Genomic DNA, 54,780 nt, shown 5'->3' on the forward strand with positions numbered 1-54,780 from the left:
TGATACCCGCCATCAGAAGTAACCCTGGCAGGGTGCGCACCCAGCAGCGTGCCGCCACGGCGGGTAACATCATCAGCCCGACGGCCATCAACGTGCCGAGCACCTGAAAACCGGCCACCAGGTTGAGCACCAGCAGCGCCAGAAACAGACCGTGTAACATCCCGGGCAGCCAGCGCGCGTTCACCTGCAACCACGCGGTATCGAACGCTTCGCTGACCAGCCCACGATAAAACATCGCCAGCGTGAGGAGCGTGAACATGCAAACGCCCGTCACGAACAGGGCTGACGCGCTATCCACGGCGAGAATGGAGCCAAACAGAAGATGAAGCAGATCGACATTTGAACCGCGCAGCGACACCAGCGTGACGCCCAGCGCCAGGGAACCCAGGTAAAACCCCGCGAAGCTGGCATCCTCTTTAAGGGGCGTGCGGCGGCTGACCAGCCCGGCCACCAGCGCAACGGCGATCCCGGCAATAAACCCGCCGACAGTCATTGCCAGCAGCGACATCCCGCTGAGCAGATAGCCCACCGCGACACCCGGCAAAATGGCGTGAGAAAGGGCGTCCCCCATCAGGCTCATCCGACGCAGCTGAAGAAATACGCCCAGCGCAGTGGTGCTGACGGAGAGCGCCAGGCAAACCACCAGTGCACGGCGCATAAAGCCGTACTCAATAAACGGCTGGAAGAATGTATGCCAGATCATGCCACCCTCACCCGCTCGGTTTTCCATTGGGGAATATCAGCGTCCAGACGTAACGTCTGCGGGAAGTGACGTGCTACGCGCTCGCTGTCATGCAGAACCGCCAGCAGGGTCTGCCCCTGCATATACATCTCCAGCATCAGATCCATCAGCACGTTGCAGGTCGCTTCATCAACGCCGGTGAAGGGTTCGTCCAGCATCACCAGCGGTGCCTGCTGCACTAAAACGCGGGCAAACAGCATGCGCTGGAATTGCCCGCCGGAGAGTTCATCGATGGTGGATAACGCCATGGACGCCAGCCCCACGCGCTCAAGCGCGCCGGCAATGCGCATGCGGGTATCCCGACGAAAACCGGCAAATAGCGAGATTTCTGGCCAGCAGCCCATGCTCACCACGTCCTGCACGGTCAGAGGAAATTGCGCCTCCAGCGCGTGACGCTGCGCCAGCCAGCCCACCACCGGACGTCTCCCCTGCCAGCGAAACGTACCGCTGACGGGCGGAAGAAAGCCAGCGAGCGTTTTCAGCAGCGTGGATTTGCCGCAGCCGTTGGCCCCGACGATGGCGGTCATGCTCCCGCGTTCAATCACGCCGGACAGTGCGCGCGTAACGGGCTGGCGATCGTAACCCGCTACCAGGTCGTTCATCACGATCATGGCAACGCCACCGCCCAGCGCACGGCCAGGCCGAGAAACAGAATGAGCACCAGCGCCAGCAGCAGCCGAACCGGGGATGAGAGAGAAAACAGGGACATGGACATCTCAATTCAAAATTATGTTATAACATAACAATAATGAAAGACGATTAAGATGTAAACGGCGGGAGTGAAATGGGAATGTGGCGAAATGTTTCTGCGGGAAACAGGTGCGGGCGGGTGCCCTCACCCCAGCCCTCTCCCACAGGGAGAGGGAGGCATAAGGGGACTTACTGGCTAAACGGTGACGCTGCCGGCACACGCGCCTGAGACACCGCCAGCCCCAGCTGCCACACCGCCATCGCATAGTGCGTGCTGTGGTTGTAGCGGGTAATTGTGTAGAAGTTCGGCAGTCCGAACCAGTACTGATAACCGGTTCCGACATCCAGGCGCAGCAGGCTCACCTGGTCAACATTGCCCAGCGGCTGCGACGGCGTTAAGCCTGCCGCTGCAAGCTGCGCAACGCTGTATTTGGTTTTAAATCCGTTTTCCAGACCAAACGCCTCGCCGTTCGCCTGTACCGCCACCTGGCCGCCCGGCGTCCAGCCGTGCGCTTTGAAGTAGTTGGCCACGCTGCCAATGGCGTCTTCGGGATCCCACAGGTTGATGTGACCATCCCCGTTAAAATCTACCGCGTACTGCTTATAGGAGGACGGCATAAACTGGCCGTAGCCCATCGCACCGGCGAACGACCCTTTCAGATCTAACGGATCGTCCTGTTCGTCTCGCGCCATCAGCAGGAAGGTTTCCAGTTCAGAGGAGAAATACTCGGCGCGGCGCGGGTAGTTGAAGGAGAGCGTCGCCAGCGCATCGAGGATGCGGGTTTTACCCATAATGCGTCCCCAGCGAGTCTCGACCCCAATAATACCGACGATGATCTCCGGCGGCACGCCATAGACCTGCCACGCACGATTCAGGGCGTCTTCATACTGATTCCAGAACACCACGCCATTTTGCACGTTGTCCGGGGTAATAAACTGTTTGCGATAGCGCAGCCACGCCCCGTTTGGCCCGGTCGGCACCTGGGCCGTCGGCGCCTGCCTGTCCATCAGGCGCAGCACGTAGTCCAGACGCTTCGCCTGAGACAAAATGGCATGCAGCTGCTGGCGATCAAAACCGTGCTTGCTCACCATTTTATCGATGAACTGTTCGGCCGCAGGGTTATTCGCGAAGTCGCCGCCCATCTGCATCATATTGTGCTGCGGCTCAAGCAGGAACCCGCCGGAAGGCGCGCCCGACGTTTGTTGAACAGCTTCAGTCCTGGGTTTGCTACTACAGGCGGACAGGAGAATAAGCGCAGGTAACAGCGCTGCATAACGACGCTTGAACATGTGGCATCCATTTAACGAGTTCGGTAAGAACCCAGTATGGTAAAGCATCCGCAACACCTCAAGGAAGCGGTACACACCTCCCCAACGCAAATCCGCGCTTTTTTCCATCGAAAATCATTCGCCCCACCAATTATCTTTCAAATTAATCCATTTTTCTTTCATTGTGAGATCTAATTAACACTTTAAAAGCTTTCAATTTGATTATTATTAGCCCCGAACAGACAAAAACAAACGCCCTACAGGAGAGAAGAATGATAGAAACCATCACCCACGGCGCCGAGTGGTTCATCGGGCTTTTTCAGAAAGGCGGCGAGGTATTCACCGGCATGGTGACCGGGATCCTGCCCCTGCTGATCAGCCTGCTGGTGATCATGAACGCGCTGATTAACTTTATCGGCCAGCAGCGTATTGAACGCTTCGCCCAGCGCTGCGCCGGAAACCCGCTGTCCCGCTACCTGCTCCTGCCCTTCATCGGCACCTTTGTGTTCTGCAACCCGATGACCTTAAGCCTCGGCCGCTTTATGCCAGAGAAGTACAAGCCGAGCTATTACGCCGCCGCCTCCTACAGCTGCCATTCCATGAACGGCCTGTTCCCGCACATCAACCCCGGCGAGCTGTTCGTTTATCTCGGGATCGCCAGCGGCCTTACCACGCTTGGCCTGCCGCTCGGCCCGCTGGCGGTGAGCTACCTGCTGGTCGGTCTGGTCACCAACTTCTTCCGCGGCTGGGTGACGGATCTCACCACCGCCATTTTTGAGAAAAAAATGGGCATCCAGCTTGAACAGAAAGTCCATCTTTCAGGAGCTACAGCATGAACCGGATCCGCATTGAGAAAGGCACGGGCGGCTGGGGCGGCCCGCTGGAGTTCGACGCCACCGAAGGCAAAAAGATTGTGTACATCACCGCGGGCACGCGCCCGGCGATCGTCGACAGGCTGCACGAGCTGACGGGCTGGGAAGCGGTCGACGGCTTCAAGGAAGGGGAACCGCCGGAAGCGGAAATCGGCGTGGCGGTGATCGACTGCGGCGGTACGCTGCGCTGCGGCATCTATCCGAAGCGCCGCATTCCGACGGTAAATATTCACTCCACCGGGAAATCCGGCCCGCTGGCGCAGTACATCCTTGAGGATATTTATGTCTCTGGGGTGAAGGAGGACAACATCACGCTGGTGAATGGCACATCCGCGCCGCAAAAAGCGGCCCCGCGCGAGTACGACACCAGCAAAAAAATCACCGAGCAGAGCGATGGCCTGCTGGCGAAGGTCGGGATGGGGATGGGGTCCGCCGTGGCGGTGCTGTTCCAGTCCGGGCGCGACACCATCGACACGGTGCTGAAAACCATTCTGCCGTTTATGGCGTTCGTCTCGGCGCTGATCGGTATCATCATGGCCTCCGGCCTCGGCGACTGGATTGCCCACGGCCTCGCCCCGCTCGCCAGCCACCCGCTCGGCCTGGTGACGCTGGCGCTGATCTGCTCCTTCCCGCTGCTGTCGCCGTTTCTCGGCCCGGGCGCGGTGATTGCCCAGGTCATCGGCGTGCTGATTGGCGTACAGATTGGTCTGGGCAACATTCCCCCGCACCTCGCTCTGCCAGCCCTTTTCGCCATTAACGCTCAGGCGGCGTGCGACTTCATCCCCGTCGGGCTGTCGCTGGCGGAAGCACGTCAGGACACCGTGCGCGTGGGCGTCCCCTCCGTGCTGGTGAGCCGCTTCCTGACGGGCGCGCCCACGGTGCTGATTGCCTGGTTTGTCTCCGGCTTTATTTATCAATAAGAGGTTCCTGCCATGACCGTGATTTACCAGACCACCATTACCCGCATCGGCCAGAGCGCAGCCGATGCGCTGAGCGACCAGATGCTGATCACCTTCCGCGAAGGGGCGCCTGCGGATATCGAAGAGTTTTGCTTTATCCACTGCCACGGCGAGCTAAACGGCGAGCTGAAGGCCGGGAGCCAGCTTGAGCTGGGCGAGGCGCGCTATGCCGTGACCGCCGTCGGCGACGTCGCTGAACAAAACCTGCGCGAGCTGGGGCACATCACCCTGCGTTTTGACGGGCAGCCGCAGGCGGAGTATCCCGGCACGGTTCACGTTGAGGGGCCGGTTCCGCAGGCTGTCACACCAGGCTGTACGTTAAAATTTGTTGCGTAATTAAGGAGAAACACATGAGTCAGGTTGCCGTTGTCATTGGTGGGGGACAAACCTTAGGCGAGTTCCTCTGCCGTGGGCTTGCCGCAGAGGGTTACCGCGTGGCGGTTGTGGACATTCAGAGTGAAAAAGCCGCCCGCGTGGCGGACGCCATCAACACCGAGTTTGGCGAAGGGATGGCGTACGGATTTGGTGCCGACGCCACCAGCGAGCAGAGCGTGATGGCGCTGGCCCGCGGCGTAGATGAGATATTTGGGCGTATCGACCTGCTGGTCTACAGCGCGGGGATCGCGAAAGCGGCCTTTATCAGCGATTTCGAACTGGGGGATTTTGACCGCTCGTTGCAGGTGAATCTGGTGGGCTATTTCCTCTGCGCCCGTGAGTTTTCCCGGCTGATGATCCGCGATGGTATTCAGGGGCGCATCATTCAGATCAACTCGAAATCCGGGAAAGTGGGCAGCAAGCACAACTCCGGCTACAGCGCGGCGAAGTTTGGCGGCGTGGGGCTGACGCAGTCTCTGGCGCTGGATCTGGCCGAATACGGCATCACCGTTCACTCGCTGATGCTGGGTAACCTGTTGAAATCGCCGATGTTCCAGTCCCTGCTGCCGCAGTACGCCTCCAAGCTCGGCATCAAAACTGAAGAAGTGGAGCAGTACTACATCGACAAAGTGCCGCTCAAGCGCGGGTGTGATTATCAGGACGTGCTGAACATGCTGCTGTTTTACGCCAGCCCGAAAGCCTCGTACTGCACCGGGCAGTCGATTAACGTCACCGGTGGGCAGGTGATGTTCTGATCGAGCGGCCTGATGCCCTCACCCTAACCCTCTCCCACCGGGAGAGGGAACAAAACAAGGAGTCGATATGGTAACCGCATTAATCACCTTCGCCGCCCTCGCCTGGTTCTGCCAGATGGCGTTTGGCGGCTGGCAAATCCATCAGTTTAACCGCGCCTTTGACGCCCTGTGCCAGAAAGGCCGTGTGGGCGTCGGGCGTTCCGGCGGACGCTTCAAACCGCGGGTTGTCGTCGCTGTTGCGCTGGATGAAAACAATAAGGTCTGCGATTCCCTCATCATGCGCGGCATGACCGTCTTTGCCCGCCCGGTGAAAATCCAGGCGATCAACGGCATGTTGCTGCATGAATTACAACCTGATGTGATCTTCCCCCATGATTCACTCTGTCAGAATGCACTATCATTAGCGCTTAATCTGAAACATGGATAATTTCGTTGTGAAAGTTATAAACTTGCGGAATTATCATTTCGCAACGTAAGGAACGAAGCGCCTATGAAACCACGTCAGCGGCAGGCGGCCATACTTGAGCATCTGCAAAAGCAGGGAAAGTGCTCGGTAGAGGATCTGGCCCACTACTTTGACACCACCGGCACGACAATACGCAAGGACCTGGTGTTGCTCGAAAACTCCGGCGCCGTCATTCGTACCTACGGCGGCGTGGTGCTCAATAAAGACGAAGCCGACCCGCCTATCGATCACAAGACGCTGATTAATACGCACCAGAAAGCGCTGATTGCCGAAGCTGCGGTCAAATTTATCCAGGACGGCGATTCCATCATCCTCGACGCTGGCAGTACCGTCCTACAGATGATCCCGCTGCTCAGCCGCTTTAATAACATCACCGTGATGACCAACAGCCTGCACATCGTCAATGCCCTGTCAGAGTTCGACAGCGAGCAGACCATCCTGATGCCCGGTGGCACCTTCCGTAAAAAATCCGCGTCGTTTCACGGGCAGCTGGCGGAGAATGCCTTCGACCACTTCAGCTTCGATAAGCTGTTTATGGGCACGGACGGCATCGACCTCAACGCGGGCGTGACCACCTTCAACGAGGTGTTCAGCGTCAGCAAAGCGATGTGCAACGCCGCGCGGGAAGTGATTTTGATGGCGGACTCGTCGAAGTTTGGCCGTAAAAGCCCCAACATTGTCTGTAGCCTTGAAAGCGTCGATAAGCTGATTACCGACGCAGGTATCGATCCGGCATTTAAAAAAGCGCTGGAAGCGAAGGGCATCGACGTGATCGTAACCGGAGAGAAAAATGAGTGATTTTCTGTTAAACGCAGGCCGCCAGACTCTGCTGCTGGAGCTACAGGAAGCCAGCCGCCTGCCGGAGCGTCTGGGTGAGGATTTTGTTCGTGCAGCCAACACCATTATCCACTGCGAGGGCAAAGTGATCGTGGCGGGTATCGGTAAATCTGGTCATATCGGCAAGAAGATTGCCGCGACGCTTGCCAGCACCGGCACACCGGCGTTCTTCGTGCATCCTGCCGAAGCGCTGCACGGCGATCTGGGGATGATCGAAAGCCGCGACGTGATGCTGTTTATCTCCTACTCCGGTTCAGCCAAAGAGCTGGATCTCATCATCCCTCGCCTGCAAGAAAAATCGGTGGCCCTGTTAGCGATGACCGGCAAATCCCGTTCGCCGCTGGCGCTGGCCGCGAAAGCAACGCTGGATATTTCCGTTGAGCGCGAAGCCTGCCCGATGCACCTGGCACCGACCTCCAGCACCGTCAACACGCTGATGATGGGCGACGCGCTGGCGATGGCGGTGATGCAGGCGCGCGGCTTTAACGAAGAGGATTTCGCCCGTTCCCATCCTGCTGGCGCGCTTGGGGCACGTCTGCTCAACAAGGTTCACCATCTGATGCGCACGGACGATGCCATTCCTCAGGTCAAACTCGACACCAGCGTGATGGACGCCATGCTGGAGCTGAGCCGCACCGGGCTGGGGCTGGTTGCGGTATGCGACAACGACCGCCAGGTGAAGGGCGTCTTCACCGACGGCGACCTGCGCCGCTGGCTGGTGGGCGGCGGCAAGCTGGAGGCGCGGGTATCCGAAGCAATGACCCAGGGCGGGCTGACGCTGAATGCCGACAGCCGCGCCATTGAAGCCAAAGAGGTGCTGATGAAGCGCAAAATCACCGCTGCGCCGGTGGTGGACGAGCACGGCAGGCTGTGCGGCGCGATCAACCTGCAAGACTTCTACCAGGCGGGGATTATTTAACCCTTAAGCCCCAGACGTTTCGCCAGCCTGTGAAGGTTGGCGACGTCCATCTCCAGCGCCCGCGCGCATGCCGCCCAGCTGCGGTTATTCTGCTCCAGGGCGCGGGTGATCATCTGACGCTGGAACGCATCCGTCGCCTCGCGCAGGTTTTCGTTCACGCTCTCAGGTATCACCGGCTTCACGGACGGCGTCGTTTCCTCATGCAGCGCGAAATGGCGCGCATGAATAACCACTTCATCCCCCGAACGCGTAGCCCGCGCCAGCACCACCGCGCGGTGAATCGCATGTTCCAGTTCACGCACGTTACCCGGCCAGCCGTAGCTCAGCAGGTGCGTCCTCGCGCCGGGGCTTAGCACCACGCGGGAAAGCCCCATTTTGAGCCGACACTGTTCGCAGAAAAAGCCCGCCAGCAGCACCACATCATCGCCCCGCTCGCGCAGCGGCGGCACCGTGAGCGGGAACACGCTCAGACGGTGGAACAGATCGGCGCGGAAATTGCCCGCCAGCACCTCTTCGCGCAGATCGCGGTTCGTCGCCGCCAGCACGCGCACATCCACGCGTAAGCTGCGATCGTCACCCACGCGTTGAATATCGCCATACTGCAACACCCGCAGCAGTTTGGCCTGGAGCGAAAGGGAGAGTTCGCCAATTTCATCGAGGAACAGCGTGCCGTTATCAGCCATTTCGAACTTGCCGCTGCGGTTGCTGATCGCCCCGGTAAAGGCTCCTTTGACGTGTCCGAACAGCTCGCTTTCCGCCACGCTTTCCGGCAGCGCCGCGCAGTTGAGATAGACCAGCGGGTTCACCGCACGGGGCGAGGCTTCGTGGATCGCTTTCGCCACCAGCTCTTTACCGGTGCCGGTCTCCCCGAAGATCAGCACGTTCAAATCAGACGCGGCGACAATCTCAATCTCTTTTTTAAGCTGCGCCATGCCCGGCGAAAGGCCAATCATTTCGGTGTGCGCCACCTGCTCAAACGCCGTCGGGCTACCCGGAAGAATATTCTGGCTCTCCAGCTGTTCTATCAGCAGGGCGTTGTTCAGCGCCCCGGCCGCCAGCGCGGCAATCAGCCGTAGCTCTTCGTCGCTGAAGGTATCGAACTGATCCGGCGACATGCCATCGAGGGTTAACGCGCCAATCAGGTTCTGCCCGGCAAACAGCGGCAGGCCGATACAGGCGTGAACCTTCAGGCTCTCCTGGCCGGGGATCAGGCCGTCGTACGGATCGGGCAGATCGCTGTCTGCCGGGAAACGCACCACGTCACCCGCACGGGCGATGGTTTCCAGACGCGGGTGGCCCTCCAGGGTAAAGCGCCGCCCGAGTACGTCCTTCGCCAGACCGTCGATAGCCAGCGGAATAAACTGCCGCCCTTCGTAACGCAGCAGCGCCGAGGCATCGCAATCCAGCACGTGACGCAACGTGGAGATCAGCCGTTGAAAGCGGTCCTGATGACCAATACCGGTTTGCAGTTCTATGGCGATCTTCGCCAGCACATCTACGGAAAAGCTCATCTCTGCCTCACTGTCATTTTGACAATACATAGTGTCATATTGACAATTTTTAAGATAGTCAAAATGACTACCCATTAGGGAGGATAAAAATATAAATACATTATTTTCAATGAGTTAAAAAACTGGCACGCAACTTGATATATGACAGTCATCTTATTTGAAAACGCCGTATTAAGTTGAGGTTGCTATGTCTATTCTGGTTAAAAATAACATTCATTGGGTGGGTCAACGTGACTGGGAAGTACGTGATTTTCACGGGACGGAATACAAAACGCTGCGCGGCAGCAGCTACAACAGCTACCTCATTCGCGAAGGTAAAAACGTCCTGATCGATACCGTCGATCACAAATTCAGCCGCGAGTTCGTGCAGAACCTGCGCAGCGAAATCGATCTGAACGACATCGACTACATCATCATCAACCACGCGGAAGAGGATCACGCCGGGGCGCTGACCGAGCTGATGTCCCACATTCCGGATACCCCGATCTACTGCACCACCAATGCCATTGACTCCATCAACGGCCACCACCACCATCCAGAGTGGAACTTCCACACTGTAAAAACCGGCGACACGCTGGATATCGGCAACGGCAAACAGCTGATCTTCGTGGAAACCCCAATGCTGCACTGGCCGGACAGCATGATGACCTACATGACCGGTGACGCGGTGCTGTTCAGCAACGACGCCTTCGGCCAGCACTACTGCGACGAACGTCTGTTCAACGACGAAGTGGATCAGACCGAGCTGTTCGAACAGTGCCAGCGCTACTACGCCAACATCCTGACGCCGTTCAGCCGTCTGGTCACGCCAAAAATCACCGAGATCCTCGGCTTCAACCTGCCGGTGGATATGATTGCCACCTCCCACGGCGTGGTATGGCGTGAAAATCCAACCCAGATCGTCGAGCTGTACCTGAAGTGGGCGGCGGACTATCAGGAAGACCGCATCACCATCTTCTACGACACCATGTCCAACAACACCCGCATGATGGCGGACGCCATTGCCCAGGGCATCAACGAAGTGGACCCGAACGTGGCAGTGAAAATCTTCAACGTGGCGCGCAGCGATAAGAATGAGGTATTGACCAACGTCTTCCGCTCCAAAGGCGTGCTGGTGGGTACCTCCACCATGAATAACGTGATGATGCCGAAAATTGCCGGACTGGTGGAAGAGATGACCGGCCTGCGCTTCCGTAACAAACGCGCCAGCGCCTTTGGTTCACACGGCTGGAGCGGCGGCGCGGTAGACCGTCTCTCCACCCGTTTACAGGATGCCGGTTTTGAGATGTCCCTGAGCCTGAAGGCGAAATGGCGTCCGGATCTCGACGCGCTGGAAATCTGTCGCCAGCACGGTCGCGACATTGCCCGCCAGTGGGCGCTTGCGCCGCTGCCGGAAACCGCACCCGCCGCGGCTGCTGCGCCGGAAGCCGTAGCAGAAGCCGCTCCTGCCGCTGCCGACCTCGGCCCCTGCATGCAGTGCAGCGTCTGCCAGTGGATTTACGATCCCGAGCTGGGCGAGCCGTTGCAGGATGTCGCGCCGGGTACACCGTGGAGCGAGGTGCCGGACAACTTCCTCTGCCCGGAATGTTCCCTCGGAAAAGACGTCTTTGATGTTCTGGCAACGGAGGCAAAATGAGCCACGGCATCGTCATTATCGGCTCGGGCTTTGCCGCCCGCCAGCTGGTGAAAAATATCCGCAAACAGGATGCTAACGTGCCGTTGACGGTGATCGCCGCCGACAGCATGGATGAGTACAACAAGCCTGATTTAAGCCACGTCATTAGCCAAAATCAGCGCGCCGACGATCTCACCCGCCAGACGGCGGGGGAGTTTGCAGAACAATTTAATCTGCGTCTGTTTCCGTACACCTGGGTCACCGATATCGACGCCGACGCCCACGTGGTGAACGCGAAAGATAAAACCTGGCAGTACGACAAGCTGGTGCTGGCGACGGGGGCATCGGCGTTTGTGCCGCCGGTTGAGGGCCGCGAGTTAATGGTCACGCTCAACAGTCAGCAGGAGTATCAGGCCAGCGAGACCCTGTTACGCGACGCCATGCGGGTGATGATTGTCGGCGGCGGGCTGATTGGCACCGAGCTGGCGATGGACTTCTGCCGGGCGGGAAAATCCGTCACCCTGGTTGACCACGCAGCCAGCATTCTGTCAGCGCTGATGCCGGCAGAAGTAAGCAGTCGCTTACAGCATCGTCTGACCGACATGGGCGTGCATCTGCTGCTGAAATCGCAGTTGCAGAGCCTGAGCAAAACCGAAACCGGCATTTGTGCGACGCTCGACCGCACCCGCAGGGTGGAAGTGGATGTGGTTATTGCGGCGACGGGGCTGCGCCCGGAAACCGCGCTGGCGCACCGCGCAGGCGCAGAGATCAATCGCGGCGTGAAGGTAGACAGCTACCTGCAAACCACCCAGCCGGACATTTATGCCCTGGGCGACTGCGCGGAAATTAACGGCCAGGTGCTGCCGTTCCTGCAACCGATTCAGTTAAGCGCCATGTTCCTGGCGAAAAACCTGCTCGGCGGCAACGCCCCGGTGAAATTACCCGCCATGCTGGTGAAGGTAAAAACGCCGGAACTACCGCTGCATCTCGCAGGTGAAACGCAGCGTCAGGATCTGAACTGGGAGATTGCCCTTTCGCCTCAGGGCATGGTGGCGCGCGGCACCGATACTGTCGGTCAGATGCGCGCCTTTGTGGTCAGCGAAGACAGAATGAAGGAGGCCTTCGCGCTGCTGAAATCGTTACCTGCTTAACCCTCGTCATGCCGGGTGGCGCTCCGCTTACCCGGCCTACTTAACACCATAACGGTAAACCTTGTAGGCCCGCGCAAGCGTAGCGCCGCCGGGTAAAAACAGGGCTGCGTGGTTCAGGACCGCACCACCAGCGCGTCATAACCGCGCCAGCGGTAGTTCGCCATTGAGATCAGCCAGCAGGCGACAAACAGCCCGACCACCACAAACCCGGCGTCGCCCAGGTTATCGTTCACCGCGCCAATCATATCCCACACGCCGCCGCTGAGGGCCAACTTGTCCATCAGCAGACCCAGCGCTTCCAGCCCGCCGATAAACAGCGCCACCACCACCGAAGTGCCGGTGATGGTCATGTTGTAGTACAGCTTGCGCTGTGGCTTGTTAAACGCCCAGCCATAGGCACCCACCATCAGCAGGTTATCGAGCGTATCCACCAGCGCCATGCCGCTGGCGAAGAGCGCCGGGAAGATCATGATCGACCACACCGACATCCCGCTGGAGGCGCTGGCGGCGGAGATCCCCAGCACGCCGATTTCGGTGGCCGTGTCAAAGCCGAGGCCAAACAGGAAGCCCACCAGATACATCTGCCAGCTTTTATTGACGAGGCGGAAGGTTTTGCCGAACAGCCAGTTCATGACGCCACCCTGGGCAGGCAGCGTGATGTCGCCCTGCACGGGCCTGCCGTGTTTCAGTGCCTGAAAACTGCGCCAGACGCCGCGCAGGATCACCATATTCACCAGCGCCATCGCCAGCAGGAAGGTGGCGGAGACGGCGGTGCCAATCAGGCTGCCGGTTTCGTGGAACCATTCCATATTTTTCTGAAACGCCGTGGCGGTGGCGGCGATGGCAATGGAGGCCAGCACCACGATGGTGGAGTGTCCGAGGGAAAACCATGCGCCCACGCCGGACGGGCGCTTGCCCTGCTGCATCATCTTACGCGTCACGGTATCAATCGCGGCGATATGGTCGGCATCCACCGCATGACGCAGTCCGTAACACCAGGCCAGCAGGCTGGCCGCCATCAGCGCCGTACTGCCGCTAAAGGTGTGCCACGCCAGCCCCCAGGCCAGCAGGTTAGCCATCACCAGAGCCAGCAGCAGGCACGCTGCACGAGGTTCATTGCGTAAAAGTCGTAACATTTTAAATCCTTTGTGAACATGATCGGGCGGCAGCAACCACCGCCTGCCCGAAGGAGATCGCTCCGTCGCCTGCGGGCAGGCGCGAAGGAAAAAGAAGCGTGAAATCAGAAAGGTAATGACGAAGGCGCGCGCGTAGCAGGCGGTTGTGAAGGACACCTCCGCTGAAGCACACCGTAGAGAGCGACCGTCGGCGCGCATGCGTTGCCGCCAGTTCGCTCAGCCCTTTTGCCAGCGCATCGTGAAAGGCCCAGGCGCGCTCGCCGGGCTCCGCCCGCCAGGCCAGCCACTGCTGCCAGAACAGCGCAAGGTTATCCGTCTTGAGCGTCACCGGATGATCAACCCCTGGACAGCGTTCGGCCAGCGCCTCCAGCCGGCATGCGGCTTCGCCCTCATAGCGTTGCGTTTCAATGCCCAGCGCACAGGCCACGGCGTCAAACAGACGACCACAGGAGGAGGCCCGCGGCGCATTGATACCGCGCGACACTGCCGTTGCCAGCAGCGGCCAGTTTTGACACTGTACCGCCTCTGTTTCCGGGTACTGCTGCCAGTCAGGTAGGAACGCCAGACAGTGGGCGAGCAAATTGCGCCACGGCTGTTTTGCCGCCAGATCGCCCCCCGGCAGCGCAACGGCTGGCAGACCGCCCAGCCGTTCGCAGTCGCGATAGTTCACCCGCAGGCACTCGCCGCCCCACATCGCGCCGTTCTCACCCATACCGATCCCATCCAGCGTCAGGGCAATAACATCCCCGCCGTCGAGCGGCCAGCCATTCTCCGCCAGACACGCTGCTGCATGCGCATGATGATGCAGCACGGTCTCAACGGGCAGCGCCTGCGCCCGGGCCCACTGTCGGGCGTGATATCCCGGATGGGCATCGCACACCACGCGCTCTGGCTGGAAGGCGTAGATGTCCTGCATCGTCGAGAGCGCACTGCGCCACTGCGCCTCTACGCCCTCGTCGCTCAGATCGCCAAAATGCTGGCTCAGCACCGCCTGGTTGCCACGTACCAGGCAGAAGGTATTTTTCATCTCCGCGCCGGTGCATAACATGGGCGGGATGTCGCGGAATCCGGCGGGCAATGTGATGGCATCCGGCACAAAACCGCGTGCGCGACGCAGCATCGTGCCCTCCCGATCCATTAATGAATCATCCATCCGTTGAAGAATATCGCGGTTGTGCAGCAGGAAGCCGTCAGCGACGTCACTGAGTTCTTCCAGCGCCTGCTGGTTGCTTATGGCGGGTGGATGGCCGCTGAGGTTGCCGGAGGTCATCACCAGCGGGCGCTGGCAGTCCAACATCAGCAAATGCTGGAGCGGGTTCGCAGGCAACATCACGCCAATTGTATTTAGCCCCGGCGCAATCTCCTCAGGAAACGCAGGAAGGCAGGCTTTTGGCGTCAGCACAATCGGCGCAGCGGGTGAACCTAACAGCGTCTGGATGGCCTCCGGCAGATCGTTCGCATGCGGGATCATCACCGCCAGCGGCTTGGTCGGGCGCTGCTTGCGTGCCCGCAATTTCCGAATCGCCTGTGGGTTAAGCGCGTCGCAGACCAGGTGAAATCCGCCCAGCCCTTTGACCGCCACAATCCCGCCGTTTTTCAATCTCTCCACCGCCGCGCTTAACGCCGATTCGCGGGTGGTGGCAGCATCCCCGGCTTGCCACTCCAGCTGCGGCCCGCAGTCCGGGCAGGCCACCGGCTGAGCGTGAAAACGCCGGTCAGCCGGGTTGCGGTACTCCGTTTCACAGGGCACACAGAGCGGGAAAGGCGCCATTGACGTGGCCGGGCGGTCATAGGGCATGGCGCGGATAATGGTAAACCGCGGTCCGCAGTGGGTGCAGTTGATAAACGGGTAGCGATAACGGCGCTCGCGCGGATCGCGCATCTCCGCCAGGCATGCGGGACAGGTGGCGGCATCCGGGACGATTTGCGTGTCCATCGCCCCGCTCTCGCTGTGGCGGATGACAAACTCGTCCGGCAGCGTATTCCAACTGTACGGCTGCGTTTCAACGCGATCGATGCGCGCCAGCGGTGGGCAGTCCTGGCGCAGTCTCGCGGTAAAGTCACCCCCACTACCCGCGAGACGCACCAGGACACCCTCTCCGTCGTTGCACACGTCGCCCGCCAGCCCCAGCTGGTGTGCAAGCTGCCAGACGAAGGGACGAAATCCTACCCCCTGCACCTTGCCGCGCACCCGAAGCTGTACGCCGTTAACGCGCATTGCAGCTTAAAACAGCAGCGATGACGAGGTGTCGAACGCCGCACGGCGGCGTTTTTCGGCACTCATCTGTTCGAGCTTGTCGCGATCGACGCAGACCAGCGCATGCGTCGGACAGGCTTCCATACACGCCGGACCGGCGTCGCGGTGGTAGCAGAGGTCACATTTATTGGCTTCGGCTTTCTCCGCGCGCACACTCAGCCCGATACCGCTGTTGCGCACCACCGGGCGAACGACCACCTCCATCGCGCCATACGGACACGCCACCACACAGGTTTTGCACCCGATGCAGCGCTCCTGCATCACATGCACGAAGCCTTTCTCGCGCTTAATCGCCCCGTTCGGACAGACGTTGGCGCACGGCGCGTCTTCGCACTGGCGACAGATAGCGGCGGTGGAAATATTCACGCCTTTAATGACGTGGATGCGCGGCAGGAAGGTGTCGGGGGTCAGGGAGGCGCAATCCTGCTCCGCCTGATGGGACACCACGCACGCCACTTCACAGGTACGGCAACCAATGCATTTGCTGGCATCGGCCATAATAAAACGGTTCATCTGCTTCTCCGGCATAACTGTTATGCGCGAAGCTATTCATAAACCGTGCCAATATTTAACACATTGATTTTAAAGCGAAATAAAAAAGAAGAGGATCTGTCATCGTCATTTGTGACGATGACAGATGTCGACGTCAGCGATGCGGGCAGTCAATGACGGAGCCGCGCAGGATAAGCTCGCCGGAAAAAGTTTGCTGAGGCTTAAACTCACCGCCGTCGAGCATGAAGATCAGGCGGCTGATGGTCTCCTGGATCATCTCCGTTACCGGAATACGCACGCTGGAGAGGGACGGCACGATATAGGGCGCGATTGCCACGTCGTCAAAGCCGATGACGGACACCGCGCCCGGCGTGGCGACGCCGCTCTCGTGCAACTGCCTGATGGCGCCAATCGCCATATCGTCGTTACTCGCCACCAGGGCGGTAAACGTTTCGCCGCGGGTGAGCAGCTGAGAGACCGCCGCCGCGCCGCTGGCCGGGCTCCACTTCCCTTCGGCGATCAGCGCGTCACGCAGGGCAATGCCGTGCTGCGCCAGCGCGTCCTTGTAGCCGGAAAGACGCTCCACGCCGGTGGGGGAATCCAGCGAACCGGTGATAAACGCAATCTCCCGGTGGCCTTTCGCGATCAACTGCGATACTGCGTCCTGACACGACGCTTTATGATTGGACCAGACGCTGTGGCTGCTGTTTTTCCGCAAACGGCGGTTGAGCACCATAATCGGCTGCTCGCATTTCTCAATAATTTCGTCCAGCGCTTCCACGCTCAGAAAACGCGGGTAGATGATCACCGCGTCGCAGCGCATGTCGAGCAGGTACTGGATCGCCTCGCGCTCCTCTTCGGCGCTGTGCTTGCCGTCCGCCAGGATTAGCTGACGCCCCTTCTCTTCCGTCATCCGCGCGGCGTTAAACAGCAGCTCGCTAAAGTAGACCCCATGGTACAGGGTGTTTGTCACCACCAGCCCCAGGGTCTGGGTGCGTTTGGTCGCCAGGTTTCGCGCCAGCAGATTGGGGCGATACCCGCTCTCTTCGATGGCCTGAAACACGCGGTCTTTCGTCTCCTGGCTGACGTAACCGTTCCCCGACAGCACCCGGGAGACCGTCGCTTTCGACACGCCTGCCCGCTTCGCCACTTCCAGCATCGTGGTCATAGTGTTATTCCATTCAAATCTGATGAGCCGCAGTGTACTTCACCGCAGAAAAATTGTCGCAGCGGCGTTATCACGCTTTATACGGCCACGAGTGATCGTCATCACGAAACGAAAAAATGCATAAAAAGTGGTCTTGTTTCATTAAAAGAAACTCATGATGATTATGTGAAACCGGTTTCCTACACTTCTCACAACGATAACAGGATCACATCCGATGGCAAAAAATTACGCTGCGCTGGCAAATGACGTGGTTAGCGCGCTGGGCGGTAAAGAGAACATCGTCGCCGTCACCCACTGCATGACGCGCCTGCGCTTCGTTCTGAAAGACGAAAGCCTTACCGACGCCGCGCGTCTGAAAAGCATCAGCGGCGTGCTCGGCGTGGTGCGCAACGACAATCAGTGCCAGGTGATCATCGGCAACACCGTGTCCCAGGCATACCGTGAAGTGGTGAGCCTGCTGCCCGCCAACCTGCAACCTGCCGTAGCGGAAGGTCCACAGAAGCTTACGCTGCGCCGGATTGGCGCCGGGATCCTCGACGCGCTGATCGGCACCATGTCTCCGCTGATCCCGGCGATCATCGGCGGGTCGATGGTCAAGCTGCTGGCGATGATCCTTGAGATGACCGGCGTGCTGGGCAAAGGTGACCCGACGCTGACGATCCTGACCGTTATTGGCGACGGCGCGTTCTTCTTCCTGCCGCTGATGGTGGCGGCTTCCGCAGCGGTGAAGTTCAAAACCAACATGTCCCTGGCGATAGCCATTGCGGGCGTACTGGTTCACCCGAGCTTTATCGAGCTGATGGCGAAAGCGGCGCAGGGCGAGCATGTAGAATTTGCCTTAATTCCGGTTACGGCGGTGAAATACACCTATACCGTTATCCCGGCCCTGGTGATGACCTGGTGCCTGTCGTATATCGAACGCTGGGTGGATCGCATCACCCCGGCGGTGACCAAAAACTTCCTCAAGCCGATGCTGATCGTGCTGATTGCCGCCCCGCTCGCCATCGTGCTGATTGGCCCGCTCGGGATCTGGATCGGTAGCGCCATCTCCGCGCTGGTCTACACCATTCACGGCTATCTGGGCTGGCTCTCCGTTGCCATTATGGGCGCTCTGTGGCCGCTGCTGGTGATGACCGGGATGCACCGCGTGTTTACGCCGACCATCATCCAGACCATTGCCGAAACGGGCAAAGAAGGGATGGTGATGCCGTCGGAAATCGGCGCCAACCTGTCACTCGGCGGTTCATCGCTGGCGGTGGCGTGGAAAACCAAAAACCCGGAGCTGCGCCAGACGGCGCTGGCGGCTGCGGCCTCCGCCATCATGGCGGGGATCTCTGAACCGGCGCTGTACGGCGTGGCGGTACGCCTGAAGCGTCCGCTGATTGCGAGCCTGATCAGCGGCTTTATCTGCGGCGCGGTGGCCGGCATGGCCGGTCTTGCCAGCCACTCCATGGCGGCGCCGGGGCTGTTCACCAGCGTGCAGTTCTTCGACCCGGCCAACCCGATGACCATCGTCTGGGTGTTTGGTGTGATGGGTCTGGCGGTGGTGCTGTCGTTCGTGCTGACCCTGCTGTTAGGGTTTGAAGATATCCCGGTAGAAGACGAAGCCGAAAAAGCACGCGCCCTGCAAACCGCACCGGTACAGAACAAAGCAGCAGAAGCATAAACTGAAAGCGAGGTAAGAATGTCTGTTTTTCCACAAGGATTTTTATGGGGCGGCGCGCTTGCCGCCAACCAGAGTGAAGGTGCTTACCGTGAAGGCGGCAAAGGACTGACGACGGTCGATATGATCCCCCACGGCGCAAACCGTCTGGCGGTAAAAGTCGGCAAGGAAAAACGGTTTTCGTTGCGTGACGACGAATTTTACCCGAGCCACGAGGCGATTGATTTTTACCATCGTTACAAAGAAGACATTGCCCTGATGGCGGAGATGGGCTTTACGGTGTTCCGCACCTCGATTGCCTGGAGCCGCCTCTACCCGAACGGCGACGAACCGTTGCCAAATCAGGAGGGCATTGCCTTCTACCGCGCGGTGTTCGAGGAGTGCAAAAAGTACAACATCGAGCCGCTGGTGACCCTCTGCCATTTCGACGTGCCGATGCACCTGGTGACGGAGTACGGCTCCTGGCGCAACCGTAAGATGGTGGATTTCTTCGCCCGCTACGCCCGCACCTGCTTCGAGGCGTTTAACGGGCTGGTGAAATACTGGCTGACCTTCAACGAAATCAACATTATGCTGCACAGCCCGTTCTCCGGCGCGGGGCTGGTGTTTGAGGAAGGGGAAAACGAAGACCAGGTGAAATACCAGGCCGCGCACCACGAGCTGGTGGCGAGCGCGCTGGCGACCAAAATCGCCCACGAGGTGAACCCGGAAAACCAGGTCGGCTGCATGCTGGCGGGCGGTAACTTCTACCCCTACTCCTGCAAGCCGGAAGACGTGTGGATGGCACTGGAGAAAGACCGCGAGAACCTGTTCTTTATCGACGTGCAGGCGCGCGGCAGCTATCCGGCCTACTCCGCCCGCGTGTTCCGCGAGAAAGGGGTGGTGATTGTGAAAGACCCCGGCGACGACGACCTGCTGAAAAACACCGTCGACTTTGTCTCGTTCAGTTATTACGCCTCGCGCTGCGCGTCGGCGGATATGAACGCGGGCAACACCAGCGCGGCGAACATCGTGAAGTCCCTGCGCAACCCGCATATTCAGGTGAGCGAGTGGGGCTGGGGCATCGACCCGCTCGGGCTGCGCATCACCATGAACATGATGTATGACCGCTACCAGAAGCCGCTGTTCCTGGTGGAAAACGGCCTCGGGGCGAAGGACGTCATTGATGAAAACGGCGAGATCAACGACGACTACCGCATCAGCTACCTGCGCGAGCATATCCGTGCGATGGGTGACGCGATTGAGGACGGCGTCCCGCTGATGGGCTACACCACCTGGGGCTGCATTGACCTGGTCTCGGCCTCAACCGGGGAGATGAGCAAGCGCTACGGGTTTGTCTACGTCGACCGCGACGACGCCGGGAACGGCACGCTGGATCGAAAGCGCAAGAAATCGTTCTGGTGGTATAAGAAGGTGATTGCGAGTAACGGGGCGGATCTGGCGTAGCCTGTTTTGCCGGGTGGCGGCGTTGCCTTACCCGGCCTACAAACTGCTCGATGCGGTTTTCACCCTCTCCCCTCTGGGGTGAGGGCCGGGGTGAGGGGCTGAAAACCCCCGTCCCCAACCCACCCGGCAAGCCGTGAATACACCACGTCCACCGCCTCTTTCACCGGCGGCGTCATCGGATAATAAAACCCGACGATGTCCGGCTGAATGCCCAGAAACAGCACCTCACCCACGTCGTCTTTAATCTGATCCACCAGGTAGTTCAGCGGCATGTTGTGGGTGGTCATCATAAACATCTCGGCGATGTCGTCCGGGTCAATCAGGCGGATCTCGCCGGGGTTGAGCCCCATATCGGTGGCATCGACGATTAACAACCTGTCCGGGCGCAGCTCGCGAATGGCCACCACGTCGTTTTCCGGCGCGCTGCCGCCGTCAATCACCACCCAGTTGCCCGGCGGGTTCGCAGCGCACATCTCCGCCAGCAGCGGGCCCGCGCCGTCGTCGCCCATCATGCTGTTGCCGACACACAATAAAACGTCAGTCACGTAATCTCCTCACCATCAGGTAGATGGCGCTCTCCTGATGAATATCGTGCAGCATGCCGAGCAGCGTTTTGCTCCACGCCTGCTGCGCCGGGGTTTGTACGCTCAGCGCCGCGTCAAAGGCGTTGGCGAGCATCGCAATGTGGTTGGCGTCGATAACGATCTCACCGTACTTAGGCACGCCCTCCATTTTGCGCCGCGCCGTGCTGCCCTCCTCCAGCGTGGCGATCCACGCCAGGTACTCGGGCCACGGGCAGCTTAACGCCGCCTCCAGGCAGTCGATCACCCCGAGGTGGTGCCCAATCGCCAGGCTGTAATAGACCACCTGCTGCGCCGCATCCGGCGTGGCATCGTTCTCATCAATAAACTTACGGCTCAGCTGGCTGAACACCACCGTTTCACTCATCGGATACGCGCCTCATCCACAATACTGTTCAGGTTTGCCACGATCTCATTGAGACGCGGATCGTTTTCCGCCTCCAGCCAGCGCGCCACCTGATGGTCGCCCTGGCTCAGCAGGCGCAGATAATCGTCTGCAATCTGACGGCCATAGCGGTAACCCGCCAGCCTGCGCGCCGTGCGGTCGATCTTCACCCGCAGCGGCTGCACCATATCCGGGTGCAGGAGAGTGGCTGGCTGGTTGTCCAGCTCGCCCGGCTCGCGGGCGTGGATCTTCTGCTCCAGCAGGCCGAGCGCCATGGCAAAACCGTACAGCGTGGCGGCGGGCGTCGGCGGGCAGCCCGGAATGTAAACGTCCACCGGCACGATTTTGTCGGTGCCGCCCCAGACGCAGTAAAGATCGTGGAAGATGCCGCCGCTGTTGCCGCAGGCGCCGTAGGAGATGCAGATTTTCGGATCCGGCGCAGACTGCCAGGCGCGCAGCGCAGGCGAGCGCATCGCGCGGGTGACCGCGCCGGTGAACAGCAGGATATCCGCGTGGCGCGGGGACGGCACCACTTTGATGCCGAAGCGTTCGGCGTCAAACAGCGGTGACAGGGTGGCGAAGATTTCGATCTCACAGCCGTTGCAGCCGCCGCAGTCCACGCGATAGACGTAGGCCGAGCGTTTGATTTTTTTCAGCAGCGACGCCTTCATGCTGGCGATGGACTCCTCCACCGTCAGCGGTACCGGAATGCCGTTAGCGTCGCGCGGGCCGAGTAAGTTTTCCATCAGCTGGCCTCTCTCATATGACGGGTTAAATCGATGCGGTCAGACGGCAGCAGGCATTTCTGACGTTTGCACTCCGGGCAGGTTTCGAAGCTTTCACGGTGATGCTCCGCACGCACGTCGCCGTTGTGCTTCAGCAGCGCGATGGCGTAGTCGATCTCTTTTTGCACGGCGAACGGACGCTTGCAGACGCGGCAGTTGCACAGCGCAAAGCGCGACTGCTGGAGGAAATCCTCTTTTTTCCACACCGCCAGCTCGTACTCCTGAGACAGGCGAATGGCTACCGTCGGGCAGACCTCCTCGCAGCGGCCGCAGAAGATGCAGCGCCCGAGGTTAAACTGCCAGGCCAGCTCGCCGGTTTTCAGGTCCGTTTCCACCGTTAAGGCATTCGACGGGCAGGCGTTGACGCAGGCCGCGCAGCCGATGCACTGCTGCGGGTTGTGCTCCGGCTTGCCGCGAAAGTTTTTATCCACCGGGATCGGCTCCAGCGGATAACTGCTGGTCTGCGCGCCGGTTTTGATCACTTTTTTGATAAAGGTAAACATGATGAGTCCTTATTTCAGCGGCGAGTTCTTACGCTCGATGCTGTAGCGCTCAAGCTCTTTGTACGGCACCACCTGGCTTTTCTTCTTGCGCACGTCCACGACGGTCATGCGGTCGGTGCAGGAGTAGCACGGATCGAGGCTGCCGATGATCAGCGGCGCGTCAGAGACGGTGTTACCGCGCAGCATGTAGCGCAGGGTTGGCCAGTTGGCGTAGGTCGCCGCACGGCAGCGCCAGCGGTAGAGCTTCTGGTTGTCGCCGGTCATGCTCCAGTGAATGTCATCCCCGCGCGGCGCTTCGGCGAATCCGAGGGCAAAGCGGTTTGGAATGTAGGTGAAGCCTTCCACCATCAGCGGGCCGCCCGGCAGGTTATCGAGGCCGTAGTCGATCATGTTCAGCGCAGTAAACACCTCGTTGATGCGCACCTTCAGGCGGGAGATGACGTCGCAGCCCTGCTCGCTGTGCACGGTCATCGGCAGCAGGCCGTAGCCGACGAACGGGTGATCGGCGCGGGTGTCGCGGGCGTGGCCGCTGGCGCGCACCATTGGACCGACGTTGCTGAAGTCGCGGGCGATTTCCGGGTCAAGACGACCAATCCCGACGGTGCGCTGCTCAATGTTGGGCGTGCTGAGCAGCATGTCCACCAGCTCCTGCACGTCGCGTCGCATCTGCTGCGCCAGCTGGCGGGTCTGGATCATGTCGTCTTTCAGCAGGTCGCGGCGGATCCCGCCGATCAGGTTCAGGCCGTAGGTTTTACGCGCCCCGGTGAGGATCTCCGCCATCTTCATTGATGCCTCACGCACGCGGAAGAACTGCATAAACCCGGAGTCAAAGCCGACGAAGTGGCAGGCCAGGCCGAGGTTCAGCAGGTGTGAGTGCAGGCGTTCCACCTCCAGCAGAATGGCGCGGATCATCTGCGCGCGTTCCGGCACCACGATCCCCATGCCGTTCTCCACCGAGGTGGTGTAGGCGGTGCTGTGGGCAAAGCCGCAGATGCCGCACACGCGGTCAGAAAGAAACGTGACTTCGTTGTAGCCCATGCGGGTCTCCGCCAGCTTCTCCATGCCGCGGTGGACGTAGAACAGGCGGTAGTCGGCGTCGATAATGTTTTCGCCGTCGACGAACAGGCGGAAGTGGCCCGGTTCGTCAGAGGTGACGTGCAGCGGGCCGATCGGCACCACATTATTCTTCTTGCTGCCCAGCTCGTTGATGAACTCGTAGGTTTCGCTGTCGGTTGTCGGGGCCGGACGCTGGCGGTAGTCCATGCTGTCCTTGCGCAGCGGATAGAGTTCATCCGGCCAGTCGTCCGGCAGCACCAGACGACGCTCGTCAGGCAGACCAACCGGCACCAGGCCGTACATGTCGCGCACTTCGCGCTCGCCCCAGACGGCGGCGGGTACGCGCGGCGTGACGGACGGGTACTCCGGCTTGTTCGGGTCAACTTCGACGCGCACGGTGAGCCAGCACTTCTCGCCCTGCTCCATCGACATCACGTAGTACACCGCATAGTTGCCGCACAGCTGACGCTCGTCGTTGCCGAACAGCACCGACAGCCAGCCGCCCTGCTGGTAGTAAAGAAACTCCACCACTTCCGGCAGGTAGTTCACCTTAATGGTGACGGTTACCTGGTCTTTGGTTTGCCATGACTCCTCCAGCACCACGCCCGGGAAAGCCTGATGCAACGCGGCGAGATACTGCTGACCTTTCTTTTCTTCAGACATAAACACTCTCTTTAATCACGCCACCAGCAAGGAGACGAACGCTAAAAATGCAAAACCAAAACCAGCCCAGGTAATGCGTGACGTTTCGACAAAACGCAGGCGCGCCATGCTGTTTTCAAACAGGGCAATCACCAGCACGCCGATAAGCAGCTTGAGCGCAGCCACCACAACGGCCAGCAGCAGGCCGCCCGCAGAGAAGTGCGTCATCTGCCCCCACGGGAAGAAAACGCCGACGAACATCTGCAACACCACCAGCTGCTTGAGGCTGATGCCCCACTTCAGCACCGCAAAGCCGTAGCCGCTGTACTCGGTGAGTGGCCCCTCCTGCAATTCCTGCTCCGCTTCCGCGAGATCGAACGGCAGCTTGCCCATCTCGATAAAGGTGGCGAACGCGCAGGCGCAGAGCGCCAGCACCAGCGGGAGCGAACGTGAAACCGGCCAGTGGTAAACGGTGTCGGTGATGAAACTGATGTGGGTCGAACCAGTAACCTGCGCGGCGACCCACAGCCCCAGCAGCAGAATTGGCTCAACCAGCACGCCGAGCATCGCCTCACGACTGGCGCCGATACCCGTAAACGGGCTGCCGGTGTCCAGGCCCGCAATCGCAAAGAAGAAACGCGCGATGGCGAAGAGGTAGATCAGCGTAATCAGATCGCCAAGCACGGGCAGCGGCGAGCCCACCGTCACTACCGGCAGCGCGGTGGCGATGGTCAGCATCACGCCGACCATCACGAACGGCGTCAGGCGGAACACCCAACCTGCGGCATCCGGCGCGACGCTCTGACGGGAGAGCAGCTTGAAGAGATCGCGGTACTCCTGGAGCACGCCAGGCCCGCGACGGTTGTGTAGCCGGGCGCGCGCCACGCGCGTGATGCCCGACAGCAGCGGCGCGGCGGCAAACAGCACCAGCGCCTGAAGAATTGCCAGTAACAAACTCATGTCAGGCTCCTCGTGAAATGACAATCACCACCAGCACCGCCAGCTCGATCAGCGCCAGGCGGCGGAACAGCACGGGCACGGCGGCACTCTGCCAGCCCGGCACCCAGCCCACCGGGTTCAGCCAGTGGCGCAGCTTCAGCACGGCGGCGAAGTTCTCCTTCACCGGCATGGCGAAACCGTGGGCGGTGATGACCATCGACTGCTCGTGTTCGTAGCCGCAGGCCCACGCCGCGCCGCGCGAGCGGGAGGCGAGACGGTCGCGTCTGAAGAACAGCATCAGCACGAACGGCAGGAGCGGCGCGGCAATCAGCAGCAGCGCCATCATCGGCTGGGACACGACGGTATGCGCCGTAGCCAGCGGCAGCGGAATGGCGTGGCCCAGAAGCGGCAGCAGCCACGGCGCGGCAACCCCACCTGCGATACAGCACAGCGCCAGCGCGACCACGCTGGTCGCCATCAGCACCGGGGCGCAACAGGCGTTTTCCGCTTCGCGGGTGCGCGGCGCGCCCAGGAAGGTGACGCCGTAAACCTTTGCCATACACATCACCGCCAGTGCCCCGGTAATCGCCAGCCCAACCGCCAGCAGCGGGCCGAGCAGCCGCGCGATAAACGCGTCGCTCTGGCCGAGCGCGAAGAAGGATTGATAGATCACCCACTCCCCGGCAAAGCCGTTCAGCGGCGGAAGCGCGGCCATCGCCATCAGCCCGACCAGCATCGCCAGCGAAATGACGGGCATTTTTTTGCCAATCCCGCCGAGCTTTTCAATATCGCGGTGCCCGGTGCGAAACCAGACGCTGCCCGCGCCGAGGAACAGGGTGCTTTTAAACAGGCTGTGGTTGATAAGGTGATACAGACCGCCAATAAACCCGGCGGCAATCAGCGCCGGCTGGTTGAGCGCCAGCCCGCTGACACCCGCGCCCATGCCGAGCAGGATGATGCCGATATTCTCCAGGGTGTGGTACGCCAGCAGGCGCTGGATGTTATGCTCCATCAGGGCGTACAGCCCGCCGACAAATGCGGTGATCATCCCCGCAATCAGCAGCGCCACGCCCCACCACAGCGGCGGCTGGCCGCCCGTCAGGGTTATCGTCAGGATGCCGAACAGACCGACCTTCATCACCACGGTGGAGAACAGCGCGGCAGCCGGGGCCGAGGCATTGGCATGCGCCTGCGGCACCCAGCCGTGCAGCGGGATAATCCCGGCCAGCAGGCCAAAACCGATTACGCCCAACAGCCAGACGTCATTCCCCAGCGGCTGGCCGTTAAGCACGGCAAAGTCCAGCGTGCCGAAACGCTGCCACACCAGCCAGCAGGCCAGCGCCAGCAGCAGCGTGCCGAGTCGTCCGAGCGCAAACCACAGCTTGCCGGAGGCGCTGCATCCGGTCAGGAACACGCCGCACAGGGCCATGATTTCAGCCATCACCACCAGCGCGCCGAGGTTGCTGGCGACAACGGTGCAGACCGCGGCGGCCATCAACAGGTTGACCAGCAGGCCGTTGGCGTTGGTGTGCTGATGGCGGTGCCAGTCGATATTAAACAGGCTGATAAACAACCCACACAGACCAAAGGTGACCAGCCAGATGGCATTTAGCGGCGTAAGCTCAACGGCGTGGTGGATCAGCGGGATGAGGGTGTCGACGGATTGGCCGTCGATCAGGACAACGCCGCCCGCCGCCAGCGTCATCAGGCTGCCGACCGCTCCGCCGATACCGGCGATCCAGCCGCTCAGCGTTTTATGGAAGGAGAGGAGCAGCGCCAGGACAGCGGCGGTGGCAAACCAGGCCACGCCGCTGGTCATCATAACTATCGCGTTCATTTCGCCCCCTCGTTAAGCGCCCGCAGCAGCGAAAGATCGCCGACGTCAGTATTGATGGTCAGCTCGCGCTTGCGTTTGCTGGTGCGGGCGATGTCGCGAATATTAACCAGAATTAACGCTTTGGTCGGACAGGTGCGCACGCAGGCCGGACCTTGTTCATCGAAGCTGCACAGGTCGCACTTCACCGCAACGGCACGAATGCCCGGCACCCAGTCGAGCAGCGTGCTCACGCGTGCCGGAGCCGGTGGCGCAGGCGGCGCTTTCGGGGTGTTGGCATTCGCCGGAATATGCAGCGGACGGCTGCCGGAAAACTCAATGGCGCCGAACGGACAGGCGATGCCGCACAGCTTGCAGCTCACGCACAGGCTTTCGTTCAGCTGTACCGCGCCGTCAACGCGGGTGATGGCATTGACGGGACAGACGCCTGCGCATGGCGCGTCTTCACAGTGGTGACAGAGCTGCGGGGCAGACTCTTTCTCATTACGCATGACGCGCAGGCGCGGCATGGACTGTAGCCCGTGCAGGCGGTGTGTTTCCGAGCACGCCGCCTCACAGGTTCGACAGCCAATACAGACCGTCGAGTCAGCAATTACAAAACGGTTCACCGGGTCATCCTCTGGTGATGGTCATTTTTGACGAAAAAAACTGTCTTATCGACACTTCTCGACACTCGCTTTTCAGGCCACGTTCGCGGAGGATTTTCCGTCGATCAGCTGTTTCAGGTTGATCGGCTGATCGTGCTCAACGGCAGCGTAGAGGCCGTTATAAACCGGCGCGATTTTCTCCAGATAGTGCTCCAGCACCTGCTGGCGATCGCGGGTGCTGACGTGACCGTCCACCATGCCGTCGGCCATCAGTTGGGCTTTCGCAATACACTGTTTTTCACCCTCTTTTGTCTCAACGTAATACTCAATGGTGTGGCTGTTGAAGCTCTCCGCCAGGGTGACAAAAATCGTGAAGTGTCCAAACAACACAAAGCGCATATCCCCCTGCGCCGCGCAGCTCATGGCATGGTGCAGACGGGCTTTTGAGAGGGTGATCCCCTGAATCAGAGAGTTGCAGTAGAGGTGCCACTGATCCTGAAGCTGCTGATGACGTTGCGCGATGTAATCCGCTTTTTCGCTAATTTCCCAAATAGTCATAAAAGGTATCCGGTTAATGGAGTTAGCGGCTGTTAAGCAGATTTCGTGCCAGTTTTTAATTTATTGATTTATATGGATTTTAAAGAGATGCGCACTGTCACCGCTGCGGTGTCGACGTGTCATTTCGACAGCGTTGACATCGTCACGCCGTAACGCAAATCAAGCTGGCACTGTTATTGCATTAAAGGGGCAATTCATTAAGGAGGCGTCATGCACGAAATCACCCTCTGCCAGCGGGCACTGAAACTTATCGAACAGCAGGCTGTGCAGAACCATGCGAAGCGCGTGACCGGCGTCTGGCTGAAGGTCGGGGCGTTTTCCTGCGTCGAGACCAGCGCCCTCACCTTCTGTTTTGAGCTGGTGTGCCGCGGCACGCTGGCGGAGGGTTGCGCACTGCATATCGAGGAGCAGCAGGCGGAGTGCTGGTGCGAGCAGTGTCAGCAGTACGTCACGCTGCTGTCATCGAAGGTACAGCGCTGTCCGCAGTGCCAGAGCAGCGGGCTGCGCATCGTGGCGGATGACGGTATGCAGATCCAACGCCTCGAAATCGAGAAGGAGTAATGTATGTGTAGTACCTGCGGTTGCGCTGAAGGCAACCTGTATATAGAAGGGGATGAACACCGTCCCCACTCCGCGTTTCGCTCCGCACCCTTTTCTCCTGCCCCGCGTCCCGCGGCGGCACTGACCGGCATCACCTTTGCGCCGCAGCGTTCAGACGCGGGCGACCTGCATTACGGCCACGGCGAAGCAGGCACCCACGCGCCGGGCATCAGCCAGCGCGAGATGCTGGAGGTGGAGATCAATGTGCTGGACAAAAATAACCAGCTCGCCGCTCGCAATCGCGCCCGCTTTGCCGCCCGTCAACAGCTGGTACTGAACCTGGTCTCCAGCCCCGGCTCCGGTAAAACCACCCTGCTGACCGAAACCCTCAAACGACTGAATAAACGTGTCTCCTGCGCCGTTATCGAAGGCGATCAGCAAACGGTAAACGACGCGGCGCGCATCCGCGAAACCGGTACGCCCGCGATTCAGGTCAACACCGGCAAGGGCTGCCACCTGGATGCGCAGATGATTGCCGACGCCGCCCCGCGCCTGCCGCTGGCGGATAACGGCATCCTGTTTATTGAAAACGTCGGCAACCTGGTCTGCCCGGCAAGCTTCGACCTCGGCGAGCGGCATAAAGTGGCGGTGCTCTCCGTGACCGAAGGGGAAGACAAGCCGCTGAAGTATCCACATATGTTTGCCGCCGCCTCCCTCATGCTGCTGAACAAAGTCGACCTGCTGCCGTACCTGAATTTCGACGTGGATAAGTGCCTGGCTTACGCCCGGGAAGTGAACCCGGACATTGAGATCCTGCTGGTTTCCGCCACGCGCGGCGACGGGATGGACGCCTGGCTGAACTGGCTGGAGAGCGAACGATGTGCATAGGCGTCCCCGGACAAATTCATTCGATCGACGGCAATCAGGCCAAAGTGGAGATCTGCGGCATCCTGCGCGATGTCGATCTGACGCTGGTGGGCAGCCACGATGAGACCGGCGCAACGCGTCTCGGCCAGTGGGTGCTGGTCCACGTGGGGTTTGCCATGAGCGTGATTAATGAGGAAGAAGCCCGTGACACGCTGGACGCGCTACAGAATATGTTCGACGTTGAGCCGGACGTGGGTGCCCTGCTGTATGGTGAGGAACGATAACACATGCGTTACGTTGATGAATATCGCGCGCCTGAGCAGGTGTTGCAGCTTATCGATCGCCTGAAAACCCGCGCGTCCCTGCTGGACTACACGAAAGAAAAACCGCTGCGGATCATGGAGGTGTGCGGCGGACACACCCACGCCATCTTTAAATTTGGCCTCGACCAGCTGCTGCCGGAGAACATCGAATTTATCCACGGCCCCGGCTGCCCGGTGTGCGTGCTGCCCATGGGGCGCATCGACAGCTGTCTCGACATCGCCAGCCGCCCCGGTGTGATTTTTTGCACCTTTGGCGACGCCATGCGCGTACCGGGAAAAAATGGCTCGCTGCTCCAGGCGAAGGCGCGCGGCGCGGACGTGCGGATCGTCTACTCACCGATGGATGCCCTGACGCTGGCGATGGCTAATCCTGAGCGTAAGGTGGTCTTTTTCGGGCTGGGTTTTGAAACCACCATGCCCGCCACCGCTATCACTCTCCAGCAGGCGAAAGCCCGCAACGTCACTAACTTTTACTTTTTCTGCCAGCACATCACGCTTATTCCCACGCTGCGTAGCCTGCTTGAAGCGCCGGACAACGGCATCGACGCCTTCCTGGCACCAGGACACGTCAGCATGGTGATCGGCACAGAAGCCTACGGTTTTATCGCTGAACAGTACAATCGTCCGTTAGTGGTGGCTGGTTTCGAGCCACTTGATCTACTGCAAGGCGTGACCATGCTGGTTGAGCAGAAAATAGCGGCCCTGAGTGTGGTGGAAAATCAGTATCGCCGCGTGGTGCCCGATGCAGGTAACAGACGGGCACAGCAGGCGATAGCCGACGTGTTTAGCGTCGAAGGCGACAGCGAGTGGCGCGGACTGGGGCTGATTGCCGGATCCGGCGTACACCTGACGCCCGCGTATCGCGCCTTCGACGCCGAAGCGCATTTCCGCCCGCAGCCGCAGAAGGTGTGCGACGATCCCCGCGCCCGCTGTGGCGACGTACTCACCGGCAAATGCAAGCCTCATCACTGCCCGTTATTTGGCAACGCCTGTAACCCGCAAACCGCGTTTGGCGCGCTGATGGTCTCTTCCGAAGGGGCATGCGCCGCGTGGTATCACTATCGCAACCAGGAGTGTGAAGCATGAACACGGTGGAAATGGCGCACGGAAGCGGTGGACAGGCGATGCAGCAGTTGATTAACAGGCTGTTCATGGAAGCCTTTAACAACCCCTGGCTCGCCGAGCAGGAAGATCAGGCGCGTATTGACCTCGCGGCCCTGACCGCCCACGGCGACAGGCTGGCGTTCTCTACCGACAGCTACGTGATTGACCCGCTGTTCTTCCCGGGCGGCGATATCGGCAAGCTCGCCGTCTGCGGCACGGCAAACGACGTGGCCGTCAGCGGCGCGATCCCCCGCTACCTCTCCTGCGGGTTTATCCTCGAAGAAGGGTTACCCATGGAGACGCTCACGGCGGTGGTCAACAGCATGGCGCACACCGCCCGCGAGGCGGGGATCGCCATCGTGACCGGGGATACCAAGGTGGTGCAGCGCGGCGCGGCGGATAAGCTCTTCATTAACACCGCCGGAATGGGGGCGATCCCCGCCGACATTCACTGGGGCGCGCAGCAGCTTTGTGCAGGCGACGTGCTGATTGTCAGCGGCACGCTGGGCTGCCACGGGGCAACCATCCTGAACCTGCGCGAAGGCTTAGGGCTGGATGGCGAGCTGCACAGTGACTGCGCGGTACTCACGCCGCTGATCCAGACGCTGCGCGACATGCCGGGTGTAAAAGCCCTGCGCGACGCCACGCGAGGCGGCGTGAATGCCGTCGTACACGAATTTGCCGCAAGCAGCGGCTGCGGAATTGAACTGACCGAGCGCGGCCTGCCCGTTAAGCCTGCTGTACGCGGGCTGTGCGAGCTATTAGGGCTAGACCCGCTTAACTTTGCCAACGAAGGCAAGCTGGTGATCGGCGTGGAACGCACGGCGGCGGAAGCCGTACTTGAACAACTGCGCGCACATCCCTTAGGGAAAGACGCGGCCATCATCGGCGACGTGGTTGAGCGCAAAGGGGTGCGCCTGACCGGGCTTTACGGCGTGAAGCGCACGCTGGATCTGCCGCACGCTGAACCGTTACCCCGAATTTGCTAGACCGCGCCAAAAGCGGTCAGCGCTGAATGTCTCTTTTTTGCCAGTTTCTATTGGAAAGCAATAATGCCGTATACACCGATGAGCGATCTTGGACAGCAGGGCCTGTTTGACATCACGCGCACACTTTTACAACAGCCCGATCTCGGCGCGCTGAGCGATGCCCTGACGCGGCTGGTCAGGCAATCAGCGCTGGCGGACAGCGCCGCCATTGTGCTCTGGCATAGCGCAACCCACCGCGCGAGCTATTTCTCAACGCGTGATAACGGCAAAATCTTCGAATATGAAGATGAAACGTTTCTGGCCCACGGTCCGGTGCGACGTATTCTCTCCCGCCCGGAAGCGCTGCACTGCAATTTTGACCAGTTTCGCCAGGCCTGGCCGAAGCTGGCAGAGAGCAACCTTTACCACCCGTTCGGCCACTACAGCATGCTGCCGCTGGCGGTGGAAGGGCAAATTTTTGGCGGCTGCGAGTTTATCCGTAATAACGACCAGCCCTGGACCGAGGCTGAGTACGAGCGGTTGCATACCTTCACGCAGATTGTGGCCGTCGTGGCAGAGCAGATCCAAAGCCGCGTCACCAATAACGTGGATTACGACCTGTTGAGCCGCGAGCGCGATAATTTCCGCATACTGGTCGCCATCACCAATGCCGTGCTGTCGCGTCTCGATATGGACGAACTGGTGAGCGAAGTCGCCAAAGAGATCCATCACTATTTCAGGATCGATGCCATCAGCATTGCGCTGCGCGGCAACCGTAAGGGCAAGCTGAACATCTACTCCACCCACTACCTCGACGAAGCTAACCCGGCGCACGAGCAAAGCGAAGTGGACGAAGCGGGAACCCTGTCTGAACGGGTATTTAAAAGCAAAGAGATCCTGCTGTTAAACCTCAGCGAGCAGGATCCGGTAGCGCCCTACGAGCGGATGCTGTTTAACACCTGGGGCAACAAGATCCAGACCCTGTGCCTGCTGCCGCTGATGTCCGGCAACACCATGCTCGGCGTGCTTAAACTGGCGCAGTGCGATGAAGCCGTATTTACCACCGCCAACCTGAAGCTGCTGCGCCAGATCGCCGAACGTATCTCCATTGCGCTGGATAACGCCCTCGCCTATCAGGAGATCCACCGTCTGAAAGAACGGCTGGTGGACGAAAACCTGGCGCTGACCGAGCAGCTCAACAATGTGGACAGCGAGTTTGGCGAAATCATCGGACGCAGCGATGCCATGTACAACATCCTCAAGCAGGTGGAGATGGTGGCGCAGAGCGACAGCACGGTGCTGATCCTCGGTGAAACCGGCACAGGGAAAGAGCTGATTGCCCGGGCGATCCACAACCTGAGCAACCGCAACAGCCGCCGGATGGTGAAGATGAACTGCGCGGCGATGCCTGCGGGCTTACTGGAAAGCGACCTGTTCGGCCACGAGCGCGGCGCGTTTACCGGCGCCAGCAGCCAGCGGCTGGGCCGTTTTGAACTGGCGGATAAAAGCTCATTGTTCCTCGACGAAGTGGGCGATATGCCGCTGGAGCTTCAGCCTAAGCTGCTGCGCGTTTTGCAGGAGCAGGAGTTCGAGCGCCTCGGTAGCAACAAGCTGATCCAGACCGACGTGCGTCTGATTGCCGCCACCAACCGCGATCTGAAAAAAATGGTCGCCGACCGCGAGTTTCGCAGCGATCTTTACTATCGTCTGAACGTCTTCCCGATCTGCCTGCCGCCGCTGCGCGAACGCCCGGAAGATATTCCGCTGCTGGTGAAAGCCTTTACCGCGAAGATTGCCCGTCGGATGGGGCGAAATATCGACAGTATTCCTGCCGAAACGCTACGCACCCTTTCGGCGATGGAGTGGCCGGGGAACGTGCGCGAGCTGGAAAACGTCATTGAGCGCGCGGTCCTGCTGACGCGCGGGAACGTGCTCCAGCTCTCCCTGCCAGAGGTTACTCTCTCTGAAACGACCGTGGCCGCAAGCGAGCTTGCGAAAGAGGGAGAAGATGAATATCAGCTCATTATGCGAGTGCTGAAGGAGACCAACGGCGTGGTAGCCGGACCGAGAGGTGCGGCGCAACGGCTGGGGCTGAAGCGTACCACCCTGCTCTCGCGTATGAAGCGTCTGGGAATCGATAAAGAGAGCCTGAAATAACCCGTCATTCCGTCAGCGGGTACATATCGCTCCCGCGCTGGCGCAGGGATATTTGGTGCTCTTTTTCTGTCTGCCTGCGCCACGCCGTCGCCCTGAGCGTGATTTGTCGTCCACTGCGGCGCTGAGCCGGTTATTTTTTGGGCCGATACTTTTCCGGTAATTCCGGAACCGGACGACGATCGTCGATCAGATGTCGGATGGTCAGAATAGGATGACGCCATAACATACGTGGCCCTGCCCAGCGCATTACCTGCTTCATCTCTTCCCGTCGGGCGGGCTGATAACAGTGCACCGGGCACTGTTTGCAGGCAGGTTTTTCCTCACCAAACACGCATTTATCCAGCCGCTTATCGGCATAAGCCTTAAGCGCCGAATAGTGCCCCTCTTCTTTTATGGCGTGCGGACACCTGTTTTCGTACAGGGCGATCATTCTGGCGATCGTCTTTTTTTCTCGTGAAATACGTTTACCGGACATAACGTCGTCCTCAACAATAAAGTGCATTTATAATACCTTTTTATCCGCACATTTTCAGTTATTGCATTCCGTTTTCTGAAGCGTCCTTCCAGAATTACCCCTCCCCTCGCTGCGTTTTACTGGTATTTTATACAGGTGTAAATAACCGCATTCACCGGAGAGCTTATGCAACAGATCGCGATCGCCAAACCCTATCGGCACTTAAAAGTGGGTTACTTCAGAAAACGTCATGAAGACCGTAAAACGAAAATTCCAAAACGCTACAGCGTACACGCAGCGCTGAGCCTGAAAGGCGACTGGCTTGAACAAGCGGGATTTACCACCAACTCGCAGGTTCGGGTGGGCGTCGAGCACGGAAAAATCATCATTGAATTAATAGCGGAAGATGCCTCGTAAAGTCGTGACTTTTTTCTGCGCCGCACCTTTTTTTCATGCGACAATAGAAGGAACAATCGGCCATTGAGCCGCTCAAAGCGTAATATTTTCAAAGAAATGGATATCATAACTCCATGAGCACAATCGACAATTTCGACGCGCATACGCCGATGATGCAGCAGTACCTGAAGCTGAAGGCACAGCATCCGGAAATTCTGCTGTTTTACCGTATGGGCGATTTTTACGAGCTTTTTTATGACGATGCGAAACGTGCGTCTCAGCTGCTCGACATTTCTCTGACGAAACGTGGCGCGTCGGCAGGCGAGCCCATCCCGATGGCGGGTATCCCGCATCACGCGGTTGAAAACTATCTGGCGAAGCTGGTGAACCAGGGCGAGTCTGTCGCTATCTGCGAACAAATTGGCGACCCGGCCACGTCGAAAGGCCCCGTTGAGCGCAAGGTCGTACGCATCGTGACGCCGGGAACCATCAGCGATGAAGCCCTGCTTCAGGAGCGCCAGGATAACCTGCTGGCGGCGATCTGGCAGGACGGTAAAGGATTTGGCTACGCCACGCTGGATATCAGCTCCGGTCGTTTTCGCCTGAGTGAACCGGCTGACCGTGAAACCATGGCGGCTGAACTACAGCGCACCAATCCGGCAGAACTGCTTTATGCAGAGGATTTCGCCGAGATGGCGCTGATTGAAGGTCGCCGCGGCCTGCGTCGTCGTCCACTGTGGGAGTTCGAAATTGATACCGCGCGCCAGCAGCTGAACCTGCAATTTGGCACGCGCGATTTGATTGGCTTTGGTGTGGAAAATGCCCCGCGCGGGCTATGTGCCGCAGGCTGCCTGTTGCAGTACGTGAAGGATACGCAGCGTACCGCCCTGCCCCATATCCGTTCAATTACCATGGAGCGTCAGCAGGACAGCATCATCATGGATGCCGCCACGCGCCGCAACCTGGAGATCACGCAGAACCTCGCTGGCGGCATGGAAAATACGCTGGCGTCGGTTCTTGACAGCACGGTTACCCCCATGGGCAGCCGTATGCTCAAACGCTGGCTGCATATGCCTATCCGCAACACCGAAACGCTGATTGGCCGTCAGCAAACCATTGCCGCATTGCAGGATCGTTACACCGAATTGCAGCCGGTGCTGCGTCAGGTGGGTGATCTTGAGCGTATCCTGGCGCGCCTGGCATTGCGTACCGCGCGTCCACGCGATCTCGCCCGTATGCGTCACGCTTTCCAGCAGTTGCCGGAACTGCGCGCTCAGCTGGGAGAGATCGACAGCGCGCCAGTGCAAAAGCTGCGCGAAACCATGGGCGAATTTACCGAGCTTCGCGAACTGCTGGAACGCGCCATCATTGATGCGCCGCCTGTTCTGGTGCGGGATGGCGGGGTTATTGCTCCGGGTTATAACGAAGAGCTGGACGAATGGCGTGCGCTGGCCGATGGCGCGACGGATTATCTGGATAAGCTGGAAATCCGCGAGCGTGAACGTCTGGGGCTCGACACCCTGAAAGTCGGCTACAACGCCGTACACGGTTACTATATCCAGATCAGTCGTGGGCAGAGCCACCTGGCACCGATTCACTACGTTCGCCGCCAGACGCTGAAAAATGCCGAGCGCTACATTATTCCCGAGCTGAAAGAGTACGAAGACAAAGTGCTCACGTCGAAAGGTAAAGCGCTGGCGCTGGAGAAACAGCTGTATGACGAGCTGTTCGACATCCTGATGCCGCATCTGGCTGACCTTCAAATGAGCGCCGCTGCGCTGGCCGAGCTGGATGTGCTGGTAAACCTGGCCGAGCGCGCCGAAACGCTGAACTACACCTGTCCTACCTTTACTGACAAGCCCGGCATTCGCATTACCGAAGGTCGCCATCCGGTGGTTGAGCAGGTGCTGAACGAGCCGTTTATTGCCAACCCGTTGAACCTGTCACCGCAGCGAAGAATGCTGATCATTACCGGCCCCAATATGGGCGGTAAAAGTACCTATATGCGCCAGACAGCCCTTATCGCGCTGCTCGCCTACATCGGCAGCTACGTTCCGGCGCAGAAGGTTGAGATTGGCCCTGTCGACCGTATCTTCACCCGTGTGGGTGCGGCTGACGATCTGGCGAGCGGTCGCTCTACCTTTATGGTCGAGATGACCGAAACCGCCAACATTCTGCATAACGCGACAGAGAACAGTCTGGTGTTGATGGACGAAGTAGGACGCGGTACCTCCACCTATGACGGCCTGTCCCTGGCCTGGGCGTGCGCGGAAAGTCTGGCGAATAAAATCAAGGCGTTGACGCTATTCGCGACGCACTATTTCGAACTGACACAGCTGCCAGAGAAAATGGAAGGCGTGGCTAACGTCCACCTTGATGCGCTTGAGCACGGCGACACCATCGCCTTTATGCACACGGTGCAGGACGGCGCGGCAAGCAAGAGCTATGGCCTGGCCGTCGCCGCGCTGGCGGGCGTGCCGAAAGAGGTGATTAAGCGCGCGCGTCAGAAATTGCGTGAGCTGGAAAGTTTGTCACCGAATGCGGCAGCTACGCAGATAGATGGTACGCAGATGTCACTGCTGGCGGTGCCAGAAGAGACCTCTCCGGCTGTGGAAGCGCTGGAAAATCTCGATCCGGATTCGCTGACGCCGCGTCAGGCGCTGGAGTGGATTTATCGGTTGAAGAGTCTGGTTTAGTTCTCTGCGGTCTTTTTTGCCGGGTGGCGGCTTCGCCTTACCCGGCCTACAAAACCCGTAGGCTCGGTAAGCGTAGCGCCACCGGGCAAAGGACCGCACGATATTATCGCCCGGTAAGCGCAGCACCTCCGGGCTTTTTATTACAGCAGCGGCGGGATCGTCGGCACCTGCGGTGCCTCATCAATATCCTTCTGCGTCATGCGGAACGCTTCCGGGTAATGCTCGCGGCTGGTACGGCGCAGCGGTTCGGTATCGCGCCAGGTATACAGACAGTGCTGACACTGGTATACCGTCCAGACACCTTTCACCGGTGATGTTGCCATCACCTCAATATGTTCATCGGCACAACGTGGACAAATCATTTTTTCCTCCTTATTGACGTGCCGCCAGCATCGCGGTCAGTTTTTCGGCCCAGGCTTTGGTTTCAGGGAGATCCTGTACCGGCTGGCTGTAGTGACCACGGTTGTCCGGAGCGACAGGGGTGGTGGCATCAATGATCAGCTTGTCAGTGATCCCCGCCGGGCTGGAGCCGGGGTCAAGCTCCAGCACAGACATATTCGGTAGCTGCACCAGATCGCCAGCCGGATTGACCTTCGATGACAGCGCCCACATCACCTGCGGCAGGTTAAACGGATCGACGTCCTCATCCACCATAATCACCATTTTCACGTAACCCAGACCGTGTGGCGTGGTCATGGCGCGGAGCCCGACCGCACGGGCAAAACCGCCGTATCGTTTTTTGGTGGAGATAATCGCCAGCAGGCCGTGGGTGTACATGGCGTTTACCGCCTGCACTTCCGGGAATTCCGCCTTCAGCTGCTGATAGAGCGGCACGCAGGTAGCGGGCCCCATCAGATAATCAATCTCGGTCCACGGCATCCCCAGGTAGAGAGATTCGAAAATGGGTTTTGTGCGGTAAGAGACTTTATCAATGCGCACGACCGTCATGTTGCGCCCGCCGGAGTAGTGTCCGGTAAACTCACCGAATGGCCCTTCAATCTCACGTTTTCGGCCTTCAATCACCCCTTCCAGGATCACTTCCGACCCCCACGGCACATCAAAACCGGTCAGCGGAGCCGTCGCAATCGGATACGGACTTTCGCGTAGCGCACCGGCCATCTCATACTCGGATTGATCGTATTTCAGCGGCGTGGCGCCCATCAGGGTGATGATCGGATCGTTACCCAACGTAATAGCAATGGGCAGATCTTCGCCGCGCTCTTCTGCCTTATGCAGATGCAGCGCGATATCATGCATCGGCACCGGTTGCAGGCCGAGCTTACGCTTGCCCTTCACTTCCATACGGTAGATCCCGACGTTCTGTTTGCCGAAGTGATCGGGGTCGAGCGGATCGCGGGAGACAACGCACGCTTTATCGAGATAAAAGCCTCCGTCACCGTCGTTCAGGCGGAACAGCGGCAGAATGTCGAACAGGTTGATGTCTTCCCCGTCCACCGTGTTCTGCGCCCAGGCCGGATTTGCACGACGCTCTGGCGAAACGGGGAATTTGTCCCAGCGACGAATAAACTCGTCGATCTGTTTTTTCACCGGGGTATTTGCTGGCAGCCCCATCGAAATAGCGTGGTTTTGCCACGAGCCGATAGTGTTCATCACCACACGGGCATCGGTGAAGCCGCGAATATTATCGAACCACAGCGCAGGCGCACCATCGCCAATGCGTCCGGTAGCGTTGGCGGCGGCCGCTAAATCCGGCTCAGCGTTTACCTCTTCCTCAATTTTCAGCAGCTGCCCTTGCTCATCGAGCGCCTGCAAGAAGCTTCTCAAATCATCAAATGCCATCTTTATTCTCCTGTGAAAAATGTTTCGCTGCCTGCAAACCTTCCCAGCGTCGGGCTTTTTTATGCTCCAGACCAAACTGGTCGAGAACGCGGGTCACGATATGCTGGGTTATGTCATCGGCGGTTTGTGGGTGGTTGTAGTACGCAGGCATAGGCGGCACCATCGCCACGCCCATGCGGGAAAGGGCAAGCATGTTCTCAAGATGGATGGTGCTGAGCGGCGTTTCACGCGGAACCAGCACCAGCTTGCGTCCCTCTTTCAGCACCACGTCTGCCGCACGCCCTACCAGCCCTTCGGCGTAGCCCGCGCGGATACCCGCCAGCGTTTTCATGCTGCACGGAATGACGATCATGCCGTCGGTGCGAAACGAGCCGGAGGAGATGGTGGCAGCCTGATCGGCCGGGCTATGGACGACATCCGCCAGTGCAGCAACGTCATGCGCAGTGAAGGGCGTTTCCAGCTCAATCGTGGTTTTTGCCCACTTCGACATCACCAGATGCGTTTCCACCTCCGGCATTTCCCGCAGCGCCTGCAACAACGCCACGCCTAATGGCGCACCCGTCGCGCCCGTCATTCCCACAATCAATCTCATTCAGCACCTCAATTAGTTTGTTCGTATACGAACATATTAACTAAACTACGCCTCGATCCTGCTGCTGACAAGATCGTTCGCATACGATCACACTATTCGCTAAAAAAACTCTCGCGTTAAAATTCAGCCCGAGAGCGGCTATCATAGAGGGAGTATTTTTCCGTCGGAGTGTCCATGGAGTTAAGACAAGAAGCTTTTCACCTGCTACGTCAGCTTTTTCAACAGCATACCGCCCAGTGGCAACACGCATTGCCCGAACTGACCAAACCACAATATGCGGTGATGCGGTCAATTGCTGAAAATCCTGGCATTGAGCAGGTTGCCCTGACTGAAGTCGCGGTGAGCACCAAAGCGACGCTGGCAGAAATGCTGAGCCGCATGGAAGCACGCGGCCTGGTCAGGCGCGAGCACGATCCGGCGGACAAACGCCGTCGGTTTGTCTTTCTGACGGCCGAAGGTGAGGCCCTGCTTGAGAGCAGTAAACCGATTGGAAATGAGGTGGATGAGGCGTTTTTAGGGCGCCTTAACGGCGCGGAACGAGAGCAATTTTCAGCGCTCATTAAAAAGATGATGCAGGGTTAAGTAACCCTGACGCGCATAAAATCAATAAATGTTCGCACTTTCGCGGGCACATGCCGGGCATCGGGATAAACAGCATAGATGCCCTGCTGAGCAAACGTGTACTCCGGTAACAGCGAGACCAGCGTCCCTGTATCCAGTGCGTTACGCACCAGCCACTCCGGCAACAGCGCCACCCCACATCCCGCGAGGGCAAAAGCCATCAACGCCTGGGCACTGTCTGCATACAGGCGCGGCGCTTTTCTGATCTCAAAGGAAACAGGATGCCGATCAACGCCTCTCACCTGCCAGCGCAGCGGCGACGTTAAACGCTCGTGAATGATCCAGTCCGCTTCCGCCAGTTGCTCCAGCGAGTCAACCGGATGGTTTGCCAGCCAGCATGGCGTCGCCACGGGCAGGATGGTGAAGGAGGTCATCAACGCGGCGTGGTAGCGCGAATCTGCAAGCGTGCCGAGCCGGATAGCGACATCGAAGCGCTCGGCGATAAGATCGGCATGCAAAGAGGACGAGACATGCCGCACGTGGAGATCAGGGTGCAGCTGGCTAAACTCAGCCAGCAAAGGCACTACTACCTGCGAGCCATACTCGGGCGTGGTGGTGATCCGCAGTTCTCCCGTCAGCCCGGCGTGGTTGGCGCGAACATCATCCTGCAATCGCTCTGCATCCCGTAACAGCATCACGCTTCGTTGATGAAAGAGCTTCCCCGCTTCGGTCAGCGTCAGGCGTCGGGTGGTTCGCAGCAACAGGGTGACGCCCAGCTCCTCTTCAAGCTGACGAATATGAAAGCTGACCACCGCTTTTGTCAGCCCCATCGCCTCCGCCGCGGCGGTGAAACTGCCGGTGTCCGCTACGGCGATAAACATCGCCGTACGCTGTAAATTAAGCATCGCTTGCCTGGTTAACTGTCAAAATAATGTTGACAGTATATCGTCCTTTGTCGCGTTTATCCGTAACGCGCGGGCCGATACGATACGCCACCTCACCGGAGGAACTTCCATGACGTATCGCAGCAAAATCGCCGTCGTCTTTCTGCTCGGCTTTTTCCTTGATTTGATAAACATGTTTATTGCCAGCGTCGCCTTTCCGGCGATGGCTCACGCATTCAATACCACACCTTCCGCGCTTGCCTGGGTAAGTAACGGATACATTGCCGGGCTGACGTTAGTCATCCCATTCAGCAGTATTCTGACGCGCCGCGTCGGGCCGAAGCGCGTTATTCTGCTCTCACTGCTTCTCTTTAGCGCGGCCTCCGTTGCGGCGGGTTTCTCATCTTCGCTGGAAAGTTTGATTGCCTGGCGCGTCGTGCAGGGCGCCGGAGGGGGTTTACTGATCCCGGTTGGTCAGGCGCTGACCTGGCAACAGTTTAAGCCTCATGAGCGGGCCAGACTCTCCTCGGTGGTGATGCTGGTCGCGCTGCTTGCCCCCGCCTGCTCACCGGCTGTGGGCGGCATGCTGGTTCAGACATTCAGCTGGCGCTGGATATTTTTTGCCACCCTGCCCGTCGCCATTGTCACCTTTGTTTTGGCCTGCGCGTGGCTTAAAACAGAACCGTCACCGATAAACACCACCAGAATAGTAAACCTGTCTTTGCTGACGGATCCGCTGTTGCGCTTATCCATGCTTATCTATGTGTGCGTACCCGGCATCTTTATTGGCGTGAACGTAACGGGCATGTATTACCTTCAGAGCGAGGCCAATATGACGCCCACCGCAACGGGCATGCTTATGCTGCCGTGGTCTGTGGCATCGTTTTTGGCTATCACCGCGACAGGACGCTATTTCAACCGTATCGGCCCGCGGCCGCTGGTGGTCATCGGTTGCCTTTTGCAGGCAACGGGCATTCTGCTTTTAATTAACGTCGGCCCGGCTATGCTGTTACCTGCCGTTGCGTTTGCGTTAATGGGTGCGGGGGGAAGCCTTTGCAGCAGTACGGCTCAGAGCAGCGCGTTTTTGACAACGCGGCGGGAAGATATGCCTGATGCCAGTGCGCTATGGAATCTGAATCGTCAGTTGAGCTTTTTTGCGGGTACCCTGCTGCTGGCGCAGGCGCTGAGCTTCATGCAAGCTTATTTTACGCCGCTGGCCGCCTGGCACGGGATGTTTATTTTTGCCGCAGTTATCACTCTGCTGCCCGTACTGTACGTCTACCGTCTTAATAACACGCAGTTACTTGCGCAACTGCAACAGGAGCAACCATGACTCATTTCGAACAAGAGATCCTCGACATCCACGTCGCCCTTGAAAACTGGTTAGGTGCAGGCGAAGGCGAACAGGACGCCCTGCTCGCCCGTTTCCGTCCGGATTTTCTGATGGTTCCACCGAGTGGCACCCATTTAGATCATCACGCTCTGGCCCAATTTTTATATGCGCAGCGGGGAACCCGACCCGGGCTCAGGATCGGTATTGATGCGTTAACAACGCTTCAGACATGGGACAACGGCGCGGTGCTCCATTACCGGGAGACGCAAACCCGGCCTGGCCAGCCCGTCAACGTGCGCTGGTCAACCGCGGTGCTTAATCAGGAAGGGGATAACATCACCTGGCGTTTGCTGCACGAAACGGCGCAATCGTAAGGCATAAAAAAGGCCCGTCTCACGACGGGCCTTTTCTGACGAATGGTTGCTTACTCGCGGAACAGCGCTTCGATATTCAGACCTTGCCCTTGCAGGATTTCACGCAGGCGGCGTAGCCCTTCAACCTGAATCTGACGAACACGTTCACGGGTCAGGCCAATCTCACGGCCGACATCTTCCAGTGTCGCAGCTTCATACCCCAGTAAACCGAAACGACGTGCCAGCACTTCACGCTGTTTGGCGTTCAGTTCGAACAGCCATTTGACGATGCTCTGTTTCATATCATCGTCCTGCGTGGTGTCTTCCGGGCCGTTGTCTTTTTCATCGGCCAGGATGTCCAGCAGCGCTTTTTCGGAGTCACCACCCAGCGGGGTGTCAACCGAGGTAATGCGCTCGTTGAGACGCAGCATACGGCTTACGTCATCAACCGGTTTGTCGAGTTGCTCTGCGATCTCTTCCGCACTTGGCTCGTGGTCCAGTTTATGGGACAACTCGCGCGCGGTACGCAGATAAACATTCAACTCTTTGACGATGTGGATCGGCAGTCGAATCGTACGGGTCTGGTTCATAATAGCCCGTTCGATGGTCTGACGAATCCACCAGGTCGCGTAGGTTGAGAAACGGAACCCGCGTTCCGGGTCAAACTTCTCAACTGCGCGGATGAGACCTAAGTTGCCCTCTTCAATCAGATCCAGCAGAGCCAGACCACGATTGCCGTAACGGCGGGCAATTTTCACGACCAGTCGCAGGTTACTTTCGATCATGCGACGACGCGAGGCAACATCACCACGCAAAGCACGACGTGCGAAATAGACTTCTTCTTCGGCCGTTAGCAGTGGGGAGTAACCAATCTCCCCAAGGTAAAGCTGAGTCGCGTCCAGCACACGCTGTGTGGCACCCTGCGATAACAGCTCTTCTTCAGCCAAATCGTTATCACTGGGTTCCTCTTCTACTAAGGCTTTTTCGTCAAAAGCCTCTGATCCGTTCTCATCAAATTCCGCGTCTTCATTTAAATCATGAACTTTCAGCGTATTCTGACTCATAAAGGTGGCTCCTACCCGTGATCCCTGGACGAGACACCCTGGCTGGCATGCCCCGTCAATTTATCGCTGCGGTAAATATTGCAGCGGGTTTACGGATTTCCCCTTGTAACGAATTTCAAAATGCAAGCGTGTAGAACTGGTTCCGGTGCTACCCATGGTAGCGATTTTTTGCCCCGCCTTAACTTCTTGTTGTTCCCGGACCAGCATAGTGTCGTTATGGGCGTAGGCACTCAGGTAATCATCGTTATGTTTGATGATAATAAGATTACCGTAACCGCGCAGTGCGTTACCGGCATAGACAACGCGTCCGTCTGCGGTCGCGATGATTGCCTGTCCTTTACTGCCTGCGATATCGATCCCTTTGTTGCCCCCCTCAGAGGTAGCGAAGTTCTCGATAATCTTGCCGTCAGTTGGCCAGCGCCAGGTGGTGATTGACGAGCTGGCATTCTGACTGCTTGCAGTCGGTACAGTAGAGCTAACCACAGGTGCCGTAGTCGGTGCTGTGACAACAGTCGCAGTACCTTTATTATTCGGCAACATTTTGTTAGCACTCTGATCACCTGAATCCTCAGAATACGTAATTACAGGTTGTGAAGCAACCACCGTGGTGGTTTTTTGTGCAGGAGTAACGCTGTTATTTTGCGCAGTTACGTCGGCCGCTGAAACGGTGTTGCCTGGTGTAAGCGGTGTCCCCGTCGCGTTGCCAACCTGAAGCGTTTGCCCGACTTCCAGAGCATACGGGGCCTGGACGTTGTTTCGCTGTGCCAGATCGCGGAAATCGTTCCCGGTGATCCAGGCAATATAGAACAGCGTATCGCCGCGCTTCACGGTATAGGTGCTGCCGCCGGTATAGCTACCTTTCGGAATGTTCCCATACTTACGGTTATACACTATGCGGCCATTTTCAGTCTGAACAGGCTGTTCCACTGCCTGAATCTGCGTAGGCTGCGTAACTGGACGCTGAACCGGCTGGATCTGCGGAGTTTGCTGCGCCGTTGAGGTGCCCATTTTAGGCGGAGGGGTGATCAACATTCCGCTGGACGTGTTACCCGAGCCGCTGGTTCCATTAACGGAACTGACGGGCGCAGGCGCGTTATTTGAACTTGTACAGCCTGCCAGCCAGAGCGAAACCAGTGATAATGCCGCAACACGGCTGATGGTGAATTTTGGGCTTCCCGCGCTCATTTATCCCCCAGGAATGTGTTAACTACCAGTGACTTAAAAATAACCGTGATGGCACGAATCTATCGCGCCACACCATACGCTGAATTTGCCTTAATAACCCTGGAAAAATCCGAGTCTCAGGCCAGTTCGCCCTTAACCAGGGGCACAAAGCGCACGGCTTCCACGGTATCGATAATAAACTCGCCGCCGCGTCGACGAACGCGCTTCAAAAGCTGCTGCTCATCGCCGACGGGCAATACAAGAATGCCACCCTCGTCCAGCTGCGAAAGAAGCGCAGTGGGGATTTCAGGTGGCGCTGCCGTGACAATGATGGCGTCAAACGGGGCGCGAGCCTGCCAACCCTGCCATCCATCGCCGTGGCGTGTCGATACATTATGTAAATCAAGCTGTTTCAGGCGACGGCGCGCCTGCCACTGCAACCCTTTAATCCGTTCCACCGAACAGACATGGTGCACAAGGTGAGCCAGGATCGCGGTTTGATACCCTGAACCGGTGCCAATTTCCAGCACCCGGGACTCTGGCGTTAGCTCCAGAAGCTCCGTCATACGCGCCACCATGTAGGGCTGCGAAATCGTCTGGCCTTGCCCAATGGGCAGCGCCACGTTTTCCCACGCTTTGTGTTCAAACGCCTCATCTACAAACTTCTCACGGGGAACCTGGGCAAGCGCGTTCAGCACCTGCTCGTTGGCGATCCCCTGTGCGCGTAATTGTTCCAGAAGAGTTTGTACACGTTTACTTACCATTGCGCGTTCACTCCGACCCGATCTAACCAGTCCGACACCACATCATGCGCGCTATAAGCGGTTAAATCTACGTGCAACGGCGTAACGGAAACGTAACCCTCATCCACCGCAGCGAAGTCGGTGTCTGGCCCGGCATCGCATTTATCTCCCGGCGGGCCGATCCAGTACAGGGTATTGCCGCGCGGATCCTGCTGGGGAATAACCTGATCGGCAGGATGGCGACTGCCACAGCGCGTCACGCGGATCCCTTTGATCTCGTCCAGCGGGAGGTCCGGCACGTTAATATTGAGGATACGTCCGGTACGCAGCGGCTCGCGGCCAAGCGCACGGAGAATGGAGCAGGTCACCGCGGCGGCTGTGTCATAGTGGGTGTGACCGTTTAACGAGACCGCCAGCGCCGGAAACCCCAGGTGACGCCCTTCCATCGCCGCAGCCACGGTGCCGGAGTAAATCACATCATCGCCAAGATTTGGCCCGGCATTGATGCCGGAGACCACAACGTCCGGCCGCGGGCGCATCAGCGCGTTCACGCCCAGAAACACGCAGTCGGTCGGCGTCCCCATCTGGACGGCAATATCGCCATTCTCAAAGGTAAAGGTGCGAAGTGAAGATTCCAGCGTCAATGAGTTAGACGCGCCACTGCGGTTACGATCGGGAGCCACGACCTGCACATCCGCAAATTCGCGGAGGTGTTTCGCCAGCGTCTGAATACCTGGCGCATGGATCCCGTCATCGTTACTCAGCAATATTCGCATAATCACCCGACGTGTTGATAAGTTCCCTGACAACACTGGTGGCAAAGCTACCTGCCGGCAGCCAGAAGCGTAACTCGACGGTTACGTCATCCCACCAGTTCCAGCTCAGCTGTTGCGGGTAGAGGAGCATCGCACGGCGTGCCGCCTCGACCTTTTCCCGCACCAGCAACGATTGTAATTCTGGCGCATCCGCCACCGCTGACTGCTCAGCGGCCAGCGCCTCGCCCTGGGTTCCCCAGTCGCCTGAACCCGGCAAGGCGGCGGTAATCATCAGCGTTTTAGCGTCCACGCGCGACTGGACATCGGCCATCTCTTCGGCCGTTGCCACAAACCAGCTTCCGCGTCCCGCTAATTGTAGCGCATCGCCGACAACAACTTGATTCGCGTCCGGTTTTTTCAGCCGTTCGCTCACAATCTGATTAAACAACGCACTGCGGGCCGCCGACAACCAAAAACTGCGTTTATTACGATCGCGCATCGGTGCACCGCTTTGCGCCCAGCGCAGCGCGCCCAGCAGGTTGCTGCCACCGATACCAAAGCGCTGAGCGCCGAAATAGTTTGGTACGCCGCGTTCGTTAATGGCCTTCAGGCGTTTTTCAACGTCCTCGCGTTCGGTCACTTCGCGCAACACCAGGGTAAAGGCATTACCTTTCAGTGCGCCCAGACGCAATTTGCGTTTATGGCGGGCGTACTCCAGTACCTTACAGCCCTCAAGCTCAAATTTGCTTAAATCGGGCATGGCATTGCCGGGCACGCGGGCGCAAAGCCACTGTTCGGTCACGGCATGTTTATCTTTTTGACCGGCAAAGCTCACTTCGCGGGCGTGAATATTGAGGAATTTTGCCAGCGCGTCCGCCACGAAACGGGTGTTGCAGCCGTTTTTCAGAATGCGCACCAGGATGTGCTCGCCTTCGCCGTCCGGCTCAAAACCCAGATCTTCCACTACCACGAAATCTTCAGGGTTGGCTTTCAGCAGACCCTTGCCCTGCGGTTTACCGTGCAGATACGTCAGATTGTCGAAATCCGTCATTTGGCCGCCTTCACCAGCAGCGCCACGGCTTCACAGGCAATGCCTTCGCCACGACCGGTAAAGCCCAGCTTCTCCGTGGTGGTCGCTTTGACGTTGACGTCGTCCATATGGCAACCCAGATCTTCAGCAATAAACACGCGCATCTGAGGGATGTGCGGCAGCATCTTCGGTGCCTGGGCAATGATCGTCACATCAACGTTGCCGAGGGTGTAGCCTTTGGCCTGAATATGACGCCAGGCTTCGCGCAGCAATTCGCGGCTGTCTGCGCCTTTAAAAGCAGGATCGGTGTCCGGGAACAGTTTGCCAATGTCGCCCAGCGCGGCGGCACCCAGCAGCGCGTCGGTCAGCGCATGCAGCGCCACGTCGCCATCAGAATGCGCCAGCAGACCTTTTTCGTAAGGAATGCGCACGCCGCCAATGATAATTGGGCCAACGCCGCCAAAGGCGTGTACATCAAAACCGTGTCCAATACGCATTATGCCTTCTCCTGAGGGGTCGTACGGGTAAGATAAAATTCCGCGAGCTGTAAGTCTTCCGGGCGCGTCACTTTTATATTATCAGCGCGTCCTTCAACAAGCGTGGGGTGGAAACCGCAATACTCCAGCGCCGAGGCTTCGTCCGTAATGGTCGCACCTTCTTTAAGCGCTCGCGTTAAGCAGTCGTGGAGTAATTCGCGGGGAAAAAATTGTGGCGTCAGCGCGTGCCATAGATCGACGCGCTCGACGGTGTGGGCAATCGCCGGTTTACCCGGTTCGGCACGCTTCATGGTGTCACGCACCGGGGCGGCCAGAATGCCGCCCACTTTACTGGTTTCACTCAGGGCCAGCAGACGCGACAGATCCTCGTGATGCAGACAGGGACGCGCGGCATCGTGCACCAGCACCCACTGCGCGTTCCCGGCAGCCTGAATGCCCGCCAGAACGGAGTCAGCCCGCTCTGCGCCGCCGTCAACGACGGTAATCTGAGGATGATTCGCCAGCGGGAGCTGCGCAAAACGTGCATCGCCGGGGCTGATGGCAATAACAACGCGTTTCACCCGGGCATGCGCCAGCAGCGCCGCCACGGCGTGCTCGAGGATCGTTTTATCGCCAATTGAGAGATACTGCTTAGGACATTCTGTCTGCATACGCCGGCCAAAACCTGCGGCCGGCACCACGGCACAGACGTCCGAAAAAGTTGCTGCCATGTCGTAATCCTGGGCCTGATTATCGATTGTTTTGTGCGGAGCCCTGATTGCGTTTAGACGCATCCGGAACCAGGCGATAAAACGTTTCGCCCGGCTTAGTCATACTAAGTTCATTGCGTGCGCGCTCCTCAATCGCCTCCTGGCCGCCATTGAGGTCATCAATTTCAGCAAAAAGTTGATCGTTACGCGCTTTAAGTTTGGCGTTTGTCGCCTGCTGTGCCGCGACGTCATCGCTCACCCGGCTGTAGTCGTGCAGTCCGTTTTTGCCGAACCACAGCGAATATTGCAGCCAGACCAGCAAAGCCAGCAACAGCAGCGTTAGTTTACCCATCCTGCCCCCTGAAAAAACGGCATCATCATCCCATAACTTTCCGCTGGACTCTACTGCGGGGTTTTAATTATGCCGTAAGTTAGCCCATCAGCCATAAAAACAGCAGGCCAAAGATGACCACAACGGTGGCGATAGTGATGAGCGTACTATACAGGAGCTTGCCGTTGAAAAGGGAGTGCAGCGCCACGCCCACCACAACCGCAACGGGCATCAGCGCGAGGAAGAAAGGCCAGGTATAGAGGAAGAAAAAGAGGGTGTTTCCACCGTAGATCAAGAACGGGATACCCAGCGCCAGTAGCCACGACACAAAGCCGACAATCGCCCCAGGGAAGGACCAGGTCGTCTCGTCGTCGGTCGTTAACGGTTCCGACCCGGTGGTAATCATGTAGTTTTCACTGTTGCGCATAGCTAATCCTGTGACCGTGACTCATCGCTCGGGAAGACAGCTCCCGAACGATACCGTCTCAGGATCTGATAATATCGTCCCGTCTGAGCAGGTCTAATAATTGGCTTACTAAATTTGTTACCAATTGTTGACCTTCCAGATGAATCTCAGGGGATTCAGGCGCTTCGTAAACCGAGTCAATACCGGTGAAGTTTCGCAGCTCTCCCGCGCGGGCTTTTTTATACAGCCCTTTCGGATCGCGCGCTTCGCAGATTGCCAGCGGCGTATCCACAAACACTTCAATGAAGCGATTCCGGCCCACGCGCTCACGCACCATCTGACGTTCGGCGCGGTGCGGTGAGATAAACGCCGTCAGCACCACCAGCCCGGCATCCGCCATCAGGCTGGCGACTTCTCCCACCCGGCGAATGTTCTCTTTACGGTCTTCATCGCTGAACCCTAAATCGCTGCACAGTCCGTGACGCACGTTGTCGCCGTCCAGCAGGTAGGTGCTCACTCCCTGCTGATGCAGCGCCTCTTCCAGCGCGCCTGCCACCGTGGATTTACCGGAGCCAGACAGCCCGGTAAACCACAGCACAACCCCACGGTGACCGTGGAGCTGTTCGCGCTGGGCGACGGTGACCGGATGAGGATGCCAGACGACGTTCTCATCATGGGCAGCCATTACTTGCCTCCCAGCAAATCGCGTGCGCCCCAGTGCGGGAAGTGTTTACGCACCAGCGCATTCAGCTCAAGTTCAAACGCGCTGAACTCAGAGGCCACGGTAGCCTGCGCGTTTGGCTCACGGACCATCCCGGCGCCGACGGTGACGTTGGTCAGGCGGTCGATAAAGATCAGCCCGCCCGTCACCGGATTCTGCTGATACGGATCCAGCACCAGCGGCTCGTCAAAGGTCAGATCCACCAGACCGATGCCATTCAGCGGCAGCTCGCTCACGTCACGGTGGGTCAGGTTGTTGATGTCCACCTGGAACTGAATGCCGTCCACGCGGGCGCGGGTTTTCTTGCCGGCAATTTTAATGTCATAGCTCTGGCCTGCGGTCAGGGGCTGTTCCGCCATCCACACCACGTCTACGGATGCGCCCTGCACCGCCGCCAGCGTTTCCTGCGCGTCGACCAGCAGATCGCCGCGGCTGATGTCAATCTCGTCTTTTAGCACCAGGGTTACCGCTTCACCTGCCCCTGCTTCGTCCAGATCACCATCAAAGGTGACGATACGGGCAATGGTCGATTCCACGCCGGACGGCAGCACCTTCACGCGCTGGCCCACGTTGACCGAGCCGGACGCAAGGGTGCCGGAGAAGCCGCGGAAATCGAGGTTCGGACGGTTTACGTACTGCACCGGGAAGCGCATCGGCTGGGTCTCAACCACGCGCTGAATTTCAACGGTTTCCAGCACCTCCAGCAGCGTCGGGCCGCTGTACCACGGCATGTTCGCGCTCTGAGAGGCGACGTTATCCCCTTCCAGCGCCGACAGCGGCACAAAGCGAATATCGAGGTTGCCCGGCAGCTGTTCAGCAAAGGTCAGGTAGCTCTGGCGGATCTCGTCGAATCGCGCTTCGCTGTAGTCCACCAGATCCATTTTGTTCACCGCCACCACCAGGTGTTTGATCCCCAGCAGCGTAGAGATAAAGCTGTGACGACGCGTCTGATCCAGCACGCCTTTACGGGCGTCCATCAGCAGGATCGCCAGGTCACAGGTAGACGCGCCGGTCGCCATGTTACGGGTGTACTGCTCATGCCCCGGGGTGTCGGCGATAATAAATTTGCGCTTTTCGGTAGAGAAGTAGCGATAGGCGACATCAATGGTAATGCCCTGCTCGCGCTCCGCCTGCAAGCCGTCCACCAGCAGCGCCAGGTCGAGTTTTTCGCCCTGGGTGCCGTGGCGTTTACTGTCATTGTGCAGGGAAGAGAGCTGATCTTCGTAAATTTGTCGCGTGTCGTGCAGCAGACGACCAATCAGGGTACTTTTCCCGTCATCAACGCTGCCGCAGGTCAGGAAACGCAACAGACTTTTGTACTGTTGGGCGTGCAGATAAGCTTCTACGCCGCCTTCATCGGCAATTTGTTGGGCAATAGTCGTATTCATGGCGGCTCCTTAGAAATAACCCTGACGTTTCTTCAGCTCCATGGAGCCTGCCTGGTCGCGGTCAATCACGCGGCCCTGTCGCTCACTGGTGGTCGACACCAGCATCTCCTCGATGATCTCCGGCAGCGTCTGCGCACTGGATTCCACCGCGCCGGTCAACGGCCAGCAGCCGAGAGTACGGAAACGGACCATCTGTTTTTTGATCACTTCACCCGGCTGTAAATCAATGCGATCGTCGTCGATCATCATCAGCATGCCGTCGCGCTCCAGGACCGGGCGCTCTGCTGCCAGATACAGCGGAACGATCTCAATATTTTCCAGATAGATGTACTGCCAGATATCCAGCTCGGTCCAGTTGGAGAGCGGGAAGACGCGAATACTTTCGCCCTTGTTGATCTGGCCGTTGTAGTTGTGCCACAGCTCCGGACGCTGGTTTTTCGGGTCCCAGCGGTGGAAGCGGTCGCGGAAAGAGTAGATACGCTCTTTGGCGCGGGATTTCTCTTCGTCACGCCGCGCGCCGCCGAAGGCCGCATCAAAACCGTATTTATTCAGCGCCTGCTTCAGCCCTTCGGTTTTCATGATATCGGTATGCTTGGCGCTGCCGTGCACGAACGGGTTGATGCCCATCGCCACCCCTTCCGGGTTTTTGTGCACCAGCAGCTCGCAGCCGTAGGCTTTGGCGGTACGGTCACGAAACTCGTACATCTCGCGGAATTTCCAGCCGGTATCCACATGCAGCAGCGGGAACGGCAGCGTTCCCGGATAAAACGCTTTACGCGCCAGGTGCAGCATGACGCTGGAATCTTTACCGATGGAGTACATCATCACCGGGTTAGAGAACTCGGCGGCCACTTCGCGGATAATGTGGATACTTTCCGCTTCGAGCTGCCGCAGGTGAGTAAGTCGTTTTTGGTCCATAACCGTTCCTTAAGCCAAATTTACAACAGAAGCGCCGAAGCCTTCTGTGTCGGTTGTGTGTTGGAACCAGGCGAGCGAGCTGTGCAACTGCACCACTTCTCCCACCACGATCAGGGCGGGCATCGGGGCGTCTTTCGCCAGGGTTGCAAGGTCTTGTAAAGTGCCGATGGCGACATGCTGATCGTCGCGTGTCCCGCGGGAGATCACTGCTACCGGCGTCGCCGCATCGCGACCGTGCTGAATAAGCTGTTCGCTGATGTCTCCCGCTTTCATCGTGCCCATATAAATCGCCAGCGTTTGTCGGCTCTGGGCGAGATGCGACCAGTCAAACGGCGTGCTGTCGGCTTTGTAGTGCCCGGTCACAAAGGTCACGCTCTGGGCGTAATCACGATGGGTCAGCGGAATACCGGCGTAGGCCGTGACGGCAGACGCCGCCGTAATGCCGGGGACCACCTGGAACGGGACGCCCGCTTCGGCTGCCGCCTGCAACTCCTCGCCACCACGGCCGAAGATAAACGGGTCGCCCCCTTTCAGACGCACCACGCTCTTGCCCGCTTTCGCGGCGGCAATCAGCATTTGATTGGTGTCGTGCTGCGGCACGGAGTGCTCGCCGGCACGTTTGCCAACGCAGATTTGCTCCGCGTCACGGCGGATCAGTTCGCGAATACCGTCGGTGACCAGATGGTCGTAGAACACGACATCCGCATCCTGAAGAACCTGGAGGCCACGCAGCGTGAGCAGCCCGGCATCGCCCGGCCCGGCGCCCACCAGAATGATCTCCCCGCCCGTACTGCCGGGGTTATCCAGTTCGTCTTCGAGTATTTGTTGCGCCGCCGTCTCGTTACCGGCATGCATCAGGCTGGCAAAGCGGCCGCGAAACACACGCTCCCAGAAGCGACGGCGTTCCGTCACGCTGGTCAGACGCGTTTTAAGGTGGTTGCGCCAGTAGCTGGCCTTCTCCGCCATGCGCCCGAGGCTGGTCGGCAGCAGCGCTTCGATTTTTTCCCGCAGCACGCGCGCCAGCACCGGCGCGGTGCCGCCGGAGGAGATCGCCACCAGCAGCGGCGAGCGGTCAACAATCGACGGGAAGATAAACGAGCACAGCGGCTGGTCGTCTACCACGTTCACCAGACGGTGACGGTCCTGAGCTGCGTCGGAGATTCGGCGGTTGAGCGCCCGATCTTCGGTTGCCGCAATCACCAGCACCACGCTGTCGATCTGAGACTCTTCAAAATCCGCCTCTGCAACGACCTGCACCTGCGCCCCGGCGCGTTGCAGGAACGCGATTTTGCGATCGGCAATTTCACCCGTCCCGACAACCAGTACCGGTCGGTCTTTCAAGGCGGCAAAAAGGGGGAGATAGTCCACAGGCAACAACTCACTAACAACCAGGAATAAAGGGACTATAGGGGGCGGCTTAGATCGAATGAAATTACGAATTGGAATGAGTAGTTACTCAATGGAATAACGCCGTGGAAAAGCAAATATCAAAAAGTGCTTAACATGCGAAATTTCGGGCATTTAAGCGCAATTCAAATTGTGTCTACCCGATCACAGTTTCATACTATGCGGGTTAAAATTTTGCTCTGTTTTTAAGGACTCACTATGTTTTCCGCAATGCGCCACCGATTCGTTGCCCTGGCGCTCGGCGTTTGCTTTATCCTTCCGGCTCAGGCAAAAAATCCATCTTACGGTGAAATAGCCAGTATGCAGGCGCGGCATATTGCGACGGTCTTTCCGGGCCGCATGACCGGAACCCCAGCCGAGATGCTTTCGGCAGACTATATCCGTCAGCAGTTTGCGGATATGGGCTATGAGAGCGACATTCGCGCTTTCCACAGCCGCTACATCTA

59 protein-coding genes (2 of these 59 running past the window's edge) are annotated in these 54,780 nt (G+C 58.8%); 24 read left to right on the forward strand and 35 right to left on the reverse strand.

The genetic code is table 11. The annotated features are described in order from the left end of the window. The 3 genes from ACQG2Q_RS18195 to mltB all read right to left on the reverse strand — a co-directional run. On the reverse strand, positions 1-703 hold the 5' portion of the coding sequence (locus tag ACQG2Q_RS18195; protein WP_022649142.1) for a metal ABC transporter permease. Its footprint begins 158 nt before the window's first position; the window shows 703 of its 861 coding nt (coding positions 1-703); the start codon lies at positions 701-703; its stop codon lies off the left edge, out of view. Beyond that, positions 700-1,353 carry a metal ABC transporter ATP-binding protein gene (locus tag ACQG2Q_RS18200; RefSeq protein WP_063146452.1) on the reverse strand — a complete coding sequence of 218 codons (654 nt, stop codon included), beginning with the start codon at positions 1,351-1,353 and terminating at the stop codon, positions 700-702. Before ACQG2Q_RS18200 ends, ACQG2Q_RS18195 begins: the two co-directional genes overlap by 4 nt. A gap of 268 nt (positions 1,354-1,621) precedes the next feature. Continuing rightward, complete coding sequence (gene mltB, locus ACQG2Q_RS18205) at positions 1,622-2,722, reverse strand: lytic murein transglycosylase B (RefSeq protein WP_169809090.1); 1,101 nt, start codon at positions 2,720-2,722, stop codon at positions 1,622-1,624. A gap of 251 nt (positions 2,723-2,973) precedes the next feature. Between mltB and srlA the strand changes: the two genes are divergently transcribed. From srlA to gutQ, 7 genes are all read left to right on the forward strand, one after another. Beyond that, positions 2,974-3,537 (forward strand): PTS glucitol/sorbitol transporter subunit IIC, encoded by a 564-nt coding sequence (gene srlA, locus ACQG2Q_RS18210; RefSeq protein ID WP_426759252.1) that lies wholly within the window; start codon positions 2,974-2,976, stop codon positions 3,535-3,537. Then, positions 3,534-4,493, forward strand: coding sequence for a PTS glucitol/sorbitol transporter subunit IIB (gene srlE, locus ACQG2Q_RS18215; RefSeq protein WP_022649146.1), 960 nt, complete (start codon positions 3,534-3,536; stop codon positions 4,491-4,493). Before srlA ends, srlE begins: the two co-directional genes overlap by 4 nt. 12 nt (positions 4,494-4,505) lie before the next feature. Beyond that, positions 4,506-4,868: a PTS glucitol/sorbitol transporter subunit IIA gene (srlB, locus tag ACQG2Q_RS18220; RefSeq protein WP_022649147.1), complete on the forward strand. Its 363-nt coding sequence runs from the start codon at positions 4,506-4,508 to the stop codon at positions 4,866-4,868. Positions 4,869-4,882: 14 nt separating this feature from the next. Then, the gene (srlD, locus tag ACQG2Q_RS18225; RefSeq protein WP_063849436.1) at positions 4,883-5,662 is read left to right on the forward strand and encodes a sorbitol-6-phosphate dehydrogenase; all 780 of its coding nucleotides are present in this window, start codon (positions 4,883-4,885) and stop codon (positions 5,660-5,662) included. A gap of 67 nt (positions 5,663-5,729) precedes the next feature. Beyond that, complete coding sequence (gene gutM, locus ACQG2Q_RS18230; protein ID WP_063849437.1) at positions 5,730-6,089, forward strand: transcriptional regulator GutM; 360 nt, start codon at positions 5,730-5,732, stop codon at positions 6,087-6,089. Positions 6,090-6,152: 63 nt separating this feature from the next. Then, positions 6,153-6,926 carry a glucitol operon DNA-binding transcriptional repressor SrlR gene (srlR, locus tag ACQG2Q_RS18235; protein WP_015571676.1) on the forward strand — a complete coding sequence of 258 codons (774 nt, stop codon included), beginning with the start codon at positions 6,153-6,155 and terminating at the stop codon, positions 6,924-6,926. Continuing rightward, a complete protein-coding gene (gene gutQ / locus ACQG2Q_RS18240; RefSeq protein WP_015571677.1) occupies positions 6,919-7,884 on the forward strand; it encodes an arabinose-5-phosphate isomerase GutQ in 966 nt (321 codons plus the stop codon). The genes srlR and gutQ overlap by 8 nt, the downstream gene beginning before the upstream one ends. On the opposite strand, the gene norR is transcribed toward gutQ, so the two are convergent. Then, the gene (gene norR, locus ACQG2Q_RS18245; protein ID WP_023298459.1) at positions 7,881-9,395 is read right to left on the reverse strand and encodes a nitric oxide reductase transcriptional regulator NorR; all 1,515 of its coding nucleotides are present in this window, start codon (positions 9,393-9,395) and stop codon (positions 7,881-7,883) included. The genes gutQ and norR overlap by 4 nt on opposite strands. 187 nt (positions 9,396-9,582) lie before the next feature. Between norR and norV the strand changes: the two genes are divergently transcribed. Together norV and norW are read left to right on the forward strand one after the other, a co-directional pair. After that, positions 9,583-11,031 carry an anaerobic nitric oxide reductase flavorubredoxin gene (norV, locus tag ACQG2Q_RS18250; RefSeq protein WP_048966175.1) on the forward strand — a complete coding sequence of 483 codons (1,449 nt, stop codon included), beginning with the start codon at positions 9,583-9,585 and terminating at the stop codon, positions 11,029-11,031. Beyond that, positions 11,028-12,161, forward strand: a complete 1,134-nt coding sequence (norW, locus tag ACQG2Q_RS18255) for an NADH:flavorubredoxin reductase NorW (RefSeq protein WP_063849438.1) — start codon at positions 11,028-11,030, stop codon at positions 12,159-12,161. The genes norV and norW overlap by 4 nt, the downstream gene beginning before the upstream one ends. Positions 12,162-12,274: 113 nt before the next feature. On the opposite strand, the gene ACQG2Q_RS18260 is transcribed toward norW, so the two are convergent. The 4 genes from ACQG2Q_RS18260 to ACQG2Q_RS18275 form a co-directional block, all read right to left on the reverse strand. Then, the gene (locus ACQG2Q_RS18260; protein ID WP_063849439.1) at positions 12,275-13,297 is read right to left on the reverse strand and encodes a HoxN/HupN/NixA family nickel/cobalt transporter; all 1,023 of its coding nucleotides are present in this window, start codon (positions 13,295-13,297) and stop codon (positions 12,275-12,277) included. A gap of 1 nt (position 13,298) precedes the next feature. Next, the gene (hypF, locus tag ACQG2Q_RS18265; protein WP_063849440.1) at positions 13,299-15,515 is read right to left on the reverse strand and encodes a carbamoyltransferase HypF; all 2,217 of its coding nucleotides are present in this window, start codon (positions 15,513-15,515) and stop codon (positions 13,299-13,301) included. Positions 15,516-15,521: 6 nt separating this feature from the next. Further along, positions 15,522-16,067, reverse strand: coding sequence for an electron transport protein HydN (gene hydN / locus ACQG2Q_RS18270; RefSeq protein WP_017382793.1), 546 nt, complete (start codon positions 16,065-16,067; stop codon positions 15,522-15,524). Positions 16,068-16,200: 133 nt separating this feature from the next. After that, the gene (locus tag ACQG2Q_RS18275) at positions 16,201-17,214 is read right to left on the reverse strand and encodes a LacI family DNA-binding transcriptional regulator (protein ID WP_426759253.1); all 1,014 of its coding nucleotides are present in this window, start codon (positions 17,212-17,214) and stop codon (positions 16,201-16,203) included. A gap of 214 nt (positions 17,215-17,428) precedes the next feature. On the opposite strand from ACQG2Q_RS18275, the gene ascF reads away from it, so the two are divergent. Further along, complete coding sequence (ascF, locus tag ACQG2Q_RS18280; protein ID WP_022649157.1) at positions 17,429-18,880, forward strand: PTS cellobiose/arbutin/salicin transporter subunit IIBC; 1,452 nt, start codon at positions 17,429-17,431, stop codon at positions 18,878-18,880. An 18-nt stretch (positions 18,881-18,898) separates the two neighbouring features. Then, complete coding sequence (locus ACQG2Q_RS18285; RefSeq protein ID WP_023298466.1) at positions 18,899-20,323, forward strand: 6-phospho-beta-glucosidase; 1,425 nt, start codon at positions 18,899-18,901, stop codon at positions 20,321-20,323. Between the two features lie 59 nt (positions 20,324-20,382). Here ACQG2Q_RS18285 and hycI read toward each other — a convergent pair whose 3' ends face one another. The 9 genes from hycI to hycA form a co-directional block, all read right to left on the reverse strand. Next, a complete protein-coding gene (gene hycI, locus ACQG2Q_RS18290) occupies positions 20,383-20,868 on the reverse strand; it encodes a hydrogenase maturation peptidase HycI (RefSeq protein WP_063849441.1) in 486 nt (161 codons plus the stop codon). Then, positions 20,861-21,271, reverse strand: coding sequence for a formate hydrogenlyase maturation HycH family protein (locus tag ACQG2Q_RS18295; protein WP_046618624.1), 411 nt, complete (start codon positions 21,269-21,271; stop codon positions 20,861-20,863). The genes hycI and ACQG2Q_RS18295 overlap by 8 nt, the downstream gene beginning before the upstream one ends. Further along, positions 21,268-22,035 carry an NADH-quinone oxidoreductase subunit B family protein gene (locus tag ACQG2Q_RS18300; protein WP_022649161.1) on the reverse strand — a complete coding sequence of 256 codons (768 nt, stop codon included), beginning with the start codon at positions 22,033-22,035 and terminating at the stop codon, positions 21,268-21,270. The genes ACQG2Q_RS18295 and ACQG2Q_RS18300 overlap by 4 nt, the downstream gene beginning before the upstream one ends. Further along, positions 22,035-22,577, reverse strand: a complete 543-nt coding sequence (locus ACQG2Q_RS18305) for a formate hydrogenlyase complex iron-sulfur subunit (RefSeq protein WP_003862138.1) — start codon at positions 22,575-22,577, stop codon at positions 22,035-22,037. The genes ACQG2Q_RS18300 and ACQG2Q_RS18305 overlap by 1 nt, the downstream gene beginning before the upstream one ends. A gap of 9 nt (positions 22,578-22,586) precedes the next feature. Then, a complete protein-coding gene (gene hycE / locus ACQG2Q_RS18310) occupies positions 22,587-24,296 on the reverse strand; it encodes a formate hydrogenlyase subunit HycE (protein ID WP_022649163.1) in 1,710 nt (569 codons plus the stop codon). A gap of 15 nt (positions 24,297-24,311) precedes the next feature. Next, positions 24,312-25,235: a respiratory chain complex I subunit 1 family protein gene (locus tag ACQG2Q_RS18315; RefSeq protein WP_063849442.1), complete on the reverse strand. Its 924-nt coding sequence runs from the start codon at positions 25,233-25,235 to the stop codon at positions 24,312-24,314. A gap of 1 nt (position 25,236) precedes the next feature. Further along, positions 25,237-27,051: a formate hydrogenlyase subunit 3 gene (gene hycC, locus ACQG2Q_RS18320; protein ID WP_063849443.1), complete on the reverse strand. Its 1,815-nt coding sequence runs from the start codon at positions 27,049-27,051 to the stop codon at positions 25,237-25,239. Continuing rightward, a complete protein-coding gene (locus tag ACQG2Q_RS18325; protein ID WP_022649166.1) occupies positions 27,048-27,656 on the reverse strand; it encodes a 4Fe-4S dicluster domain-containing protein in 609 nt (202 codons plus the stop codon). Before ACQG2Q_RS18325 ends, hycC begins: the two co-directional genes overlap by 4 nt. Positions 27,657-27,728: 72 nt before the next feature. After that, positions 27,729-28,193, reverse strand: a complete 465-nt coding sequence (hycA, locus tag ACQG2Q_RS18330) for a formate hydrogenlyase regulator HycA (protein WP_022649167.1) — start codon at positions 28,191-28,193, stop codon at positions 27,729-27,731. Positions 28,194-28,403: 210 nt separating this feature from the next. Here hycA and hypA point away from each other — a divergent pair, with 210 nt between their 5' ends. The 6 genes from hypA to flhA all read left to right on the forward strand — a co-directional run bounded on the left by hypA (position 28,404) and on the right by flhA (position 34,152). Further along, on the forward strand, positions 28,404-28,754 hold the full coding sequence (gene hypA, locus ACQG2Q_RS18335) for a hydrogenase maturation nickel metallochaperone HypA (protein ID WP_063849444.1): 351 nt from the start codon (positions 28,404-28,406) through the stop codon (positions 28,752-28,754). Between the two features lie 3 nt (positions 28,755-28,757). Next, the gene (gene hypB / locus ACQG2Q_RS18340) at positions 28,758-29,621 is read left to right on the forward strand and encodes a hydrogenase nickel incorporation protein HypB (protein WP_032625971.1); all 864 of its coding nucleotides are present in this window, start codon (positions 28,758-28,760) and stop codon (positions 29,619-29,621) included. Continuing rightward, positions 29,612-29,884: a HypC/HybG/HupF family hydrogenase formation chaperone gene (locus ACQG2Q_RS18345; RefSeq protein ID WP_045308750.1), complete on the forward strand. Its 273-nt coding sequence runs from the start codon at positions 29,612-29,614 to the stop codon at positions 29,882-29,884. Before hypB ends, ACQG2Q_RS18345 begins: the two co-directional genes overlap by 10 nt. Positions 29,885-29,887: 3 nt before the next feature. Next, entirely contained in the window at positions 29,888-31,009 is a 1,122-nt protein-coding gene (gene hypD / locus ACQG2Q_RS18350) for a hydrogenase formation protein HypD (RefSeq protein WP_063849445.1), read from the forward strand. Continuing rightward, a complete protein-coding gene (gene hypE, locus ACQG2Q_RS18355) occupies positions 31,006-32,016 on the forward strand; it encodes a hydrogenase expression/formation protein HypE (protein WP_023298473.1) in 1,011 nt (336 codons plus the stop codon). Before hypD ends, hypE begins: the two co-directional genes overlap by 4 nt. 63 nt (positions 32,017-32,079) lie before the next feature. Next, entirely contained in the window at positions 32,080-34,152 is a 2,073-nt protein-coding gene (gene flhA, locus ACQG2Q_RS18360; RefSeq protein ID WP_063849446.1) for a formate hydrogenlyase transcriptional activator FlhA, read from the forward strand. Between the two features lie 130 nt (positions 34,153-34,282). Here flhA and ACQG2Q_RS18365 read toward each other — a convergent pair whose 3' ends face one another. Then, a complete protein-coding gene (locus ACQG2Q_RS18365) occupies positions 34,283-34,627 on the reverse strand; it encodes a nitrous oxide-stimulated promoter family protein (protein ID WP_022649174.1) in 345 nt (114 codons plus the stop codon). Positions 34,628-34,792: 165 nt separating this feature from the next. On the opposite strand from ACQG2Q_RS18365, the gene ACQG2Q_RS18370 reads away from it, so the two are divergent. Together ACQG2Q_RS18370 and mutS are read left to right on the forward strand one after the other, a co-directional pair. After that, positions 34,793-35,023 carry a SymE family type I addiction module toxin gene (locus ACQG2Q_RS18370; RefSeq protein ID WP_022649175.1) on the forward strand — a complete coding sequence of 77 codons (231 nt, stop codon included), beginning with the start codon at positions 34,793-34,795 and terminating at the stop codon, positions 35,021-35,023. Positions 35,024-35,136: 113 nt separating this feature from the next. Further along, positions 35,137-37,698 (forward strand): DNA mismatch repair protein MutS, encoded by a 2,562-nt coding sequence (gene mutS, locus ACQG2Q_RS18375; RefSeq protein WP_022649176.1) that lies wholly within the window; start codon positions 35,137-35,139, stop codon positions 37,696-37,698. Between the two features lie 140 nt (positions 37,699-37,838). Here mutS and ACQG2Q_RS18380 read toward each other — a convergent pair whose 3' ends face one another. From ACQG2Q_RS18380 to ACQG2Q_RS18390, 3 genes are read right to left on the reverse strand one after another with little or no spacing between them, the layout of a single operon-like run. Further along, entirely contained in the window at positions 37,839-38,060 is a 222-nt protein-coding gene (locus tag ACQG2Q_RS18380; RefSeq protein WP_003862116.1) for a non-oxidative hydroxyarylic acid decarboxylases subunit D, read from the reverse strand. 10 nt (positions 38,061-38,070) lie between these two features. Continuing rightward, on the reverse strand, positions 38,071-39,498 hold the full coding sequence (locus ACQG2Q_RS18385) for a non-oxidative hydroxyarylic acid decarboxylases subunit C (RefSeq protein ID WP_023298476.1): 1,428 nt from the start codon (positions 39,496-39,498) through the stop codon (positions 38,071-38,073). After that, entirely contained in the window at positions 39,488-40,090 is a 603-nt protein-coding gene (locus ACQG2Q_RS18390; protein ID WP_003862111.1) for a non-oxidative hydroxyarylic acid decarboxylases subunit B, read from the reverse strand. The genes ACQG2Q_RS18385 and ACQG2Q_RS18390 overlap by 11 nt, the downstream gene beginning before the upstream one ends. Before the next feature lie 174 nt (positions 40,091-40,264). Between ACQG2Q_RS18390 and ACQG2Q_RS18395 the strand changes: the two genes are divergently transcribed. Further along, complete coding sequence (locus ACQG2Q_RS18395; protein ID WP_022651767.1) at positions 40,265-40,672, forward strand: MarR family winged helix-turn-helix transcriptional regulator; 408 nt, start codon at positions 40,265-40,267, stop codon at positions 40,670-40,672. Here ACQG2Q_RS18395 and ACQG2Q_RS18400 read toward each other — a convergent pair. Beyond that, positions 40,669-41,556 carry a LysR family transcriptional regulator gene (locus ACQG2Q_RS18400; RefSeq protein WP_063849448.1) on the reverse strand — a complete coding sequence of 296 codons (888 nt, stop codon included), beginning with the start codon at positions 41,554-41,556 and terminating at the stop codon, positions 40,669-40,671. The two genes, ACQG2Q_RS18395 and ACQG2Q_RS18400, sit on opposite strands and share 4 nt — an antisense overlap. A gap of 109 nt (positions 41,557-41,665) precedes the next feature. On the opposite strand from ACQG2Q_RS18400, the gene ACQG2Q_RS18405 reads away from it, so the two are divergent. Then, a complete protein-coding gene (locus ACQG2Q_RS18405; protein ID WP_063849449.1) occupies positions 41,666-42,868 on the forward strand; it encodes an MFS transporter in 1,203 nt (400 codons plus the stop codon). Beyond that, a complete protein-coding gene (locus ACQG2Q_RS18410) occupies positions 42,865-43,242 on the forward strand; it encodes a DUF4440 domain-containing protein (RefSeq protein WP_023298479.1) in 378 nt (125 codons plus the stop codon). The genes ACQG2Q_RS18405 and ACQG2Q_RS18410 overlap by 4 nt, the downstream gene beginning before the upstream one ends. A gap of 50 nt (positions 43,243-43,292) precedes the next feature. Here ACQG2Q_RS18410 and rpoS read toward each other — a convergent pair whose 3' ends face one another. Together rpoS and nlpD are read right to left on the reverse strand one after the other, a co-directional pair. Beyond that, positions 43,293-44,285 (reverse strand): RNA polymerase sigma factor RpoS, encoded by a 993-nt coding sequence (rpoS, locus tag ACQG2Q_RS18415; RefSeq protein WP_022649182.1) that lies wholly within the window; start codon positions 44,283-44,285, stop codon positions 43,293-43,295. A gap of 60 nt (positions 44,286-44,345) precedes the next feature. Next, positions 44,346-45,419 (reverse strand): murein hydrolase activator NlpD, encoded by a 1,074-nt coding sequence (gene nlpD / locus ACQG2Q_RS18420; RefSeq protein ID WP_306307778.1) that lies wholly within the window; start codon positions 45,417-45,419, stop codon positions 44,346-44,348. Between nlpD and ACQG2Q_RS18425 the strand changes: the two genes are divergently transcribed. Next, positions 45,361-45,492, forward strand: coding sequence for a peptidase (locus ACQG2Q_RS18425; protein WP_306173474.1), 132 nt, complete (start codon positions 45,361-45,363; stop codon positions 45,490-45,492). The genes nlpD and ACQG2Q_RS18425 overlap by 59 nt on opposite strands. Positions 45,493-45,586: 94 nt before the next feature. On the opposite strand, the gene ACQG2Q_RS18430 is transcribed toward ACQG2Q_RS18425, so the two are convergent. From ACQG2Q_RS18430 to cysG, 11 genes are all read right to left on the reverse strand, one after another. Continuing rightward, positions 45,587-46,213, reverse strand: a complete 627-nt coding sequence (locus ACQG2Q_RS18430) for a protein-L-isoaspartate(D-aspartate) O-methyltransferase (RefSeq protein ID WP_022649184.1) — start codon at positions 46,211-46,213, stop codon at positions 45,587-45,589. Beyond that, entirely contained in the window at positions 46,207-46,968 is a 762-nt protein-coding gene (gene surE, locus ACQG2Q_RS18435) for a 5'/3'-nucleotidase SurE (RefSeq protein ID WP_017382816.1), read from the reverse strand. The genes ACQG2Q_RS18430 and surE overlap by 7 nt, the downstream gene beginning before the upstream one ends. Next, complete coding sequence (gene truD, locus ACQG2Q_RS18440; RefSeq protein ID WP_063849450.1) at positions 46,949-47,998, reverse strand: tRNA pseudouridine(13) synthase TruD; 1,050 nt, start codon at positions 47,996-47,998, stop codon at positions 46,949-46,951. The genes surE and truD overlap by 20 nt, the downstream gene beginning before the upstream one ends. Then, positions 47,995-48,474, reverse strand: a complete 480-nt coding sequence (gene ispF, locus ACQG2Q_RS18445) for a 2-C-methyl-D-erythritol 2,4-cyclodiphosphate synthase (protein WP_045350954.1) — start codon at positions 48,472-48,474, stop codon at positions 47,995-47,997. Before ispF ends, truD begins: the two co-directional genes overlap by 4 nt. Continuing rightward, complete coding sequence (gene ispD / locus ACQG2Q_RS18450; RefSeq protein ID WP_063849451.1) at positions 48,474-49,184, reverse strand: 2-C-methyl-D-erythritol 4-phosphate cytidylyltransferase; 711 nt, start codon at positions 49,182-49,184, stop codon at positions 48,474-48,476. Before ispD ends, ispF begins: the two co-directional genes overlap by 1 nt. A gap of 19 nt (positions 49,185-49,203) precedes the next feature. Continuing rightward, entirely contained in the window at positions 49,204-49,515 is a 312-nt protein-coding gene (gene ftsB, locus ACQG2Q_RS18455) for a cell division protein FtsB (RefSeq protein ID WP_003862095.1), read from the reverse strand. Between the two features lie 79 nt (positions 49,516-49,594). Continuing rightward, positions 49,595-49,921, reverse strand: a complete 327-nt coding sequence (locus ACQG2Q_RS18460) for a DUF3561 family protein (RefSeq protein WP_006811767.1) — start codon at positions 49,919-49,921, stop codon at positions 49,595-49,597. A 58-nt stretch (positions 49,922-49,979) separates the two neighbouring features. After that, entirely contained in the window at positions 49,980-50,585 is a 606-nt protein-coding gene (gene cysC / locus ACQG2Q_RS18465; RefSeq protein WP_022649188.1) for an adenylyl-sulfate kinase, read from the reverse strand. After that, positions 50,585-52,009 (reverse strand): sulfate adenylyltransferase subunit CysN, encoded by a 1,425-nt coding sequence (gene cysN, locus ACQG2Q_RS18470; RefSeq protein WP_022649189.1) that lies wholly within the window; start codon positions 52,007-52,009, stop codon positions 50,585-50,587. Before cysN ends, cysC begins: the two co-directional genes overlap by 1 nt. A 9-nt stretch (positions 52,010-52,018) precedes the next feature. After that, positions 52,019-52,927 (reverse strand): sulfate adenylyltransferase subunit CysD, encoded by a 909-nt coding sequence (cysD, locus tag ACQG2Q_RS18475; RefSeq protein WP_006811770.1) that lies wholly within the window; start codon positions 52,925-52,927, stop codon positions 52,019-52,021. 9 nt (positions 52,928-52,936) lie between these two features. Next, positions 52,937-54,295 (reverse strand): siroheme synthase CysG, encoded by a 1,359-nt coding sequence (gene cysG / locus ACQG2Q_RS18480; RefSeq protein WP_063849452.1) that lies wholly within the window; start codon positions 54,293-54,295, stop codon positions 52,937-52,939. A 237-nt stretch (positions 54,296-54,532) separates the two neighbouring features. Here cysG and ACQG2Q_RS18485 point away from each other — a divergent pair, with 237 nt between their 5' ends. Next, on the forward strand, positions 54,533-54,780 hold the 5' portion of the coding sequence (locus tag ACQG2Q_RS18485; RefSeq protein WP_063849453.1) for an aminopeptidase. The gene runs 796 nt beyond the window's last position; 248 of the gene's 1,044 nt are visible here — the first part of the coding sequence; the start codon lies at positions 54,533-54,535; its stop codon lies off the right edge, out of view.

Source organism: Enterobacter cloacae complex sp. 370H10 (assembly GCF_050031535.1).
Lineage (GTDB): Bacteria > Pseudomonadota > Gammaproteobacteria > Enterobacterales > Enterobacteriaceae > Enterobacter > Enterobacter intestinihominis.

Excerpts from the sequence above, each read along its gene's own strand:
- srlB (WP_022649147.1), top strand. The coding sequence starts at position 4,506 with ATGACCGTGATTTACCAGACCACCATTACCCGCATCGGCCAGAGCGCA.
- norR (WP_023298459.1), bottom strand. The coding sequence starts at position 9,395 with ATGAGCTTTTCCGTAGATGTGCTGGCGAAGATCGCCATAGAACTGCAA.
- ACQG2Q_RS18275 (WP_426759253.1), bottom strand. The coding sequence starts at position 17,214 with ATGACCACGATGCTGGAAGTGGCGAAGCGGGCAGGCGTGTCGAAAGCG.
- hypF (WP_063849440.1), bottom strand. The coding sequence starts at position 15,515 with ATGCGCGTTAACGGCGTACAGCTTCGGGTGCGCGGCAAGGTGCAGGGG.
- ACQG2Q_RS18300 (WP_022649161.1), bottom strand. The coding sequence starts at position 22,035 with ATGGAAAACTTACTCGGCCCGCGCGACGCTAACGGCATTCCGGTACCG.
- cysD (WP_006811770.1), bottom strand. The coding sequence starts at position 52,927 with ATGGACCAAAAACGACTTACTCACCTGCGGCAGCTCGAAGCGGAAAGT.
- ACQG2Q_RS18390 (WP_003862111.1), bottom strand. The coding sequence starts at position 40,090 with ATGAGATTGATTGTGGGAATGACGGGCGCGACGGGTGCGCCATTAGGC.
- ascF (WP_022649157.1), top strand. The coding sequence starts at position 17,429 with ATGGCAAAAAATTACGCTGCGCTGGCAAATGACGTGGTTAGCGCGCTG.
- hydN (WP_017382793.1), bottom strand. The coding sequence starts at position 16,067 with ATGAACCGTTTTATTATGGCCGATGCCAGCAAATGCATTGGTTGCCGT.
- cysN (WP_022649189.1), bottom strand. The coding sequence starts at position 52,009 with ATGAATACGACTATTGCCCAACAAATTGCCGATGAAGGCGGCGTAGAA.
- hycE (WP_022649163.1), bottom strand. The coding sequence starts at position 24,296 with ATGTCTGAAGAAAAGAAAGGTCAGCAGTATCTCGCCGCGTTGCATCAG.
- ispD (WP_063849451.1), bottom strand. The coding sequence starts at position 49,184 with ATGGCAGCAACTTTTTCGGACGTCTGTGCCGTGGTGCCGGCCGCAGGT.
- ACQG2Q_RS18305 (WP_003862138.1), bottom strand. The coding sequence starts at position 22,577 with ATGTTTACCTTTATCAAAAAAGTGATCAAAACCGGCGCGCAGACCAGC.
- surE (WP_017382816.1), bottom strand. The coding sequence starts at position 46,968 with ATGCGAATATTGCTGAGTAACGATGACGGGATCCATGCGCCAGGTATT.
- truD (WP_063849450.1), bottom strand. The coding sequence starts at position 47,998 with ATGACGGATTTCGACAATCTGACGTATCTGCACGGTAAACCGCAGGGC.
- srlA (WP_426759252.1), top strand. The coding sequence starts at position 2,974 with ATGATAGAAACCATCACCCACGGCGCCGAGTGGTTCATCGGGCTTTTT.
- rpoS (WP_022649182.1), bottom strand. The coding sequence starts at position 44,285 with ATGAGTCAGAATACGCTGAAAGTTCATGATTTAAATGAAGACGCGGAA.
- norV (WP_048966175.1), top strand. The coding sequence starts at position 9,583 with ATGTCTATTCTGGTTAAAAATAACATTCATTGGGTGGGTCAACGTGAC.
- ACQG2Q_RS18345 (WP_045308750.1), top strand. The coding sequence starts at position 29,612 with ATGTGCATAGGCGTCCCCGGACAAATTCATTCGATCGACGGCAATCAG.
- hypE (WP_023298473.1), top strand. The coding sequence starts at position 31,006 with ATGAACACGGTGGAAATGGCGCACGGAAGCGGTGGACAGGCGATGCAG.
- ftsB (WP_003862095.1), bottom strand. The coding sequence starts at position 49,515 with ATGGGTAAACTAACGCTGCTGTTGCTGGCTTTGCTGGTCTGGCTGCAA.
- ACQG2Q_RS18260 (WP_063849439.1), bottom strand. The coding sequence starts at position 13,297 with ATGTTACGACTTTTACGCAATGAACCTCGTGCAGCGTGCCTGCTGCTG.
- gutQ (WP_015571677.1), top strand. The coding sequence starts at position 6,919 with ATGAGTGATTTTCTGTTAAACGCAGGCCGCCAGACTCTGCTGCTGGAG.
- flhA (WP_063849446.1), top strand. The coding sequence starts at position 32,080 with ATGCCGTATACACCGATGAGCGATCTTGGACAGCAGGGCCTGTTTGAC.
- ACQG2Q_RS18200 (WP_063146452.1), bottom strand. The coding sequence starts at position 1,353 with ATGATCGTGATGAACGACCTGGTAGCGGGTTACGATCGCCAGCCCGTT.
- ispF (WP_045350954.1), bottom strand. The coding sequence starts at position 48,474 with ATGCGTATTGGACACGGTTTTGATGTACACGCCTTTGGCGGCGTTGGC.
- norW (WP_063849438.1), top strand. The coding sequence starts at position 11,028 with ATGAGCCACGGCATCGTCATTATCGGCTCGGGCTTTGCCGCCCGCCAG.
- hypD (WP_063849445.1), top strand. The coding sequence starts at position 29,888 with ATGCGTTACGTTGATGAATATCGCGCGCCTGAGCAGGTGTTGCAGCTT.
- hypA (WP_063849444.1), top strand. The coding sequence starts at position 28,404 with ATGCACGAAATCACCCTCTGCCAGCGGGCACTGAAACTTATCGAACAG.
- srlE (WP_022649146.1), top strand. The coding sequence starts at position 3,534 with ATGAACCGGATCCGCATTGAGAAAGGCACGGGCGGCTGGGGCGGCCCG.
- hycC (WP_063849443.1), bottom strand. The coding sequence starts at position 27,051 with ATGAACGCGATAGTTATGATGACCAGCGGCGTGGCCTGGTTTGCCACC.
- mutS (WP_022649176.1), top strand. The coding sequence starts at position 35,137 with ATGAGCACAATCGACAATTTCGACGCGCATACGCCGATGATGCAGCAG.
- ACQG2Q_RS18380 (WP_003862116.1), bottom strand. The coding sequence starts at position 38,060 with ATGATTTGTCCACGTTGTGCCGATGAACATATTGAGGTGATGGCAACA.
- srlR (WP_015571676.1), top strand. The coding sequence starts at position 6,153 with ATGAAACCACGTCAGCGGCAGGCGGCCATACTTGAGCATCTGCAAAAG.
- ACQG2Q_RS18400 (WP_063849448.1), bottom strand. The coding sequence starts at position 41,556 with ATGCTTAATTTACAGCGTACGGCGATGTTTATCGCCGTAGCGGACACC.
- ACQG2Q_RS18385 (WP_023298476.1), bottom strand. The coding sequence starts at position 39,498 with ATGGCATTTGATGATTTGAGAAGCTTCTTGCAGGCGCTCGATGAGCAA.
- ACQG2Q_RS18285 (WP_023298466.1), top strand. The coding sequence starts at position 18,899 with ATGTCTGTTTTTCCACAAGGATTTTTATGGGGCGGCGCGCTTGCCGCC.
- gutM (WP_063849437.1), top strand. The coding sequence starts at position 5,730 with ATGGTAACCGCATTAATCACCTTCGCCGCCCTCGCCTGGTTCTGCCAG.
- mltB (WP_169809090.1), bottom strand. The coding sequence starts at position 2,722 with ATGTTCAAGCGTCGTTATGCAGCGCTGTTACCTGCGCTTATTCTCCTG.
- hypB (WP_032625971.1), top strand. The coding sequence starts at position 28,758 with ATGTGTAGTACCTGCGGTTGCGCTGAAGGCAACCTGTATATAGAAGGG.
- ACQG2Q_RS18405 (WP_063849449.1), top strand. The coding sequence starts at position 41,666 with ATGACGTATCGCAGCAAAATCGCCGTCGTCTTTCTGCTCGGCTTTTTC.
- cysC (WP_022649188.1), bottom strand. The coding sequence starts at position 50,585 with ATGGCTGCCCATGATGAGAACGTCGTCTGGCATCCTCATCCGGTCACC.
- srlD (WP_063849436.1), top strand. The coding sequence starts at position 4,883 with ATGAGTCAGGTTGCCGTTGTCATTGGTGGGGGACAAACCTTAGGCGAG.
- ACQG2Q_RS18370 (WP_022649175.1), top strand. The coding sequence starts at position 34,793 with ATGCAACAGATCGCGATCGCCAAACCCTATCGGCACTTAAAAGTGGGT.
- ACQG2Q_RS18395 (WP_022651767.1), top strand. The coding sequence starts at position 40,265 with ATGGAGTTAAGACAAGAAGCTTTTCACCTGCTACGTCAGCTTTTTCAA.
- ACQG2Q_RS18295 (WP_046618624.1), bottom strand. The coding sequence starts at position 21,271 with ATGAGTGAAACGGTGGTGTTCAGCCAGCTGAGCCGTAAGTTTATTGAT.
- hycA (WP_022649167.1), bottom strand. The coding sequence starts at position 28,193 with ATGACTATTTGGGAAATTAGCGAAAAAGCGGATTACATCGCGCAACGT.
- ACQG2Q_RS18365 (WP_022649174.1), bottom strand. The coding sequence starts at position 34,627 with ATGTCCGGTAAACGTATTTCACGAGAAAAAAAGACGATCGCCAGAATG.
- ACQG2Q_RS18460 (WP_006811767.1), bottom strand. The coding sequence starts at position 49,921 with ATGCGCAACAGTGAAAACTACATGATTACCACCGGGTCGGAACCGTTA.
- ACQG2Q_RS18410 (WP_023298479.1), top strand. The coding sequence starts at position 42,865 with ATGACTCATTTCGAACAAGAGATCCTCGACATCCACGTCGCCCTTGAA.
- ACQG2Q_RS18430 (WP_022649184.1), bottom strand. The coding sequence starts at position 46,213 with ATGGTAAGTAAACGTGTACAAACTCTTCTGGAACAATTACGCGCACAG.
- ACQG2Q_RS18315 (WP_063849442.1), bottom strand. The coding sequence starts at position 25,235 with ATGAGTTTGTTACTGGCAATTCTTCAGGCGCTGGTGCTGTTTGCCGCC.